General features: G+C 62.7%; 50 protein-coding genes and 1 tRNA gene. 37 read left to right on the plus strand and 14 right to left on the minus strand.

Annotated elements, in window-relative coordinates; genetic code table 11:
- Positions 1 to 2,266: retention module-containing protein (locus tag ABM562_RS18965; RefSeq protein WP_460422939.1), on the minus strand; the 2,266-nt coding region annotated here is incomplete at its 3' end.
- 347 nt (positions 2,267 to 2,613) lie between these two features.
- Here ABM562_RS18965 and ABM562_RS18970 point away from each other — a divergent pair.
- The 7 genes from ABM562_RS18970 (at position 2,614) to ABM562_RS19000 (ending at position 11,449) form a co-directional block, all read left to right on the plus strand.
- Positions 2,614 to 3,951: a TolC family outer membrane protein gene (locus ABM562_RS18970; protein ID WP_115089495.1), complete on the plus strand. Its 1,338-nt coding sequence runs from the start codon at positions 2,614 to 2,616 to the stop codon at positions 3,949 to 3,951.
- Between the two features lie 42 nt (positions 3,952 to 3,993).
- Positions 3,994 to 6,150 (plus strand): type I secretion system permease/ATPase, encoded by a 2,157-nt coding sequence (locus ABM562_RS18975; protein WP_115089494.1) that lies wholly within the window; start codon positions 3,994 to 3,996, stop codon positions 6,148 to 6,150.
- Position 6,151: 1 nt separating this feature from the next.
- Entirely contained in the window at positions 6,152 to 7,513 is a 1,362-nt protein-coding gene (locus ABM562_RS18980; RefSeq protein ID WP_166675625.1) for an HlyD family type I secretion periplasmic adaptor subunit, read from the plus strand.
- Positions 7,514 to 7,761: 248 nt separating this feature from the next.
- Complete coding sequence (locus ABM562_RS18985) at positions 7,762 to 8,661, plus strand: TauD/TfdA dioxygenase family protein (RefSeq protein WP_460422941.1); 900 nt, start codon at positions 7,762 to 7,764, stop codon at positions 8,659 to 8,661.
- 18 nt (positions 8,662 to 8,679) lie between these two features.
- Positions 8,680 to 9,699 carry an ABC transporter substrate-binding protein gene (locus tag ABM562_RS18990; protein WP_346617770.1) on the plus strand — a complete coding sequence of 340 codons (1,020 nt, stop codon included), beginning with the start codon at positions 8,680 to 8,682 and terminating at the stop codon, positions 9,697 to 9,699.
- Positions 9,700 to 9,704: 5 nt separating this feature from the next.
- Positions 9,705 to 10,568, plus strand: a complete 864-nt coding sequence (locus tag ABM562_RS18995) for an ABC transporter ATP-binding protein (protein WP_115089491.1) — start codon at positions 9,705 to 9,707, stop codon at positions 10,566 to 10,568.
- A 14-nt stretch (positions 10,569 to 10,582) separates the two neighbouring features.
- The gene (locus ABM562_RS19000; protein WP_233674162.1) at positions 10,583 to 11,449 is read left to right on the plus strand and encodes an ABC transporter permease; all 867 of its coding nucleotides are present in this window, start codon (positions 10,583 to 10,585) and stop codon (positions 11,447 to 11,449) included.
- 5 nt (positions 11,450 to 11,454) lie between these two features.
- Here the strand turns inward: ABM562_RS19000 and ABM562_RS19005 are convergent, their stop codons facing one another.
- The gene (locus ABM562_RS19005) at positions 11,455 to 12,465 is read right to left on the minus strand and encodes a helix-turn-helix transcriptional regulator (protein WP_460422944.1); all 1,011 of its coding nucleotides are present in this window, start codon (positions 12,463 to 12,465) and stop codon (positions 11,455 to 11,457) included.
- A gap of 206 nt (positions 12,466 to 12,671) precedes the next feature.
- On the opposite strand from ABM562_RS19005, the gene ABM562_RS19010 reads away from it, so the two are divergent.
- The 6 genes from ABM562_RS19010 to ABM562_RS19035 all read left to right on the plus strand — a co-directional run bounded on the left by ABM562_RS19010 (position 12,672) and on the right by ABM562_RS19035 (position 18,602).
- Positions 12,672 to 13,490, plus strand: a complete 819-nt coding sequence (locus ABM562_RS19010; RefSeq protein ID WP_134061155.1) for a tetratricopeptide repeat protein — start codon at positions 12,672 to 12,674, stop codon at positions 13,488 to 13,490.
- 94 nt (positions 13,491 to 13,584) lie between these two features.
- A complete protein-coding gene (locus ABM562_RS19015) occupies positions 13,585 to 14,037 on the plus strand; it encodes a MarR family winged helix-turn-helix transcriptional regulator (protein WP_115089487.1) in 453 nt (150 codons plus the stop codon).
- On the plus strand, positions 14,034 to 16,124 hold the full coding sequence (locus tag ABM562_RS19020; protein ID WP_233674163.1) for an FUSC family protein: 2,091 nt from the start codon (positions 14,034 to 14,036) through the stop codon (positions 16,122 to 16,124). Before ABM562_RS19015 ends, ABM562_RS19020 begins: the two co-directional genes overlap by 4 nt.
- Entirely contained in the window at positions 16,121 to 16,333 is a 213-nt protein-coding gene (locus ABM562_RS19025) for a DUF1656 domain-containing protein (protein WP_460422946.1), read from the plus strand. Before ABM562_RS19020 ends, ABM562_RS19025 begins: the two co-directional genes overlap by 4 nt.
- Entirely contained in the window at positions 16,330 to 17,205 is an 876-nt protein-coding gene (locus ABM562_RS19030) for an efflux RND transporter periplasmic adaptor subunit (RefSeq protein WP_115089485.1), read from the plus strand. The genes ABM562_RS19025 and ABM562_RS19030 overlap by 4 nt, the downstream gene beginning before the upstream one ends.
- Positions 17,202 to 18,602: an efflux transporter outer membrane subunit gene (locus tag ABM562_RS19035; protein WP_134061158.1), complete on the plus strand. Its 1,401-nt coding sequence runs from the start codon at positions 17,202 to 17,204 to the stop codon at positions 18,600 to 18,602. The genes ABM562_RS19030 and ABM562_RS19035 overlap by 4 nt, the downstream gene beginning before the upstream one ends.
- Before the next feature lie 83 nt (positions 18,603 to 18,685).
- Here the strand turns inward: ABM562_RS19035 and ABM562_RS19040 are convergent, their stop codons facing one another.
- The gene (locus ABM562_RS19040; RefSeq protein ID WP_038997749.1) at positions 18,686 to 19,432 is read right to left on the minus strand and encodes a slipin family protein; all 747 of its coding nucleotides are present in this window, start codon (positions 19,430 to 19,432) and stop codon (positions 18,686 to 18,688) included.
- 1 nt (position 19,433) lies between these two features.
- Positions 19,434 to 20,819, minus strand: coding sequence for an NfeD family protein (locus tag ABM562_RS19045; protein WP_115089483.1), 1,386 nt, complete (start codon positions 20,817 to 20,819; stop codon positions 19,434 to 19,436).
- A gap of 102 nt (positions 20,820 to 20,921) precedes the next feature.
- Between ABM562_RS19045 and ABM562_RS19050 the strand changes: the two genes are divergently transcribed.
- The 3 genes from ABM562_RS19050 to ABM562_RS19060 all read left to right on the plus strand — a co-directional run bounded on the left by ABM562_RS19050 (position 20,922) and on the right by ABM562_RS19060 (position 22,393).
- Complete coding sequence (locus ABM562_RS19050; RefSeq protein WP_115089482.1) at positions 20,922 to 21,380, plus strand: aminoacyl-tRNA deacylase; 459 nt, start codon at positions 20,922 to 20,924, stop codon at positions 21,378 to 21,380.
- A 60-nt stretch (positions 21,381 to 21,440) separates the two neighbouring features.
- Complete coding sequence (locus tag ABM562_RS19055) at positions 21,441 to 21,683, plus strand: DUF2789 domain-containing protein (protein WP_010222083.1); 243 nt, start codon at positions 21,441 to 21,443, stop codon at positions 21,681 to 21,683.
- A 71-nt stretch (positions 21,684 to 21,754) separates the two neighbouring features.
- A complete protein-coding gene (locus ABM562_RS19060; RefSeq protein WP_038997745.1) occupies positions 21,755 to 22,393 on the plus strand; it encodes a hypothetical protein in 639 nt (212 codons plus the stop codon).
- Positions 22,394 to 22,405: 12 nt separating this feature from the next.
- Here ABM562_RS19060 and ABM562_RS19065 read toward each other — a convergent pair whose 3' ends face one another.
- The 4 genes from ABM562_RS19065 to ABM562_RS19080 all read right to left on the minus strand — a co-directional run bounded on the left by ABM562_RS19065 (position 22,406) and on the right by ABM562_RS19080 (position 25,839).
- Positions 22,406 to 22,846 (minus strand): CBS domain-containing protein, encoded by a 441-nt coding sequence (locus ABM562_RS19065; protein ID WP_115089481.1) that lies wholly within the window; start codon positions 22,844 to 22,846, stop codon positions 22,406 to 22,408.
- Positions 22,847 to 23,020: 174 nt separating this feature from the next.
- Positions 23,021 to 23,479 carry a DUF805 domain-containing protein gene (locus tag ABM562_RS19070; protein WP_415842486.1) on the minus strand — a complete coding sequence of 153 codons (459 nt, stop codon included), beginning with the start codon at positions 23,477 to 23,479 and terminating at the stop codon, positions 23,021 to 23,023.
- A gap of 15 nt (positions 23,480 to 23,494) precedes the next feature.
- Complete coding sequence (locus ABM562_RS19075; protein WP_115089480.1) at positions 23,495 to 23,848, minus strand: zinc ribbon domain-containing protein; 354 nt, start codon at positions 23,846 to 23,848, stop codon at positions 23,495 to 23,497.
- A gap of 134 nt (positions 23,849 to 23,982) precedes the next feature.
- Complete coding sequence (locus ABM562_RS19080; protein ID WP_115089479.1) at positions 23,983 to 25,839, minus strand: DUF3857 domain-containing transglutaminase family protein; 1,857 nt, start codon at positions 25,837 to 25,839, stop codon at positions 23,983 to 23,985.
- A gap of 180 nt (positions 25,840 to 26,019) precedes the next feature.
- Between ABM562_RS19080 and ABM562_RS19085 the strand changes: the two genes are divergently transcribed.
- Positions 26,020 to 27,993 (plus strand): TonB-dependent receptor family protein, encoded by a 1,974-nt coding sequence (locus tag ABM562_RS19085; RefSeq protein WP_460422949.1) that lies wholly within the window; start codon positions 26,020 to 26,022, stop codon positions 27,991 to 27,993.
- 88 nt (positions 27,994 to 28,081) lie between these two features.
- On the opposite strand, the gene ABM562_RS19090 is transcribed toward ABM562_RS19085, so the two are convergent.
- A complete protein-coding gene (locus ABM562_RS19090) occupies positions 28,082 to 28,384 on the minus strand; it encodes a DUF3077 domain-containing protein (protein WP_258578627.1) in 303 nt (100 codons plus the stop codon).
- A gap of 464 nt (positions 28,385 to 28,848) precedes the next feature.
- Positions 28,849 to 28,925, minus strand: a tRNA-Arg gene (locus ABM562_RS19095).
- Positions 28,926 to 29,186: 261 nt separating this feature from the next.
- Here ABM562_RS19095 and gabD point away from each other — a divergent pair.
- From gabD to ABM562_RS19110, 3 genes are all read left to right on the plus strand, one after another.
- Positions 29,187 to 30,629, plus strand: a complete 1,443-nt coding sequence (gene gabD / locus ABM562_RS19100; RefSeq protein ID WP_460422951.1) for an NADP-dependent succinate-semialdehyde dehydrogenase — start codon at positions 29,187 to 29,189, stop codon at positions 30,627 to 30,629.
- A gap of 183 nt (positions 30,630 to 30,812) precedes the next feature.
- Positions 30,813 to 32,093, plus strand: a complete 1,281-nt coding sequence (gene gabT / locus ABM562_RS19105; protein ID WP_038997739.1) for a 4-aminobutyrate--2-oxoglutarate transaminase — start codon at positions 30,813 to 30,815, stop codon at positions 32,091 to 32,093.
- Positions 32,094 to 32,233: 140 nt separating this feature from the next.
- Positions 32,234 to 33,442, plus strand: a complete 1,209-nt coding sequence (locus ABM562_RS19110; RefSeq protein ID WP_460422953.1) for an HDOD domain-containing protein — start codon at positions 32,234 to 32,236, stop codon at positions 33,440 to 33,442.
- A 100-nt stretch (positions 33,443 to 33,542) separates the two neighbouring features.
- On the opposite strand, the gene ABM562_RS19115 is transcribed toward ABM562_RS19110, so the two are convergent.
- Complete coding sequence (locus ABM562_RS19115; protein ID WP_115089474.1) at positions 33,543 to 34,532, minus strand: GGDEF domain-containing protein; 990 nt, start codon at positions 34,530 to 34,532, stop codon at positions 33,543 to 33,545.
- Between the two features lie 135 nt (positions 34,533 to 34,667).
- Positions 34,668 to 35,852, minus strand: a complete 1,185-nt coding sequence (gene desA / locus ABM562_RS19120; protein ID WP_115089473.1) for a delta-9 fatty acid desaturase DesA — start codon at positions 35,850 to 35,852, stop codon at positions 34,668 to 34,670.
- Positions 35,853 to 36,001: 149 nt separating this feature from the next.
- Here desA and dibA point away from each other — a divergent pair, with 149 nt between their 5' ends.
- From dibA to ABM562_RS19150, 6 genes are all read left to right on the plus strand, one after another.
- On the plus strand, positions 36,002 to 37,897 hold the full coding sequence (gene dibA, locus ABM562_RS19125) for a phosphodiesterase DibA (protein WP_134061172.1): 1,896 nt from the start codon (positions 36,002 to 36,004) through the stop codon (positions 37,895 to 37,897).
- A 175-nt stretch (positions 37,898 to 38,072) separates the two neighbouring features.
- On the plus strand, positions 38,073 to 38,255 hold the full coding sequence (oscA, locus tag ABM562_RS19130; RefSeq protein ID WP_007941032.1) for a sulfur starvation response protein OscA: 183 nt from the start codon (positions 38,073 to 38,075) through the stop codon (positions 38,253 to 38,255).
- A 47-nt stretch (positions 38,256 to 38,302) separates the two neighbouring features.
- Positions 38,303 to 39,310, plus strand: coding sequence for a sulfate ABC transporter substrate-binding protein (locus ABM562_RS19135; RefSeq protein WP_115089471.1), 1,008 nt, complete (start codon positions 38,303 to 38,305; stop codon positions 39,308 to 39,310).
- An 88-nt stretch (positions 39,311 to 39,398) separates the two neighbouring features.
- Entirely contained in the window at positions 39,399 to 40,217 is an 819-nt protein-coding gene (gene cysT, locus ABM562_RS19140; protein ID WP_010222098.1) for a sulfate ABC transporter permease subunit CysT, read from the plus strand.
- 14 nt (positions 40,218 to 40,231) lie between these two features.
- The gene (gene cysW, locus ABM562_RS19145; RefSeq protein WP_038997732.1) at positions 40,232 to 41,104 is read left to right on the plus strand and encodes a sulfate ABC transporter permease subunit CysW; all 873 of its coding nucleotides are present in this window, start codon (positions 40,232 to 40,234) and stop codon (positions 41,102 to 41,104) included.
- A 3-nt stretch (positions 41,105 to 41,107) separates the two neighbouring features.
- Positions 41,108 to 42,097, plus strand: coding sequence for a sulfate/molybdate ABC transporter ATP-binding protein (locus tag ABM562_RS19150; RefSeq protein WP_346617764.1), 990 nt, complete (start codon positions 41,108 to 41,110; stop codon positions 42,095 to 42,097).
- A gap of 124 nt (positions 42,098 to 42,221) precedes the next feature.
- Here the strand turns inward: ABM562_RS19150 and ABM562_RS19155 are convergent, their stop codons facing one another.
- Both ABM562_RS19155 and ABM562_RS19160 read right to left on the minus strand, forming a co-directional pair.
- Entirely contained in the window at positions 42,222 to 43,829 is a 1,608-nt protein-coding gene (locus ABM562_RS19155) for an alkaline phosphatase family protein (RefSeq protein ID WP_346617763.1), read from the minus strand.
- A 100-nt stretch (positions 43,830 to 43,929) separates the two neighbouring features.
- A complete protein-coding gene (locus tag ABM562_RS19160; RefSeq protein ID WP_258578630.1) occupies positions 43,930 to 44,880 on the minus strand; it encodes a LysR family transcriptional regulator in 951 nt (316 codons plus the stop codon).
- Positions 44,881 to 45,024: 144 nt separating this feature from the next.
- Between ABM562_RS19160 and ABM562_RS19165 the strand changes: the two genes are divergently transcribed.
- The 11 genes from ABM562_RS19165 (at position 45,025) to ABM562_RS19215 (ending at position 55,741) form a co-directional block, all read left to right on the plus strand.
- Positions 45,025 to 47,367, plus strand: coding sequence for a TonB-dependent receptor (locus ABM562_RS19165; protein WP_115089469.1), 2,343 nt, complete (start codon positions 45,025 to 45,027; stop codon positions 47,365 to 47,367).
- A 247-nt stretch (positions 47,368 to 47,614) separates the two neighbouring features.
- On the plus strand, positions 47,615 to 48,415 hold the full coding sequence (locus tag ABM562_RS19170) for an energy transducer TonB (RefSeq protein ID WP_233674169.1): 801 nt from the start codon (positions 47,615 to 47,617) through the stop codon (positions 48,413 to 48,415).
- Positions 48,416 to 48,443: 28 nt separating this feature from the next.
- Entirely contained in the window at positions 48,444 to 49,172 is a 729-nt protein-coding gene (locus ABM562_RS19175) for a MotA/TolQ/ExbB proton channel family protein (RefSeq protein ID WP_115089467.1), read from the plus strand.
- 1 nt (position 49,173) lies between these two features.
- A complete protein-coding gene (locus ABM562_RS19180; protein WP_045201768.1) occupies positions 49,174 to 49,575 on the plus strand; it encodes an ExbD/TolR family protein in 402 nt (133 codons plus the stop codon).
- 210 nt (positions 49,576 to 49,785) lie between these two features.
- Positions 49,786 to 50,367, plus strand: a complete 582-nt coding sequence (locus ABM562_RS19185) for an alpha/beta hydrolase (protein WP_115089466.1) — start codon at positions 49,786 to 49,788, stop codon at positions 50,365 to 50,367.
- A gap of 69 nt (positions 50,368 to 50,436) precedes the next feature.
- Positions 50,437 to 51,378, plus strand: coding sequence for a sigma 54-interacting transcriptional regulator (locus ABM562_RS19190; RefSeq protein WP_134061176.1), 942 nt, complete (start codon positions 50,437 to 50,439; stop codon positions 51,376 to 51,378).
- Between the two features lie 176 nt (positions 51,379 to 51,554).
- The gene (locus tag ABM562_RS19195) at positions 51,555 to 52,340 is read left to right on the plus strand and encodes a MetQ/NlpA family ABC transporter substrate-binding protein (protein WP_115089464.1); all 786 of its coding nucleotides are present in this window, start codon (positions 51,555 to 51,557) and stop codon (positions 52,338 to 52,340) included.
- A gap of 450 nt (positions 52,341 to 52,790) precedes the next feature.
- Positions 52,791 to 53,456 carry an amino acid ABC transporter permease gene (locus ABM562_RS19200; RefSeq protein WP_038997719.1) on the plus strand — a complete coding sequence of 222 codons (666 nt, stop codon included), beginning with the start codon at positions 52,791 to 52,793 and terminating at the stop codon, positions 53,454 to 53,456.
- Positions 53,437 to 54,096: an amino acid ABC transporter permease gene (locus tag ABM562_RS19205; RefSeq protein WP_115089463.1), complete on the plus strand. Its 660-nt coding sequence runs from the start codon at positions 53,437 to 53,439 to the stop codon at positions 54,094 to 54,096. Before ABM562_RS19200 ends, ABM562_RS19205 begins: the two co-directional genes overlap by 20 nt.
- Positions 54,093 to 54,866, plus strand: coding sequence for an amino acid ABC transporter ATP-binding protein (locus ABM562_RS19210; protein ID WP_115089462.1), 774 nt, complete (start codon positions 54,093 to 54,095; stop codon positions 54,864 to 54,866). The genes ABM562_RS19205 and ABM562_RS19210 overlap by 4 nt, the downstream gene beginning before the upstream one ends.
- Positions 54,863 to 55,741 (plus strand): transporter substrate-binding domain-containing protein, encoded by an 879-nt coding sequence (locus ABM562_RS19215; protein WP_460422959.1) that lies wholly within the window; start codon positions 54,863 to 54,865, stop codon positions 55,739 to 55,741. The genes ABM562_RS19210 and ABM562_RS19215 overlap by 4 nt, the downstream gene beginning before the upstream one ends.
- The last annotated feature ends 79 nt before the right edge of the window (positions 55,742 to 55,820 follow it).

Raw genomic sequence — 55,820 nt, forward strand, 5'->3', positions numbered from 1 at the left:
CGGTAGTACCGGTGATGCTGTTGGTCAGGTCCGGGTTGGTAGTGTGCACGTTGTTCGGCGCAACAAACTCAACCGAACCGGTGCTCTGACCGACAGGAATAGTGATCTGCTGACCATTGGCCAAAGTAATAACCAGCGCAGAGCCAGTCACTGGTGCAGTCACCGAAGCGGTGTAAGTGACCACGCCACCTTCAGCCACACTGCTGTTCGCTGTCAAAGTGACAGTCGAAGTATCAATGGTGTCAGTAACTTGCGTAACAGCCGGGGTGCCATCTACAGCAACTTTCTCGAAGTCGCCGCCGGTAGTGCCAGTGACAGTCACGCTAACTTCACCGGCATCGACGTACACGTCGTCTTCCGGTGCCGGAACAGTAATGCTGCCTTCAGTCTGACCTGCAGCAATAGTGATCACCTCACCATTGCTCAGGGTTACCTTCATTTCGGTGCCGGCCGGATTGGTCAGCGTGGCGGTATAAACAATCGAGCCGCCTTCAGCGACCGAACCGGTAGCCGTCAGCTTAAGGCCGGTAGTGTCATCAGTACCTGGACCGTCAGTAACGGTAGTCACCGGATTACCTGCGGTATCCAGCTTCTCGTAATTACCACCGGTAGTACCGGTAATGCTGTTGGTCAGGTCCGAATTGGTAGTGTGCACGTTATTCGGCGCAACAAACTCAACCGAGCCAGTGCTCTGACCGACAGGAATAGTGATCTGCTGACCATTGGCAAGGGTAATAACCAGTGCAGAGCCAGTAACCGGCGCAGTGACCGAAGCGGTGTAGGTAACCACACCACCTTCAGCCACACTGCTGTTCGCTGTCAAAGTGACAGTCGAAGTATCGATGGTGTCAGTAACTTCGGTAACCGCCGGCTGATTGCTGACCACCAGGTTCTCGAAGTTGCCGCCATCGACATTGTCGATGCTCACGCTGACGTTGCCGGTATCGACATACACATCATCGCTTGGTGCAGGCACGGTGACGCTGCCTTCAGTCTGGCCCGCCGCGATGGTGATCACCGCGCCGTTGCTCAGGGTCACGGTCACCGGGGTACCGGCCGGGTTGGTCAGGGTCGCGGTGTAGATGATCGAACCGCCTTCGGCCACGGTGCCGGTGGCGTTCAGGCTCAGGCCGGTGTCATCGATCGAGTCGTTGATGGTGGTGACCGCCGGGGTCGGGTTCGGAACCAGGTTCTCGAAGTTGCCACCGGTAGCGCCCGTGATGGTGGTGCTGACGCTGCTGCCGTTGTTGTAGACGTCGTTCGGCGGGGTTTGCACGTCGACGGTGCCGGTGGTCTGGCCGGCGCCGATGGTGATGGTGCTGCCGTTGGACAGGGTCACGGTGACCGGCGTCTGCGCCGGGTTGGTCAGGGTGGCGGTGTAGGTGATCACACCGCCTTCGGTGACACTCGGGTTGGCGCTCAGGCTGACCGTGGTGGTGTCGATGGTGTCGGTGATCTGGGTCACTGCCGGGGTGGTGTCCGGGGTGACGATCAGGCCCGCGCCGCCGGTGGTGCCGGTGATGGTCGCGGAAATCTCGCTGCCGTCCAGGTACACAGTATCGTTCGGCGGGATGGTCACGCTGACGCTGCCGGTGGTCTGCCCGGCGTTGATGACGATGACCTGGCCATTGGACAGGGTCACGGTCAGGTCGGTCAGCGGTGGCTGGCCCAGGGTGGCGGTGTAGGTGATCACGCCACCCGCTTCGGTGATCGACGGCGTGGCGCTCAGGGTCAGGCCGGATTCGCGCGTAGGCGTGGTGGTTGCCGGGTTGTTGGCATCGTCCAGGCCGCCCAGTTCCTGGGTGGCGGCGCCGGTGGCAAAGCCGATCGGGCCGGTCGGGAAGCCAATGGTCGGGTCGACCGAGCCTGCGGTGGCGTCGAGCATCACGAAGCTGTGGCCACCACCGGCCGCGCCGCCGCTACCTGCGGCCGACGGGCCTGCTGCGGTGGCTTCGAGCTCGGTGGTCGGGTCAGCACCGGCGGCGATGGCCTGCTGCAGCTCTTCCACCGAAGGCGCAGCCTGGGCGGTGGCTGCCGCCAGGTCAGTGCTGCTGTCCGGGGTCTCGGCGCTCCACTGGGTGTCGCGGCCCAGGTCCAGGGTGCGGCCGTCGGCCAGCTCCAGGGTGACAGCGCCGGCCAGGCCGGTCAGCACCTGCTCGCCAGCGAACAGGCGGTCACCTTCGATGAGTACACGTTGAATCCCTTCTGGGGATACGGCGATTACTTGGCCAACAATGCTTTTGACGATGGCAACAACACTGCTCATTGGACTCTCCGGACTACCCGTTCAATTTGGCTTCCATGCCAGCCGGCGCTGAATTGCCGCTTTCTGATGGAATGTTTCAATAGTAAGTTTGGCGCTTTTGACGTCAATATATTGTCGATAACTGTTGGCTATTAAGTTTATGCCAAAGTATTGACCTTCCTGCTGCCATCCTAAACAATCAGCACCGTAATGTCACATTGATATTTGAGCGGCTGCCACTCTTCCTCCGTACGATCCAAGTACCCCTTCGGAAGTTTCCGACATAAGGTCATTCCGGTTGCCATTTTCTAATGCAGCAACGATTTCTGCTGTGATTTGGGACAAGACGTCCCTGGGAAAAAAGTTAAATGCGCGCGTCACTGTTCACTGCTCTTCCTTTCGTCCTCGCCACCAGTTTCGTTCAAGCACAGAGCCTGCCAGAGGCCATGCAGAAAGCCCTCGAGGTACACCCGGAAATCCAGGCCGGGGTTAACAGCCGAATCGCTGCCGATTACCAACTGCGCGCCGCCAAAGGCGGTTACCTGCCACGCGTCGACGTGCTGGCCGGCTACGGCCGTGAAGGCACCGACAGCCCGAGCACCGGCAACCGCTGGGAAACGCTCAACCGCGGTGAGTCGAGCGTGCGCCTGCGGCAGATGGTCTTCGACGGTTTTGCCACCTCGAGCGAAGTCGGCCGCCAGCAAGCCACCGTCAACTCCCGCGCCTACTCGCTGTTGGGTGCATCCGAGCGCACCGCGCTGACCGTTGCCCAGGTCTATCTGGATGTCCTGAGCCGTCGCGAGATGGTCCGCCTGGCAGAAGACAACCTGCGCAGCCACGAGCGCATCTACGACCAGATCAAGCTGCGCACCGCCCGTGGTGTTGGCCGCCTGGCTGACCTTGATCAGGCCGAAGCGCGCCTGGCCCAGGCCCGCAACAACCTGATCACCGAGCAGACCAACCTCGCCGATGCCAAGACCAACTACCTGAGCGTGGTCGGTCAGATGCCGGACGAGTTAAGCAGCCCTACGCCGTTTGTCGACCTGTTGCCGGCCAACCTCGACGAAGCCCGCCAGCAGATGGTCGAGAGCAGCCCGATCCTGCGCTCGGCAGAGTCCGATATCGCAGCGGCGGAGAAGCAATACGCAGCGGCAAAGTCTACTTTCTATCCGCGTTTTGATGCAGAACTCGGACGGACGGCCGATAACGATCTGGATGGCATGAACGGCCACAACAATGAATGGCAGGCTATGCTGCGTATGAGCTTCAACTTGTATGCCGGCGGCAGCAACAAGGCCGACCTGGAATCCAAGTCGTACCTGACCAACCAGGCGCTGGACATTCGCAACAATGCCTTGCGCCAGCTCAATGAGGAGCTAGGCCTGGCATGGAATGCTATGGACAACGCCAATGCGCAGTTGCCGATCGCCCAACAATACGTCGATCACAGCAACAGTGTGCGCACCGCCTACCAGAAGCAGTTCAGCCTGGGCGAACGTACCTTGCTAGACTTGCTCGACAGCGAGAACGAACTCTTCACTGCCCAACGCCGTCTCACCGAAGTGAAGAACAGCCAGCTGTTTACTCAGTATCGAATCAAAGCGACCATTGGTCAGCTGCTCAAGAGCCAGGGTGTTGTCGCACCGATGGCCTCTGTGGTGCAGAACGACCTTAAACCGAAAGTGAACCTGCCAGGCATGAACTGAGGTTCACTGTTATAGCCAACCGCAACCGTTAAGAGAGCCCGCGTGGAATCAGAAGTCAGTCGAGTCCAACTCAGCCATGATCCACGCAGTCAGCACGACGATCCGTTGCTGGACAGCCTGCTGTCTCTTTGCGTGCTGCACCAGAAGCCCGCCAGCCGGGCCATGCTGACCACCGGCCTGCCGTTGCCGGCCCAACGCCTGAGCCCGGAGCTGCTGCCACGCGCGGCAGCCCGTGCCGGCCTGCAGGGCCGCTTGCTGCAACGCAAGCTGGAGCAGATCCCGAGCATCGCCATGCCGGCCATGCTCCTGCTCAAGGACGGTCGCAGCACGGTGTTGCTGGGTTGGGAGAACGACGACACCGCGCGCCTGTTACTCAGCGAAAGCGACGGCGGCGAAGTGCATGTCAGCCGTGAGGCCTTGCAAAGCGACTACAGTGGCCGGGTGTTCTTCGCCCAGCCGCAGCACAAGTTCGACGTCAACCATGGCAACCTGATCCCGCGGGCGCGCTCCTGGTTCCGTGACACCCTCAAACGCAGCCGCTGGCTGTACATCGACGCCATCGCCGCAAGCCTGGTGATCAACCTGATTGCCCTGGCCGCACCGCTGTTCGTGATGAACGTCTATGACCGCGTGGTGCCCAACCAGGCCACCTCGACCCTCTGGGTCCTGGCCCTGGGTATCTCCGGCGCCTACATCTTCGACCTGATCCTCAAGGGCCTGCGCAGCTTGTGCCTGGACCTGGCCGGGAAGAAGACCGACTTGATCATCTCCGCCACGCTGTTCGAACGCATCGTCGGCATGGCCATGAAATACCGGCCGGCAAGGGTCGGCAGCTTTGCCCAGAACATCCATGAATTCCAGGGCCTGCGCGACTTCCTCGCTTCGCTGACCCTGACCAGCCTGATCGACCTGCCGTTCACCCTGCTGATCCTGCTGGTGATCGCCATCATCGGCGGGCACCTGGTGTGGATTCCAATCATCGCCTTCCCGCTGGCCCTGGGCATCGGTTATGCCCTGCAGAAGCCGCTGGTGGCGACCCTTGAGCGAACCATGGCACTGGCATCCGAGCGCCAGTCGAGCCTGATCGAGACCCTCGCCGGGCTCGATGCGGTCAAGGTCAACAACGCCGAAAGCGAACGTCAGTACATGTGGGAGCAGACCATCGGCACCCTCAGCCGCCTCGAGCTGCGGGTCAAGGTGCTCTCGGGCCTGGCGATGAACATCACCCTGCTGATCCAGCAACTGGCGGGCGTGGCGCTGATCTGCGCCGGTGTCTACCAGATCATGGCTGGCAACCTGAGCATGGGCGGCCTGATTGCCTGCTACATGCTCAGTGGCCGCGCCCTCGGCCCGCTGGGCCAGCTCTCCGGCCTGCTGACCCGTTATCAGCAAGCCAAGGTGACCATGGTCTCCACCGACCAGATGATGGAACTGCCGCAAGAGCGCAACTTCGAAGAACGCCCGCTGAGCCGTCAGGTACTGCAGGGCGCCATCGAGTTTCGCGGCGTCGATTTCACCTACCCCAACCAGCAGAACCTGGCGCTCAAGGGCGTCAATGTATCGATCCGCCCCGGCGAGAAGATCGGCATCATCGGTCGCAGCGGCTCGGGCAAGAGCTCGCTGGCCAAACTGATCGTCGGTCTCTACGAAGCCGATGCCGGCTCGTTGCTGGTCGATGGCGTGGACATCCGCCAGATCGACGTCAGCGAGCTGCGCCACAACATCGGCTATGTGCCCCAGGACATCCAGCTGCTGGCCGGTACCCTGCGCGACAACCTGGTCAGTGGTGCCCGTTACGTGGAGGACGAATTGGTCCTGCAGGCCGCCGAACTGTCCGGGGTTCACGAATTTGCCCGCCTGCACCCGCAAGGCTACGAGCTGCAGGTTGGCGAGCGGGGCCAGAACCTGTCCGGAGGTCAGCGGCAGAACGTCGCCCTCGGCCGTGCCCTGTTGCTCAACCCGCAGATCCTGCTGCTCGACGAGCCGACCAGCGCCATGGACAACACCGGTGAAGAACGCCTCAAGCAACGCCTGCAAGTGGTCATCGAGAACAAGACCGTGGTCCTGGTGACTCACCGGGCTTCGCTGTTGTCACTGGTCGACCGCCTGATCGTTGTCGATCGCGGGCAGATAGTCGCGGATGGCCCGAAAGCCGCCGTCATGGATGCGCTGAAGAAGGGGCAGATCAGTGTTGCTTAAGATGGATATGGGCCAGATCAAGGACAGCCTGCGCAGGTATTTCAAGGGTTCCGAATCGCTCAGCGGCCAGCCGCTGCCCGAGGTCAACAAGGCGCTGATCGAAGATGCGCCGCGCATCGTGCGCCTGACCATCTGGGGGGTGATCGGCTTCTTCCTGTTCCTTGGCCTCTGGGCCAATTTCGCCATTATCGACGAAGTCACCCGTGGCGAAGGCAAGGCGATCCCGTCGTCGAAGCTGCAGAAGATCCAGAACCTGGAAGGCGGCATCGTTGCGCAGATCTACGCCAAAGAGGGCGAGATCGTCGAAGTGGGCGACCCGTTGCTGCGCCTGGACGATACCCGGTTCGTTTCCAACGTCGGTGAGACCGAGGCTGATCGCCTGGCCATGGCCCTGCGTGTCGAGCGCCTGAGCGCCGAGGTCGAAGACCGGCCGCTGAAGATCGACGAAGAAATCCGCAAGGCCGCGCCGAGCCAGGCCGCCAACGAAGAGTCCCTGTACCAGAGCCGCCGCCAGCAGTTGCAGGACGAAATCGGCGGCCTGCAGGAGCAACTGGTGCAGCGCCAGCAGGAGTTGCGCGAGTTCAGCTCCAAGCAGGGCCAGTACCGCAACAGCCTGCAGCTGCTGCGCCAGGAGATCAGCATGTCCGAGCCGCTGGTGGCTCAGGGCGCGATCTCCCAGGTTGAAGTGCTGCGCCTCAAGCGTGCCGAGGTCGAGAACCGCGGCCAGCTGGATGCCACCTCGCTGGCGATTCCGCGTGCCGAGTCGGCGATCAAGGAAGTCGAGCGCAAGATCGACGAGACCCGCGGCAAGTTCCGCAGCGAAGCCCTGACCCAACTCAATGAGGCGCGCACCGACCTGAGCAAGGCCCAGGCCACCGGCAAGGCCCTGGACGATCGGGTCAACCGTACCCTGGTCACCTCGCCGGTGCGCGGTATCGTCAAGCAGCTGCTGGTCAACACCGTTGGCGGGGTGATCCAGCCGGGCAGCGACCTGGTCGAGATCGTGCCGCTCGATGACACCCTTTTGGTCGAAGCGCGCATCCGTCCGCAAGACATTGCCTTCCTGCACCCGGGGCAAGAGGCGATGGTCAAGTTCACCGCCTATGACTACACCATCTACGGCGGCCTCAAGGCCAAGCTCGAACAGATCGGCGCCGACACCATCACCGACGAAGACAAGAACACCTTCTACGTGATCAAGCTGCGCACCGAGCGCAGCCACCTGGGCACCGACGACAAGCCGCTACTGATCATCCCGGGGATGGTCGCTTCGGTGGACATCATCACCGGCAAGAAAAGCGTGCTGAGCTACCTGCTCAAGCCGATCATCCGCGCCCGGGCCGAAGCGCTGCGCGAGCGCTAAAAGCATCGCTGGCAAGCCAGCTCCCACAGTTGGACTTTGTGGGAGCTGGCTTGCCAGCGATGAGGCCCTGAAGCTCACCATATGCTTATGCACTAAAGATATTTAAATTCTTTCTCTTATGACTTTATAGTCACTCCCCTGCGTACCTGCCGACCAATCGGCGCGCCGCACGACCGAACCAACACGGAACACCGTGAGTTTCTGATCGATGCGCGCACCTTTGGGCGCGCTCTGCGTGGGAGTGAATCATGTCAGCGGCCTCTAACGCCTTGTCGTCCATCGACAGCGCACAGCAGCAAGCCTTCGAAATCCTGCCGTTCAGTGGTGCCGTCGGCGCCGAGATCATCGGCCTGGACCTGACCCGACCGGTCAGCAGCGAAGACTTCACCCGGATCCACCGGGCCCATCTCGATCACCACGTGCTGGTGTTTCGCGACCAGCGCATTACCCCCGAACAACAAATCGCCTTCAGCCGCCGCTTCGGCGTGCTGCAGATCCACGTGCTCAAGCAGTTCTTGCTCAGCGACCACCCGGAAATCCTGATCGTCTCCAACATCGTCGAAAACGGGCAGAACATCGGCCTGGGCGATGCCGGCAAGTTCTGGCACTCGGACCTGTCGTACAAGGAACTGCCAAGCCTGGGTTCGATGTTGCACGCCCAGGAGCTGCCCAGCGAAGGCGGCGACACCTTGTTCGCCGACATGCACAAGGCCTGGGACGGCCTGCCCGAGGCCCTGCGCAAAGCCGTCGAAGGCCGCAGCGCCGCGCATTCCTACACTGCCCGCTACAGCGAAACCAAATTCGAAGGCAACTGGCGCCCGGCCCTGACCGCCGAGCAGTTGGCCCAGGTCCAGGAAGTGATCCATCCGGTGGTACGCACCCACCCGGAAAACGGCCGCAAGGCGCTGTTCGTCAGCGAAGGCTTCACCACCCGCATCGTCGGCCTGCCTGAAGACGAAAGCCGGCAGCTCCTCGCCGAGCTCTACGCCCACAGCGTGCTTGAGCAGAACATCTACCGCCACCAATGGCAGCCCCATGACCTGGTGTTCTGGGACAACCGCTCGTTGATCCACCTGGCCAGCGGCTGCCCCGCGCACCTGCGCCGCAAGCTGTACCGCACCACCATCCAGGGCGATGCCCCGTTCTGATTATTCGAGGAGTACAGCATGCGCAAATCAATCAGCCGCCTGGCGGCCAGTATCGGCCTGGGTGCCAGCCTGCTCGCCGGCAGTCTGGTAGCACCGGCCACGGCCCAGGCCGAAGGGGAAATCCGCATTGCCGAACAGTTCGGCATTGTTTACCTGCTGCTCAACGTGGTGCGCGATCAGAACCTGATCGAGAAGCACGGCAAGGCGCAGGGCATCGACATCAAGGTCGACTGGACGCAGCTGTCTGGCGGCGCCGCGATCAACGACGCCTTGCTCTCCGGCTCGGTGGACATCGCCGGTGCCGGAGTCGGCCCGCTGCTGACCATCTGGGACCGCACCCAGGGCCGGCAGAACGTCAAGGCCGTGGCCTCGCTGGGCAACTTCCCCTACTACCTGGTCAGCAGCAACCCCAAGGTGAAGACCATCGCCGACTTCAGCGAGAAAGACCGCATTGCCCTGCCGGCGGTGGGCGTCTCGGTGCAGTCGCGCTTCCTGCAGTACGCCGCCGCCAAGCAATGGGGCGACAAGGAGTACAACCGCCTCGACAAATACACCCTGGCCGTCCCCCATCCCGATGCCACGGCGGCCCTGCTGGCTGGCGGCACCGAGCTGAACGCGCACTTCTCCAACCCGCCGTTCCAGGACCAGGTGCTGGCCAACAAGGACGTGCACGTGGTGCTCAACACCTACGACCTGCTCGGGCCGAACTCGCCGACCGTGCTGTTCGCCACCGAAAAATTTCGCAACGACAACCCCAAGACCTATAAGGCCTTCGTCGAAGCCCTGGCCGAAGCCGCCGTGTTTGCCCAGAACGACAAGGCCGCCGCAGCCGACACCTACATCCGCGTGACCAGGGCCAAGATCGATCGCGAGGCGTTGCTGAAGATCATCGACAACCCGCAGTACGAATTCAGCGTGACGCCGAAGAACACCTATCCGCTGGCCGAGTTCCTCTACCGCGTGGGCGCGATCAAGCACAAACCCGAATCCTGGAAAGACTATTTCTTCCAGGACGAGAAACCGTTGCAAGGGAGCTGAGCCGGATGAACACCCCATTGCAAGGCCACACGGTCAGCAAATTGAGCAGCGTCGCCACGCCGCCGCTGCTGCAGGTGGATAACGTAAGCCTGGAGTACCGCACTGCGCAGCGCGTGGTGCGGGCCACCCACCAGGTCAGTTTCGAAGTGGACAAGGCCGACCGCTTTGTCCTGCTCGGGCCCTCGGGCTGCGGCAAGTCGACCCTGCTCAAGGCGGTGGCCGGTTTCATCGAGCCCAGGGAAGGGCAGATCCGCCTGCAGGGCCAGGCCGTGCATGGCCCGGGCCCGGACCGCATCGTGGTGTTCCAGGAGTTCGACCAGCTGCCGCCATGGAAAACCGTCAAGCACAACGTGATGTTCCCGCTGCTGGCCTCGGGCACGCTCAAGCGCAGGGAGGCTGAAGAACGCGCCTTGCACTACCTGGAAAAAGTCGGCCTGGCCGGCTTTGCCGATGCCTATCCGCATACCCTGTCGGGCGGCATGAAAGCCCGCGTGGCGATTGCCCGGGCGCTGGCCATGCAGCCGAAGATCCTGCTGATGGACGAACCCTTCGCCGCCCTCGACGCCCTGACCCGGCGCAAGATGCAGGAAGAGTTGCTGCTGCTCTGGGAAGAGGTGCGTTTCACTCTGTTGTTCGTCACCCATTCGATCGAAGAAGCGCTGGTGGTGGGCAACCGCATCCTCTTGCTGTCGCCCCATCCGGGCCGGGTGCGCGCCGAAATCCACAGCCACCAGTACGACCTGCAGAGCCTTGGCGCCAGCGACTTCCAGGCGTCGGCGCGGCGCATCCACCGTTTGCTGTTCGACGACGATGCCCAGGCCGAGCACGACCCGGCATTGGGTTTCGCCGACATTCGCATTGCCTACTGACCGGGAGTTTTGCCATGACCACAACTGTTACACCGCGTCAGGAATACGAAATTGTCCTCGAGCCGCTGCTCAGTATCCCCGTTGAACGCGAACTGCCGCTGGGCCAGCGCCTCTGGCAACAGGGCTGGCTGCGCAAGGGCCTGATCCTGATCCTCCTGGCCGTGGCCTGGGAAGCCATCGCCCGCTACCAGGACAATGACCTGCTGCTGCCCAGCTTCGTGCAAACCGCAGCAGCCCTGTATGACGGCCTGCTCAGCGGCGAGTTGCCGGCCAAGGTCGGCGTGTCGCTGGTGGTACTGCTCAAGGGTTATCTGCTGGGGATCGTCCTGGCCTTCGGCCTGACCAGCCTGGCGGTGTCGACCCAGTTCGGCCGCGACCTGCTCAGCACCCTGACCTCGATGTTCAACCCGCTACCGGCGATCGCTTTGCTACCGCTGGCGCTGCTCTGGTTCGGCCTGGGCGACAACAGCCTGATCTTCGTGCTGGTGCATTCGGTGCTCTGGGCCCTGGCGCTGAATACCTACGCGGGTTTTCTCGGGGTCTCCGAGACCCTGCGCATGGCCGGGCGCAACTATGGCCTGCGCGGCTTGCGCCTGGTGGTGCATATCCTGATTCCGGCGGCGCTGCCGTCGATCCTCTCGGGCCTGAAGATTGGCTGGGCCTTTGCCTGGCGCACACTGATCGCCGCCGAGCTGGTGTTCGGCGCCACCAGCGGCAAGGGCGGGCTGGGCTGGTACATCTTCCAGAACCGCAACGAGCTGTACACCGACAAGGTGTTCGCTGGGCTTGCGGTGGTGATCCTGATCGGCCTGCTGGTCGAAAGCCTGGTGTTCAACACCCTGGAGCGTGTCACCGTGCGCCGCTGGGGCATGCAGCGCTGAAAGGCTCAGGCCGATTGATATTGCGCCGCGGCATTGTTGAGGGTTTCGGCAATCTGCCGGCGCAGGCTCAGGGGCTGTTCGACGATCAGCCCGTCACCCTGGCTCAGTAGCCACCAGCGCAGTTGCCAGCTGTTGCTGACGGTGGCCTGCAGGCGGTGGCCAGCTTCCAGCGGAGTCAGGTGCATGTCGGCCGACAGTGGCGTCTCGCGCACCAGGCGGGCCAGGTTGTCGCTGATCCAGGCCTGCAGTTCGATCTTGTCGGTATCGCCGAACTGCAGGGCATCGCTGCGCAGGTACGCCTGCAGATCGAAGGCGCGCAGGCCCTCGGTGGGGCTGTCGAGGATGCGCAGCTTGCGAAAGCGATGCACGGCGAACTGGCGAATGTCGGTATAGGCCACGGCAGTGGCAATCAGGTAACTGACCTGGCCGCGCTGGATCAACGCCAGCGGGTTGAGGGTCAGCTCGCTGAGCTTGTCGTTATGTGCCGAGTAGTACTGGCAGTGCAGCTGGTATTCCTCGAGCAGCGCGTGTTGCACGGTCTCGAGGATGCTGTCGGGCACTTCCGGGGCCTGCATGTTCATGTCCGGGCGCACGCTGGCGACCTTGTCCAGCCAGCGCGCCACCTTGTTCGCCCCCGACAGGTGTTCGAGCTTCTGCCGGGCATGGCTGAAGCGCGGGTCCAGCACCTTGAGCATGCTCCCCGGCAACAGCGGGCGTACCGCTTCTTCCACCAGCGCCAGGCTCAGGGCCTCGCTGACACTGATACCGCGCAATTCGATGCAGGCGTTGGCCGCCCAGTGCCAGCCGTACGGGATGCTCTTGTCGTTACGCTCCAGCGGGAAGATCAGCGACAGCTCGTTGAGGTCGCGCTCGATGCTGCGCTTGCTGATGGAAAAACCTGCGTCCTGCAGGCGACCGACCAACTCGGCACTGGTAATCCCCGGTGAGCGGCTGGGCAACTGGCGCAGCAACTCCCATTGGCGGCTGAGGGTGGCACGTGTCGTGGCAGAGGGCAAAAGGTGGCGTCCTTGTCTAGGCTTGCGGTTGTAGCATGGCGCCAGCGCAGTGATATGGCAATTAGCCATTTATGTATCCAGATCAAGGATGAAGCAGTTGAGTGCCCTAACTGAATCGTTCGCGACAGGTTTTGTCGTGACCGTGCGCAGAATCACGCCTCATCACTCCCGCTGTTGGATCTGTGGGTAGTTCAATGAGGACGAACATGTCAGCTGCCAGCAACATTTACCCACTGCTTGAGCGCCTGTTGCCCGAGCGGATCATCCCTGCGCCCGGCCGGCCCGGCCGCCTGCAGCGGTTGTACGCCGGGGTCGGCATGCCCAGCCAGCGGGCAGCGCTGGGCGAAAGTTTCAGTCTGATCAGCCGCCTGGATGAGGCCAGCGACCTGCAGGCGGAGTACGAAGACCTGCGCGCCCAGGCCCTGGAAGGCAACGTGGGTGCGCTCAACGATCTGGGCTGGATCTGGCTCAATGGCAAGTACTGGCGCGCCGACCCGACCCTGGCCGGGCACCTGCTGCGCATGGCGGCCCTGCAGGGCAGTGCCGCGGCCTGGTTCAACCTTGGTCAGCAGCATTACTTCGGCAAAGGCGTCGAGGTGGCCTATGCCAGCGCGGCGGAGTATTACCAGCAGGCATTCGAGCGTGGCCTGGAACACGCCGCCGCAGCGCTGGGCGATCTCTACGAGGAAGAAATCTGCGACAGCGATACCCAGGAATGGCAGGTCGACCTGCAGCAGGCCTATCACTGGTTCCTGCGCGGCGCCCAGCGCGGTGAAGCGCGCTGCCGCTTCGAGGTCGGCTACCGGCTGCTGCATGGGCTGTCGGTCAACGTCGATATCAAAGCTGCTGTGTACTGGCTGGAGCTGGCCGCCGTGGCCGGGGTGATGCAGGCCGCCGAAGAGCTGGCACTGCACTTTAGCGAGACCAACAACGCCCTGCGCTACCTGTTCTGGCGCGAGCAGGCGATCAGCCTGGGCAGCAAGCTGGCGCTGAACATGAAGCTGGACGATCAGTTGCAACCGTGAACACGACGTCTGTCAGCCACTATTGACGGCAGGGGCGGTGATCGAAGAATATTGATAGTTAGCAAACTATGAATATAGCCACGAACCTCCCCTCATGACCCTCGACGCACTGCAACTCAACATCAGCAGCGGTATGGTGGTGGCCGGCCGGCACTGGCGGCGCATCTGCCAGGCGACCCTGGCCGGCTACGGCATTTCCGAAGCCTGCGCGGTGCCACTGCTGATGATCGTGCGGCTGGGCGATGGCGTGCATCAGGTCGCCGTAGCGCAAGCGGCAGGGCTCGAAAGCCCGTCACTGGTGCGCCTGCTCGACCAGCTGTGCAATGCCGGCTTCGTCTGCCGCACTGAAGATCCGGTCGACCGTCGAGCCAAGGCCCTGAGCCTGACCGCCAGCGGCCGGGTGCTGGCTGAAGCCATCGAAGGCGAACTGGTGCGCCTGCGCCGCGAAGTGCTGCAGGGCATCGACGAAGCTGACTTGCTGGCCACCCTGCGCGTACTGCGCGCCTTCGAAGAGGCCGCCCAGCGCACCCCGGGCGTGCCGGCGTGAGCGGATTTTTCAGCTCAATGCCGCCCGCGCGCGACTGGTTCTACGGTGTGCGCACCTTCGCCGCATCGATGATTGCCCTGTACATTGCCCTGCTCATGCAGCTGCCACGGCCTTACTGGGCCATGGCCACGGTGTATATCGTCTCCAGCCCGTTCGTCGGGCCGACCAGTTCCAAGGCTCTGTATCGCGCCATGGGCACCTTGCTCGGCGCTGCCGGGGCGGTGTTTTTGGTGCCGCTGCTGGTGCAGACGCCGGTGCTGCTGACGGTCGCCGTGGCCTTGTGGACCGGCACCTTGCTGTTCCTCTCGCTGCACCTGCGCACCGCCAACAGCTATGCGTTGATGCTTGCTGGCTACACCTTGCCGATGATTGCCCTGCCGGTGGTCGACGACCCGCTGGCGGTGTTCGATATCGCCTCTTCGCGGGCCCAGGAAATCTGCCTGGGCATTGTCTGCGCGGCGGTGGTCGGGGCGATCTTCTGGCCGCGGCGCCTGACCCCGGTGCTGGTTGGCGCCACCGGCAACTGGTTCAACGAGGCGATCCGTTACAGCGATACCTTTCTGGCCCGCGAAGCCAGCGCCGATAAGGTCGGCGGCTTGCGCGCCTCGATGGTCACCACCTTCAACTCGCTGGAGCTGATGATTGGCCAGCTGTCCCATGAAGGCGCCCGCCCGCAAACGGTGAAGAACGCCCGCGAGCTGCGCGGGCGGATGATCCACCTGCTGCCGGTGATCGATGCCCTCGACGACGCCTTGCTCGCCCTTGAAGGCCGCGCCCCGGCCCAGACCGAACAATTGCAGCCGTTGCTGACTGCGGCCCGCGCCTGGTTGCAAGGCACCGCGCAGGCCCCCTCGGCGGCGCGCTGGTCAGTGTTGCGTGCACAAATCGAACACCTGCAACCGAGTGCCGCGGCCCTTGATGAACGCGCCTCTCTGCTGCTGTCCAACGCACTCTATCGCCTGGCCGAGTGGGTCGACCTGTGGCAGGACTGCTGCAGCCTGCAGCACGCCATCCGCAACGAAGACCTGTCGCCCTGGCGCGCGGTCTATCGGCACTGGCGCCTGGGCCGGCTGACGCCGTTTTTTGATCGTGGGCTGATGCTGTACTCGGTGTTCTCCACCGTCAGCGCAATCATCGTCGCCACCACGCTGTGGATCTTGCTTGGCTGGGGCGACGGTGGCAGCGCGGTGATTCTCGCTGCCGTGGCCTGCAGCTTCTTTGCCGCCATGGACGACCCGGCGCCGCAGATCTACCGGTTTTTCTTCTGGACTTCGCTGTCGGTGCTGTTCGCCAGCCTTTACCTGTTCCTGGTGCTGCCCAACCTGCACGACTTCCCGATGCTGGTGCTGGCCTTCGCCGTGCCGTGCATCTGCGTCGGCACCCTGACCGTGCAGCCGCGCTTCTACCTGGGCACCTTGCTGACCATCGTCAACACCGCCTCCTTCATCAGCATCCAGGGCGCCTACGACGCCAACTTCCTGACCTTTATCAACGCCAACCTGGCCGGGCCGGTGGGCTTGCTGTTCGCCTTCGTCTGGACCCTGGTGGTGCGCCCGTTCGGCGTCGAGCTGGCGGCCAAGCGCCTGACCCGCTTCAGCTGGCACGACATCGTCGGCATGACCCAGCCGGCCACGCTGGCCGAGCACCGCCACCTGGGTGTGCAGATGCTCGACCGGCTGATGCAGCAACTGCCGCGCCTGACCCAGACCGGCCAGGACACCGGCACTGCCCTGCGTGACCTGCGCGTGGGCCTGAACCTGCTCGACCTGCTGGCCTACATGCCCCGGGTCGGCGCGCATCCGCGCCAGTTGCTGGAGCGGGTGGTGGAAGAGGTGGGTGAACACTTCCAGGCCTGCCTGGATGCCCGCCGTCGCCTGCATGCTCCCGAGGTGCTGTTGCAGAGCATGGAGCGCGCCCGCCGTGCGCTGAACCTCAACGACCTGGCTGATTGCGCCGAAGCCCGCGTGCACCTGCTGCACGCCCTGAGCGGCTTGCGCCTGGCACTGTTGCCGGGGGTCGAGGTGGTGCTGGAGCCGTCCGGCGATCAGTCACAACTGCCCTACGGCATCGATGGAGCGCCGCTGTGATCGGAGATCTGGATATCAGCGGGGTGTTCCTGCCCACGCTGCTGGTGATGATGGTCCTCACCTATTTGCTGTTTCTCGGTGTGCACGCGCTGCTCAACCGCGTGCACTTCTACCGCCTGGTCTGGCACCGGGCGCTGTTCAACGTTGCGCTTTACGGCGTGCTGCTCGGCACGGTCGATCACTTTTGCCGAAACCTGATGCTGCCATGAAAAAACCCTTGTTGACCCTGGGCCGCGTGGTCCTGACCCTGCTGGTAGTGACGCTGGCGACCGTACTGGTCTGGCAGATGGTCATGTACTACATGTTCGCGCCCTGGACCCGGGACGGGCACATTCGCGCCGATGTGATCCAGATTGCCCCGGATGTCTCCGGCTTGATTCAGCAGGTCGAAGTGCGTGACAACCAGGTGGTCAAACGCGGCGACGTGCTGTTCACCATCGACCAGGACCGCTTCCACCTGGCCCTGCGCCAGGCCCAGGCGACCCTGGCCGAGCGCAAGGAAACCCTGGCCCAGGCCCAGCGTGAAGCCCGGCGTAACCGTGGCCTGGGCAACCTGGTGGCGCAGGAGCAACTGGAAGAGAGCCAGTCGCGCCAGGCCCGTGCCGAGTCGGCGCTGGCCGAAGCCCAGGTGGCGGTGGATGCCGCGCAACTGAACCTCGACCGCTCGGTGGTGCGCAGCCCGGTCGATGGCTACCTCAACGACCGCGCGCCGCGTGCCCATGAGTTCGTCAGCGCCGGGCGGCCAGTGCTGTCGGTGGTCGACAGCGACTCCTACCATGTCGATGGCTACTTCGAAGAAACCAAGCTGGCCGGCATTCACATCGGCCAGGCTGTGGATATCCGTGTGCTCGGCGACAACACACGCCTGAGTGGGCGAGTGCAGAGCATCGCCGCCGGTATCGAGGACCGCGACCGCAGCAGCGGCGCCAACCTGCTGCCCAACGTCAACCCGGCGTTCAGCTGGGTGCGGCTGGCCCAGCGAATTCCGGTGCGCATCGCCTTCGATGAAGTACCCGCGGACTTTCGCATGATCGCCGGGCGTACCGCGACGGTGTCGATCGTTGAGGGCAACGGGCAATGAAACGGCTGTCGCTGCTCGGCCTGAGCCTGCTGCTGTCGGCCTGCCAGATGGTTGGGCCGGATTACCAAGTGCCCAAGGACGCCGCTATCCAGCGCGCCGACCTGCAGGGCGAGCTGCGCCAGGACGCCGACAGCGTGGTCTCGGCACCGGTGCCCAAAGACTGGTGGCACCTGTACCAGGACGAACGTCTCAATCAGCTGGTGCGCCAGGCCCTGGCGGCCAACAGCGAATTGCGCGTGGCGGCGGCGAACATCGCCAAGGCCCGAGCCCAGGTCGAAGAAGCCGAAGCCCAGGGTGGCTTCAATGGCGGCGTCAAGCTGGGCGCCCAGCGTTTGCAGGAATCCGGCGAAGCCTTCCTGCAGCCGGAGAAAGTGCCGGTAGCCAATATTGGCGAGGCGATTATCAGCGCGTCCTACCAGTTTGACCTGTGGGGCACCCTCAAGCGTGGCGTCGAGGCCGCCCAGGCCAATGCCGACGCGACCCAGGCCGCCGCCGATACGGCACGCATTACCCTGGTGGCGGACGTGGTGCGCGCCTATACCCAGGTGTGTGCGGCCAACGAGGAATACCACATCGCCCATGAGTCCCTGGACCTGCAGGAACAAAGCGTGACCCTGACCCAGCGCCTGCGTGACGCTGGCCGAGGTGACGAAACCCAGGTGACCCGTTCGCAGACCCAGTTCAAATCGTTGCGCGCCGAACTGCCGCGTTATCAAGCTGCACGTGAAGCGGGCCTGTATACCTTGTCGATGCTGCTGGCCAAGCCGGTCAATCAATTGCCGGCGGGTACTGGCGATTGCGCCGAGCTGCCGCATATCGCCCAGGTACTGCCGGTGGGTGATGGCGCGGCGCTGCTCAAGCGCCGCCCGGATATCCGCCAGGCCGAACGCAGCCTGGCGGCGGCCACGGCGACCATTGGCGTGGCCACCGGGCAGTTGTATCCGGACATCAGCATCGGTGCTCAGGTGGGCACCATCGGTATCCTCGAGAACCTGGGCAAACCTGCGACCAATCGCTGGGGCTTCGGCCCACTGCTGACCTGGAATGTACCGACCAATGGCTCGCGGGCGCGTATTCGTGAAGCAGAGGCTTCGACCCAGGCAGCGTTGGCGCATTTTGACGGCGTGGTGCTCAACGCCATTCGTGAAACCCAGACCAGCCTTGCGCAGTACAGCGCATTGCTGGAGCGGCGTGATGCCTTGGCTGATGCCGAGCGCTCTGCGCAATTGGCGGCGGATCAGACCCATCGCTTTTACCAGGCCGGGCGCGAGTCGTTCCTCGCTGACCTGCAGGCGACCCGTACCTATACCGACATGCGTGCGCAACTGGCGGCGGCCAATACCCAGGTGGCGATGGGGCAGATTGGCTTGTTCCTGGCGTTGGGTGGCGGTTGGTGAGAGCGGCAAGGCTGCGCCTTGCATCGCTGGCAAGGCCAGCTCCCACAGGTGCTGTGTAAACAGAGCCCTTGTGGGAGCCAGCCTTACTTATCCACAAGCCCCTTGAGCATCTCGATCGGCAACGGAAACACGATGGTCGACGACTTGTCGCCGGCAATGCTGCCCAAGGTCTGCATGTACCGCAGTTGCATCGCCCCCGATTGGCGGCCGAGCATTTCCGCTGCCTGCATCAGTTTCTCCGACGCCTGCAGCTCACCTTCGGCATGGATTACCTTGGCCCGCCGCTCCCGTTCAGCCTCGGCCTGACGGGCAATGGCGCGGATCATCGACTCATTGAGGTCGACATGCTTGATCTCGACGTTGGCCACCTTGATGCCCCAGGCATCGGTTTGCGCGTCCAGCACCTGGCGAATATCCAGGTTCAGTCGCTCACGCTCGGCCAGCAGTTCATCCAGTTCATGCTTGCCCAGCACCGCACGTAAAGTGGTCTGCGCCAGTTGGCTGGTGGCCATGAGAAAGTCCTCGACCTGGATGATCGCCTTCTGCGGGTCGAGCACGCGAAAGTACAGCACCGCGTTGACCTTGACCGAGACGTTGTCGCGGGTGATCACATCCTGTGGCGGCACATCCAGCACCACGGTGCGCAGGTCGACCCGGACCATCTGCTGAATCCCCGGAATCAGCAATACCAGCCCCGGCCCCTTGACCCGCCAGAAGCGCCCGAGCTGGAACACCACGCCGCGCTCGTACTCACGCAGGATGCGAAACGCCGACAGCAACAGCACTGCCAGCAGCGCCAGCAAGGCGCCAAAACCCAGTTCGAAAAACATTTCAGTCTCCTTGCTCCGGCGCTTGTGCCTCGGCGCTGACGTCCAGTAGTACGCCCTTGCGTGTAATCACCCGGACGCGTTGCCCCACCTGCAATGGCGTCTGGCACTGGGCTTGCCACTGTTCACCCTGCACCTGCACCGAACCGATGAACGGATCACTGTCATTGACCGCCATCACCGTTGCCAGGCTGCCCACCAGCCCGGCATCACCGCTGACCAGCGCGCGCTTGCGCGCCTTCATGGCCATGCCCAGCACGCCGCCGAGCAGCAGCGCCGAGAGCAGGGCGAGGGTCAGGATCAACGCCAGGGGGATGCCGAAGCCGGGCACGTCGGTGTCCATCAGGATCACCGCGCCGACCACGAAGGCGACGATGCCGCCAAAGCCGACCACACCGAAACTGGGCAAGAACGCCTCGGCAATCATGAAGGCGATGCCGAGCATGATCAGCGCCGCCCCGGCGTAGCTCACCGGCAGCAGCTGCAGGGCATACAGGGCGACCAGCAGGCAGATGCCGCCGATCACCCCGCCAACCCCGGAGCCTGGGCTCATGAACTCGAACATCAGCCCGTAGATGCCGATCATGATCAGGATCAGCGCCACGCTGGGGTTGGTGATCACCGCCAGCAGGCGCGTGCGCCAGTCCGGCTCGCGTTCGATGATGGCCGCGTTGGCGGTGTGCAGCTGTACCGGCTGGCCGGCGGCTTCGAGGCTGGTGCCGTCGAGCTGGCGGAGCAGATCGGGCAGGTCGTTGGCGATGCGATCGATGACCTTCAGGCGCAAGGCGTCATTGGCCGGCAGGCTGACCGATTCGCGTACCGCCTGTTCCGCCCAATCGGCGTTGCGTCCACGCAGTTGCGCCAGGCCGCGAATGTAGGCAGCGGCGTCGTTGATCTGCTTGCGGGTCAGGGTGTCCTGTTCACTGTTCGGTGCCTGTTTATCGCCGGTGGGCGCAGCGGGCGGAGCGGCCGGGTCCTTGGGCGTGCCCGGCAGGCCGCCGATCTGCACCGGCGTGGCCGCGCCGAGGTTGGTGCCCGGGGCCATCACGGCGATATGGCTGGCGTAGAGGATATAGGTACCGGCGCTGGCCGCCCGGGCGCCACCGGGGGCGACGAAAGTGGCTACCGGCACGGGGCTGGCGAGAATCGCCTTGATGATTGCGCGCATCGAGCTGTCGAGCCCGCCGGGGGTATCGAGGCGGATCACCACCAATTGCGCCTGCTGCGCCTTGGCCTGCTCCAGGCCGCGCACCAGATAGTCGGCACTGGCCGGGCCGATAGCGTTATCGATACTCAAAACCAGCACCGGATTACCGGGCGCTGCCACGCCGCTCGTCAGCGCGCCGAGCATCAATAAAAGCAGCAGGTGCCGACACCAGCGAGCGATCACCTGAATTCACCCGGGCTGTGCGTGTCCAATAAGTTTAGTCGGCTGCTTGAGGCAGCACGGCCTAAACTTCAGAAGTGGGGGGGCTATATCCGGAGGTGCATCATGCGAATGGCAAAAACCCTGCAGCAATGCCTGGACAAGGCCGGCTGCGATTACGACATTGTTCCTCACCCACACTCATCCACCAGCCTTGAGTCGGCGCGTACCGCGGGTGTACCGGCCGAGCGGGTGGCCAAGTCGGTCATGCTCGACGACCGCCACGGCAACTACCTGATGGCCGTGCTACCGGCCAACCGTCACCTGGACATGAGCAAGGTGCGCGCCACCGGCGCATGGCAAATGACCCATGAAAGCGGCCTGCCACACCTGTTCGGCGACTGCGAACGCGGCGCCATTCCGGCGCTGGGTGACGCTTACTCGATCAAGATGGTGCTCGATCCGACCCTGACCCGTCAGGGCGATATCTATGTCGAGGCTGGTGATCACGATCACCTGATCCACATGAACATGACGCAGTACCTGAAACTGGTGCCAAACGCCGAAGTGCGCGAGGTTTGCTGATGATCAACCCACTGCCAGGCTGGCGTCGTGGATGCCCGGCCTGGCTCTAAGGAGTGCCCCATGGAAGCACCAAACCACAAGTTTTCCGAATTGTTCAAGCAACTGGGATTACCTGACGATCCGAAGGGGATTGATCAATTCATAACCAGCCATTCGCCGCTAAAAAGCGATATCAAGCTGGTCGATGCGCCGTTCTGGACCTCAAGCCAGCGAGCGTTTCTGAAAGACAGTATCGACGAAGATGCCGACTGGGCGGTGATGTTCGACCAGCTCAACGAGGCGCTGCGGCGTCCGAGAAAATAAACGCTGAGCGGCACATCTACCGGCGAACGGCGTTGCTATGCTCAGGAAAAAACAACAAGGGGATAGCGCTAATGAAAGATCCCTATGCCGCCGGTTTCTGGTGTGCCGTGACCGCCCTGGGCCTGCTGACCGTCGGTTATTTCTATGGAATCAAACAGACCCACCACCTGGGTCAGGCCCTGGTGTTTCTCTACGCCGCCGGAGGCGTGATCGGGGCGCTGGCCCTGACCGCGCTGGCCTGGATTGCCTGGCAGCAATTGCGGGTGAGTAAACGGCAGCTGGCTCAGGGCCGAACACTGGTGGCCATCTGGAACACCAAGGTTGCCTTGCGCCGGGTCGAGACGGTCTTTGACCGCTACTTCTGGGGCAGCTATTGGCAACCCGGGCGCACTTTTCAGGAGGTGATGGGCGAACTTGAAGGCACGCCCCTGGAGCAGAGCCTGGAAGCCCTCAAGCGCCAATGCCGCGAGCTGGACCGCGAAACCCACGACCACCGCCGCCACTGGCTGGACAACGCCCGTGAGCTGTCCACCGTGGCCACCGCCATGGCCCGCGAGCGTTATCAACTGGATTTGTGCGACTCGCAGCAAAGCAGCGGTCGCGGCGCCGCCGTACTCAATCGTGACCTGGAAGTGCTGGTGTACACCTGGTCGGCGCGCCTGCGCAGCTTCGACCACCAGCTCGACGAGCTGGAGGGCGAATACCGCTGACCTGGCGTCGACTCAGTCGCCGCGAATGTACTGTTCCAGCTGCAGGATCATGTTGGCCTGCTCGGCGATGGCCTCCTTGACCAGGTCGCCGATCGACAGCAGGCCGAGCAGCTCGCCGTTCTCGACCACCGGCAGGTGGCGCAGGTGACTGTTGGTCATCATGTTCATGCAGTACTCGACGTTCTGGTGCGGGTCGACGGTGATCACCGGCGCACTCATGATCGCGCTCACCGGTGTGCCCACTGAACTGCGCCCCTTGAGCACCATCTTGCGCGCATAGTCGCGCTCACTGACGATTCCCACCACGCGCCCGTCCTGCACCACTGGCAGGGCACCGACGTTCTTCTCGGCCATCAATTTCAGTGCATCGAGCACCATATGGTCGGGGCCGATGGTGTGAACCGAGTGGTGTTGCTGGGCTTTTGTCTTTAGAAGCTGTGCCACGGTTTTCATAGAGGCCTCTGCGATGCTGGGAGTGGGTGACGGCAGATAGCTACAGAATCGTGTACAGATGGCCGCAGGGCAAGGGAGAAAGCGGCATCGATGTGATTGAAAAACGTCATGGGCGCAAAAACGCAAAAGCGGCCAATGATGGCCGCTTTGCTTGGAGACTCGATCAATCCGTGATCAAGCGATACCTTTCGGGTTCGGGCCGAAACGGTTCGGGCCTGGCTGGCTGTCCTGGCACAGGAAGATCAGGTTGACGATCGGGAGCAGCAGCCACCAGCCGCTACGGTCGGTGTCGTGCATGCGTCGAACGCCGACGGCGATACCCGGGATCAGCAGCGCCAGGCTGTACAGGTTGGAGAGGATCGCACCGGTACCGGCCACGCCTTCGATAAAGCCCAGCACCATGGCTACCAGGATGTTGACCAGGAAGAACATCCAGTATTCCTTGCGGCGCGCACGGCCGGAGAACACGGCGTATTTCTTCAATACTTCAAAGTACCAGATGCCAGTCGGCGCAGGTGCGGCGGCCACAGGTGCTGCAGTGGCTGCAGCGGCTTGCGGTGCACCACAGGCCGGGCAAGTCACGGCGCTGTTGTGGATTTCCTTGGCGCAGCCACGGCAAAAAACCATACTCATTTGTTGTCCCTTACATTAATTAACTGATAGTCCGATATACACAAACAGTGAAATGCCCGACAAAGCCGCGCCGGCAATTGCCATGTTGCTTCCCGGTTTTTTGTTGACGATGCTGAGCGTGCCCAGGACCAGCCCGGTCAGCGCAAACAGGCCTAATCCCAGCAGGGTGTCACGGTCCCAATCGGAGTCGTCGAACAGCGAAAGCCCGCAGAGGATGCCGAGGATCAGCGAGGTGATGCCCATCCAGGGCGAGGGCTGGCTGGCAGGTTGCGAGGTGGCGGGGAGATACTGAGGGGCGCCGCACTGTGGGCAGCTGGGTGCCGTTTCATGGATTTCCTTGGCACAACCGCGGCAAAAAACCATTGCCATGACAATTCCTTTTGATCGTTTCTGCTTACGTGTGTGCAGCAGAAGTCGGCGGGGAGTTTACCAAATATTTCATGGATGGCGTAACAGTGGCAGCGCCCTGCTGAACCCCAAAGGATTTAACAGGGCGCAATACGTCAGCTCTTCTGCACGATCACCTGGCTGTTCAGGTCATTGAGCATGGCGTCCAGGGTTGGCTTCATCTTCTCGAAGTCCTTGACGCTGCACACCGCTTTTGGATTGTGGAAGTCCAGGCGGCGCTTGATCACCAGGCTGTTGCCCTGCTGGGCATACTCGGCACTGTAGTCGAAGTGCTTGTCCTTGAGGGTCACAGGCTTTGGCGCGGCGATGATCTTGACGTCGGCCGGGAACTCGAAGCGCGCCTGCTCTTCAGTGATCCCGGAGATGCAGGTGAAGTCCTGGGTGCGCTGCTTTTCAGCGATAAAGCCGAAGACGTTCTGGGCGATGCCGCCAGCCAGGCTGGTCAGGGTCGGCACGCCGATCGGGCCAGGCAGGTTGACCAGGTTTTCGCTGCGACCGTTGATGTGCATCTCGAAGGCGCCGCTGGTTTCCAGGTCGTCGCTGCTGATCTTGCCGCTACCACGCTGGCCGTAGGCGGCGAGGATGCGCTGGGTCAGCAGGTCGCGCTCGGCCGGTTGCATGTTGCGCATCATCCAGCGGTTCATCTCGGCGGCCCAGCCGTCGATCTTCGAGGCATGAATGAAGTCGGCGGCGCCGCTGCTGGCCACGGTGTAGGTGGTGCTGTTGTGCACCAGGCCGGGCTGGGTGGCCGGCGTGCGGCCGAGCTTGCCGGAGCGGGTCAGCACGGTTGGCTTGTCCAGCACCGGGGCTGGCAGGTAGCCGCTGGCGATGGCTTCGGCGGTGGAGTCCAGGTACAAGTCCAGGCTCGGAATATAGGTGACCACGTGGTTGATCACCCCCAGCGTCGGCACCTTGGGCAGGGCGTAGGCGTTGCCGAGGTTGATCAGCGCCGGGGTGCTTTCAATGTTGACTGCGGCCAGCAGCGCTTCGAGCAGGGCAACGTGGTCCTTGCAGTCGCCGTAGCGATTGCTCAGCACGGTATCGGCAGCATGCGGCACCACGCCGCCGGCACCGATGTACACCGCCACGTAGCGGATGTTGCGGCGTACCCAGTCCCCCAGGGCCAGGGCCTTGTCGCGCGGGTCGTCGATCTTGGCCGTGAGCTTTTCGGCCAGTTCACGGATGGCTGGCGTTACCTCGCTGTTGGCCCGCGCCGCGTAGGCTTTGGCGAACTCGCTGTAGTCGGCGAAGGTGGACACGGCCAGGTACTTGCCGTAGTCCGAGTAGGCTACTGCGCCCAGTTCTGTACGGGCGTTGTCACCCTGCACGTAATCCCACTGGTAGACCTTGCGCCCAGGCTCGGCCTTGGGGCTGGAAGCCTTGAAACCCTTGGCCTCGGCGTTGAGCTTGAGGCTCTTCGGCAGGTCGTAGATCAGGGTGAACTGCTGGGTCGGGTGGAATTGTGGCATCGCCAGGTCTTCGAACTGGCCAGGGAACAGCGGGGTCTTGCGCTGTTTCTTGAAGCTCAGCACCAGGCGATCGCCCACGGCCACTTCCGGGAAGATCACCACCTTGACCAGGCTGTCGTGGAACATCGGCGCCTGGGCCGACTGCGGCTCCTGCTGCTCCTTGATCTGCTCGGGGCTGACCAGCACTTTGCGGCCATCCGGCTTCTGGGTGTAGGCCTGGGTAACTTCAAGGCTTTCCAGGGTGCGGTTGTAATACAGCGACTGCTGAGCCTTGGCCTGGATTGCGCGTTCTTCGTTGATCAGCAGGACCAGGTCCTGGGTGGAGGCGTAGCTGCCGTCTTCGGCGACCACGGTGCGTAGAATGTCCTTTTCGATGGTGACGGAGGGGTCGGTACCGTCGTCCTTGGCCTGTGCCATGTTCAAGGCGAACAGACAGCACAGCATCCCGACCAACCGGGCCGGGGTCAAAGCGAACCGCTTCATAAAGATCCTTCTTGCTGGTGTATTCCAGGGGCCTGATTCGATAAATGCGAATCAGTTAATGGCATTTTGCCTTATAAGTAGCCCTTGCTGCTGCGACAATTTTCTCACCACAGGTTTTTCCTGCGTTTTATGTCTCTATCGATTCAAGGACTCAGCATGTTTACCAGGCGGCACTCCGTCATGACCCTCCTGTTGCTTGGCGCCGGTAGCGCCTGTGCCGACAGCGTCGAACTGGCGCCGCTGGAAGTGACTTCGACGCGGGTCAATTCCGCCTGGCTGCAAACCCCGGCATCCGTTAGCGCCGTGGACATCGCCGAAAAGCCCGGCGAGCAACTGCTGACCCTTGATGCCCTGCTTTCTGCAGTGCCCGGCACTGTGTCGCAAAGCCGCTACAACATGGCCCAGGGCATGCGCCTGTCGATTCGTGGCTTTGGCGCGCGTTCGAGTTTCGGCATGCGCGGCATTCGCGTGCTGGTCGATGGCGTGCCGCTGACCATGCCCGATGGCCAGACCGAAATGGACGGTGTTGATCTGGGCCTGGTGGAGCGCGTCGAAGTGATCCGCGGCTCGGCCTCGACGCTTTACGGCAACGGTGCTGGCGGCGTGCTGGCGATCCAGACCCGCGAGCCGTCGCTGACACCGCAGTCGTCCATCGATGTCAGCGGCGGTGAGTACGGTTACCAGCGCCTGCGCGCCGAAACCAGCGGGACTACCGGCAACCTTGGCGGCCTGCTGGCGCTCAATGTCACCAACCTCGACGGCTATCGCCAGCACTCCACCTCCGAGGCGCGCAACCTCACCGGCAAGCTGCGCTGGCAGGGCGATGCCGGGCAACTGGGGGTCACCTTCCAGGCGCTGGACAACCGCTCCGAAGACCCCGGCGCCCTGACCCTCGCCGAAGTACACGCCAAGCGTGACCAGGCCCGCGCCCAGAGCCTGCTGTACAACGCCGACGAAGACATCACCCAGCAGCGCCTGGCGCTGAACTGGACCGCTGACCTGAGCGAAGACGACAGCTATCAATTGCGCAGCTGGCTGGGGCGCCGCGAGTTTGGCAACCGCCTGCCTTACGCCAACGGCGGGCAAACCTCTTACACCCGGCTGTTCGCCGGAGTAGGCGGGCAGTACACGCACAAGGCCAACTGGTTTGGCCTGGATCAACAAGTCACCGCCGGTGTCGATCTTGAACAGCAACGCGATGACCGTGAACGCCACAACAACCAGATCGGTGGCGGTACCGGTGCGCTGACCCTGCGCCAGCAGGAGAAGGCCGGCAGCGTTGGCCTGTACCTGCAAGACAGCATCGAACTGAGCGAGCGTTGGCAGCTGACCCTGGGCGGGCGTTACGACAGCATGCGCCTGGCGGTGGACGATCGCTTCGAGCGCGACGGCGACGACTCCGGCTCGCGCACCCTCGACGACTGGAACTACAGCGCTGGCTTGAGCTATCGCCTGAGCGAGCATTACCTGGTCTATGCCCGTGTCGCTACCTCATTCGAAACGCCAACGGTCAATGAACTGGCCAACCCGGCGGGCGGCGGATTCAACCCGGGCCTGCAACCGGCGAAGGCGCTCAATCGTGAGCTGGGGATCAAAGGCGAATGGAGCGACTTGCGCGCCGAGGCGGTGCTTTACAGCATCGCGCTTGAAGATGAGCTGGTGCCCTATGTCGACGGCGGCCAGACCTTCTACCGTAACGCTGGCAAGTCGCGCCGCGACGGTGTCGAGTTGAGCGCGGACTACCAGGTGCTGGAACACTGGCGGTTGTCCATGGCCTACAGCTTCAACAACTACCGCTACACCGACTTCAACGGCTTTGACGACAATCGCCTGCCGGGCATTCCTCGTCAGACTTTGTTCAGCGAAGTGGCCTACGAGCGTGATGGTTTCTATGCGCGCTTGAACATGAATGCCTACGGCCCGCAGTACGCCGACAACGCCAACAGCGCGCGGGTTGCCGGGGTGGCGTTGCTCAACCTGCGGGTGGGCAAGCAGTTCGACCTGGGCGGCCAGACGTTGGAACCGTATCTGGGGGTGGATAACCTCAGTGACCGTCATTACTACGACAATTTGCGTATCAATGACGGCGCCGGGCGTTACTACGAGCCGGGCCCGGGGCGCACCCTGTATGCCGGCGCGCGCCTGAATTTCTAACCCGGTAGGAGCGGCGGTGCGACGATTCTGCCACTTCGCCTCGCGGGGCAAGTCGTACCGCCGCTCCCACAATGCCAGTGGTCAGCGGCTATTCACCCACCCGCTCCTCAATCCCATCCAGCAAGGCATCCACCAACCCTTTGGCCATCTCTACCGAATGCAGGGTCGACCACAAGAAGCCCTTGTGGGCCGGATCAATATCGTCGAAAGCCTTGTAGCCAGTGTCGTAAGCGCAGCCTAAGTAGAGAGAGGCGTGCACCAGCGCATCATGGGCGGCGACGCCGGAGCAGACAGCGAACAGCGCAGAGTGCCCGGCTTGGCAATTGCCGAAGACGGAGTGGGCGGTGGTGGCGGTTTTATCGAGTGGTGGATCTGGGACGATTTTTTTCATGTCAGGTTCTTCCGGGTGAAGCTGACACTGTCATCCGTTACCACACGAATGGGTGGCAGCTGTACGCGGGGTGGTAAACCGGGGAGAACCCTAAACCCGGCAGGCTCGAAAGCCTCCCGCGCACAGCCGCCATAGGCTGTGTAGGGTTCACGACACCGGGTTACCACACCCGATCACCGAGTTTTCGGTGACGGGCAGGAGCCTAGAGGCATGAGTTCCCAGGGACAATCAGACGGGCATCGACAGACCGCGTAGGGTATTTCTTAGGACGACACATTTCGAGACTTCGAAACATAATCTGACATAGACGCGCGCTGGTAGGAGCGGCGGTGCGGCGACCCGACTTGCCCCGCGATTGCGGTCTGCCTGCCGTATCGCATCGCGGGGCAAGCCCGCTCCCACACAGGGAGTACTGGGTCGGAAAACAAAAAAGGCCCAGGTATTCACCTGAGCCTTCATCGATATGGCGCACTCGGCGGGATTCGAACCCACGACCCCTGCCTTCGGAGGGCAGTACTCTATCCAGCTGAGCTACGAGTGCAACGCGGGCGCCATGATACCCATCTAGGCTGGCGGCGTCCATCGTCAGAATGACTGTGGTCGATTTCGCACATTCAAGGGGCTATAAGTGACGTTGATCCGAAAAAATCAGCCGCACAGCGCTTTTTGTTCTTTTTTTCGAACACCCTATTGTCCTTTCTCCTCGTTGATCCTAGGATTCGTTTGAGATTTCAAACGCTCTCCTTTTTCTACAATCAATAATTCGCGCCGTGCCTGCACGGTGCAGTTAAGGAAGCCCGACATGCAGCTTAAAGACGCCAAGTTGTTCCGCCAGCAAGCCTTCATCAATGGAGAGTGGCTGGACGCGGACAACGGCCAGACGATCAAGGTCAACAACCCGGCGACGGGCGAGATCATCGGCACTGTGCCGAAGATGGGCGCCGCTGAAACCCGCCGTGCCATCGAGGCCGCCGACAAGGCGCTGCCGGCCTGGCGCGCGCTGACCGCCAAAGAACGTGCTGGCAAGCTGCGTCGCTGGTTCGAGCTGATGATCGAGCACCAGGACGACCTGGCCCGCCTGATGACCACCGAGCAGGGCAAGCCACTGGCCGAAGCCAAGGGCGAGATCGTCTACGCCGCTTCCTTTATCGAGTGGTTCGCTGAAGAAGCCAAGCGCGTCTACGGCGACACCATCCCGGGTCACCAGCCAGACAAGCGCCTGATCGTGATCAAGCAGCCGATCGGCGTGACCGCGGCCATTACCCCGTGGAACTTCCCGGCGGCGATGATCACCCGTAAAGCCGGCCCGGCCCTGGCCGCTGGCTGCACCATGGTGCTCAAGCCTGCTTCGCAAACCCCGTACTCGGCCCTGGCCCTGGTTGAGCTGGCCACCCGTGCCGGTATCCCGGCTGGCGTGCTCAGCGTGGTGACCGGCAGCGCCGGCGACATCGGCAGCGAGCTGACCGGCAACCCGATCGTGCGCAAGCTGTCGTTCACCGGCTCCACCGAAATCGGTCGCCAGCTGATGGCCGAATGCGCCAAGGACATCAAGAAAGTTTCCCTGGAGCTGGGCGGCAACGCGCCGTTCATCGTGTTCGACGACGCAGACCTGGATAAGGCCGTCGAAGGCGCGATCATCTCCAAGTACCGCAACAACGGCCAGACCTGCGTTTGCGCCAACCGTATCTACGTTCAGGACGGCGTCTACGATGCCTTCGCCGAGAAGCTCAAGGCCGCTGTGGCCAAGCTGAAAATCGGCAATGGCCTGGAAGACGGCACCACCACTGGCCCGCTGATCGACAGCAAGGCCGTGGCCAAGGTCCAGGAACACATCGACGACGCCGTCGGCAAGGGCGCCAAAGTGCTCAGCGGCGGCAAGCTGATCGAAGGCAACTTCTTCGAGCCGACCATTCTGGTCGACGTGCCGAAGAACGCTGCCGTGGCCAAGGAAGAAACCTTCGGCCCGCTGGCGCCACTGTTCCGTTTCAAGGACGAGGCCGAAGTCATCGCCATGTCCAACGACACCGAGTTCGGCCTGGCCTCGTACTTCTATGCCCGTGACATGAGCCGTGTGTTCCGTGTCGCCGAAGCCCTGGAGTACGGCATGGTCGGTATCAACACCGGTCTGATCTCCAACGAAGTCTCGCCGTTCGGCGGTATCAAGGCCTCGGGCCTGGGCCGCGAAGGCTCCAAGTACGGCATCGAGGACTACCTGGAAATCAAATACCTGTGCATCAGCGTCTGATCGCAGCGTAAGGCTTTACCTCTGCCAGCGGGGCGCGAGAGCGACGTCTCGCTGGCCTTTTTACACCGTACACCCAGTGGCCTGGGCCCCTGCAGCAGTCGATCAACGCATGCTGCCTGCAGTTGAATACCGGCCACTCCGACTTGAATCGCGCCACCTTGTGTGTGGCGAATTGAGGACATTATGAGCAAGACCAACGAATCTTTGATGCAACGTCGTGTCGCCGCTGTTCCACGCGGTGTTGGCCAGATCCACCCGATCTTCGCCGAGTCGGCAAAAAACGCCACCGTCACTGACGTCGAAGGCCGCGAGTTCATCGACTTCGCCGGCGGTATCGCGGTACTGAACACCGGTCACGTGCACCCGAAGATCATCGCTGCCGTTGAAGCCCAACTGCACAAACTGACCCACACCTGCTTCCAGGTGCTGGCTTACGAGCCTTACGTCGAGCTGTGCGAAAAGATCAACGCCAAGGTGCCAGGCGACTTCGCCAAGAAAACCCTGCTGGTCACCACCGGTTCCGAAGCCGTTGAAAACGCCATCAAGATCGCCCGTGCCGCCACCGGCCGTGCCGGCGTGATCGCTTTCACCGGCGCTTACCACGGCCGTACCATGATGACCCTGGGCCTGACCGGTAAAGTCGTGCCTTACTCGGCCGGCATGGGCCTGATGCCAGGCGGCATCTTCCGCGCCATCTACCCGAACGAGCTGCACGGTGTGAGCATCGACGACTCGATCGCTTCCATCGAACGCATCTTCAAGAACGACGCCGAAGCCCGTGACATCGCTGCCATCATCCTCGAGCCAGTTCAGGGTGAAGGTGGTTTCTACGTCGCGCCGAAAGAATTCATGAAGCGCCTGCGTGCCCTGTGCGACCAGCACGGCATTCTGTTGATCGCTGACGAAGTACAGACCGGCGCTGGCCGTACCGGTACCTTCTTTGCGATGGAACAGATGGGCGTTGCTCCAGACCTGACCACCTTCGCCAAATCCATCGCTGGCGGCTTCCCGCTGGCCGGTGTCTGCGGTAAGGCCGAGTACATGGACGCCATCGCGCCAGGCGGCCTGGGCGGCACCTACGCCGGTAGCCCGATCGCTTGCGCCGCGGCCCTGGCCGTGATGGAAGTGTTCGAAGAAGAAAAACTGCTGGACCGCAGCAAGGCCGTTGGCGAGCGTCTGGTCGCCGGCCTGCGCAAGATCCAGGACAAGCACCCGATCATCGGTGACGTGCGTGCCCTGGGTTCGATGATCGCTATCGAAGTGTTCGACAAAGCCGGTTCCCACACCCCGAACGCTGCCGCTGTAGCCTCGGTTGTGGCCAAGGCGCGTGACAAGGGCCTGATCCTGCTGTCGTGCGGCACTTACGGCAACGTCCTGCGTATCCTGGTTCCGCTGACCTCGCCTGATGAGCAACTGGACCAAGGTCTGGCAATCATCGAAGAGTGCTTCGCAGAACTCGCGTAAACTGTGACGCATTAGAAGAAAACCCGCATCGGCGGGTTTTTTTTCGCCCAAAGGAAGGCCAGGGGGCTAAGGTTGCCTGTAAGTAGACACCCAGGAAGGTGCACTGGATTGCGTGTAGCGGAATATCGGGAGAGTTGTGTATGAGCGTTGTAGAGCCCGCCCAGGCACCGTGCGTGCTGATTGCCGAAGGCGACCCCTGGGTACGGGACATGCTGAGCCAGATGCTCCTCAGCGTGCGCTGCGATGCGCGTTTGCGGGTGTGTGCCGACGGCTCGCAAGCCCTGGCGGCGCTGGCCAGCAAGCCCGACCTGATCATCGCCGCGCGTGAGCTGCCCGGCGGCGATGGCCTCGACTTGCTGCGCAACGTGCGGGCCAAGGGCCGTCAGCCGGCGCTGCCGTTCATTCTCATGAGCAACCGCAGTGACGCCGCCAGTGTGCGCGAGGCGCTGCCGTTCGCGCCGACCGCCTACCTGAGCAAGCCGTTGAACATGGACTCCCTGCGTCAGCGCCTGGAAGACCTGTTACTCAGCGCCGGGGAGGAGGTGGCTTGCCCGGTGCCGCCGTTGCAGCCAGGCTCAACCTTGCCGCGCTTCCTCGAGGGGCGCCGCGCCACCTCCGATGGCGGCCCGCTGTTTGCCGACGTGAAGCTGGCGATCAAGCGCAGCCTGCAACCCCAGGGGCTGGACCTCAAGGTGCTGGAAGCCGAGATCCGCAACGATCCACAGGTCACAGCCGTGCTCATCGCCGCTGCCAACAGCGCTGCACTGCATCGTGATGGCGCGGTGCAGAGTCTGATGCAGGCGCTGAACAAGCTGGGTACAACCCAGAGCATGAACCTGATCCTCGGGCTCGCGCTCAAGCGTAGCGCCAAGCTCAGCGATCCAATCCTGTCGCGCCATGCCGAGCATTTCTGGAACTTGTCGCTGCACACCGCCGAATACGCGCGCACCCTGGCGCGCATGCTCGAGCTCGACCAGGAACGCTGCTATTGCGCCGGCTTGCTACATTGCCTGGGCGATCTGGCGCTGGTGCGTTGCTTGCAGGAATGGCAGCAGGCCGGGGGTGAGCTGGATGAGGATTCGGTGGAGCTGTCGCTCAACGAGTTTGCTGCGGCGTTTGGTTCAGCCTTGCGTACCCGCTGGCGTTTGCCGCTGGAGCTGCGTGAGCTGATTGCGGCGATCTACCAGTTGGGCGGTGGCGTGTATTCGCGCGATGCGCTGGTGATGAACCTGGCCGGGCAGCTGGCACGCTTGCCGGCAGATCAGGGGCTGGAAGGCTTGGCCGAGAGCAAGACCGCGCGGTTGCTCAAGGTGGGGCTGGCGGAGCTGGGCAGGTTGCGCAAGGTTTGAAATTCTGAGGCCGCTGTGCGGCCCAATCGCTGGCAAGGCCAGCTCCCACAGGGTTTGCATGCCTCGGCCCTTGTGGGAGCTGGCTTGCCAGCGATGCTTTTCAGCCTCTTACAATCTGATTCTTGCCCTGGCGCTTGGCCTGGTACATCGCCGCATCCGCCCGGGCAAACAGGCTGTCCAGCGATTCATCGTCCTCGGTGATCCCGGTCAGCCCCTGACTCACCGTGACCCCGAAGACCTTGTCTTCATGGCTGAAGCTCAAGCGCTGAATCTCGCGCTGCAGGCGTTCGGCAATCTGCTGGGCAATCTCCGGCGTGCAACCCGGGAACACTGCCGCAAACTCTTCACCACCAATACGCCCGAACTGATCACCGCGGCGCAAAACTGCCTTGCCGGTATCAGCAATGCGCTGCAGCACATAGTCACCTTCCTGATGCCCGTAGGTGTCGTTGATCTGCTTGAAGTCATCGATGTCGAGCAGCAGGAACGCTAATGGCGTCTGCTGCAGCCGCGCGGTTTCGAAGGCGTGCTGGGCACACTCGAAAAAGTGCCGACGGTTGCTGCTCTGGGTCAGCACGTCGGTGGTGGCCAAGCGCTGCAGTTCGCCTTCGAGCTGCTTCTTTTCGGTGATGTCCTCGGCCATGCCGACAATGATTACCCGCTGGTCCGGATCGGACTGCTGGTTGATGAAGCACTTGTCGCTGATCCAGCGCACCTGGCCGTCGGCGGCGATGATGCGGTACTCGCGGTCTTCCACCGCGCCTTTGACCAGCACTTCAGCCAGGCTGCGTTCGGCGTAGTCGAGGTCGTCGGGGTAAATGCTGTCGCGCCACTCATTGAAGTCGGCCAATAGCAGCCCGGCGGGGCGGCCAAAAATGCGTTCGTAGGCGGGGCTGACGTAGAGCACCTGGCGGCTTTCCCAGTCGAATGCCCAAAGCACCGCGTTGACGCTGTCGAGCAATGAACTGAACAACTGCTCGCGCTCGCTCAGGCGTGCGACTTCGCCTTGGGCATGCATCAGCGCCAGAAGGGTTTGGGCGGCTTCAGGTGGCGGGTTGCAGGCCAGGGTAGTTGGTTTGTTCTTGACCATTTGCGCGGAAATTCTCACGACTGGGGCGTGCGGCCACGACCCGGCCCGCCACGCGGGCGATATGCCTGTCAGAGTGAGATTAGGCGGGTAAGTTCCGGTCGGCGCGCCGCTAAGCGGGCGCGCCGATCAACGGCATCAGGCCAGGGCAGGGCGCAGCGAGTAGGTCTTGAGCTGGGCGGCAAAGTCGCGCAGTGACTGGATGCCGCTGGCCTCGGCTTCGTGGACCCAGTCCTTCATGGCGGCGAGCATGTCGTGGCCGTTGGCGCTGGTGCGTGCCCAGATCTGTTGCAGGGCCAGGCGTTTCTCGTAGATGGTCTTGAGTGCCTGGCTGTGCTCGAGCATGGTCTGGATGCGCAGGTGGTGACGGTCTTCCAGCAGGCTGGTTTCCCGCGACAGCAAGCGCTTGGCACGGCGGAACTGGTGGCGCACCGAATCGTCGACCCGCGCCAGTTCCTGCTTGACCAGCGGCGCGATCACCAGCTTGCGGTACTGGGCCATGATCTGGAAGCGGTTGTTGAGGATCGCCATGGCGGTGTCCATGTCCAGCTGGCCCTTGCCTTCGACCCGGTGGGCGATAGGCGCGACGCGCTGCACCTTGGCCAGGCGCAGCCAGCAGAACAGCTTGATCCAGGCCCAGCCCATGTCGAACTCCCAGCGCTTGACCGAGAGCTTGGCCGAATTGGGGTAGGTGTGGTGGTTGTTGTGCAGCTCTTCACCGCCAATGATGATGCCCCAGGGCACCAGATTGGTGGCGGCGTCGCGGCATTCGAAGTTGCGATAGCCGACTGCGTGGCCCAGGCCATTGACCACGCCGGCAGCCCAGAACGGAATCCACATCATCTGCACCGCCCAGATGGTGATGCCCGCGGTGCCGAACAGCAGCAGGTCGATCACCGCCATCAGGGCGATGCCGCCGAGCTTGTAGCGGCTGTAGAGGTTGCGTTCGATCCAGTCTTCCGGGCAGTTCTTGCCGTAGATACGCAGGGTTTCCGGGTTCTGTGCCTCTTCGCGGTACAGCTCGGCGCCCTTGCGCAGTACTGTGGACAGGCCCTTGATCACCGGGCTGTGCGGGTCGTCGACGGTTTCGCATTTGGCGTGGTGCTTGCGGTGGATAGCGGTCCACTCGCGGGTGTTCTGCGCCGTGGTCAGCCACAGCCAGAAACGGAAAAAGTGCTTGAGCCCGGCGTTGAGTTCCAGCGAGCGGTGGGCGGAATAACGGTGCAGGTAAACGGTGACACTGACGATGGTCACATGCGTCATTACCAGGGTAACTGCCAGCAATTGCCACACTGACAAGTTGAGCAAACCTTCGTACCACATAGGCGAAATGGCCCTCAAAAACATAGGGAACAGCGGGAAACATTATCCCTGCGCCAGCAAATAAAACCAGTCGGCCTTTTAGATAGGAGGTCACCGGATGTTTCTACCCTATAATCCCCACAAATATTTGTGGGTTTGCCCGGGACCTTATGTCTGCTTCCATTCGAGACGCCATGCGCATGGCGGCGCTCTACCTCGTGCTATCGGTACTGTGGCTGGCGCTGTCTGATCAGTTATTGAACAGTCTTTTCGATGCGCCGGAGCATATCGCCCGCTGGCAGCTGATCAGCGCGCATTTCTGGGTGTTGTGTAGCGCCTTGCTGATTTTTGTCTCGCGCGCCCGCCTGCTCAATTTCATCGGCGTCGGTGTGCGCTTGCGCCGCGAGGACCGCGAGCGCCTGCGCATGGCTGCCGCGGTGTTCGACAGCACCCTGGAAGGGGTATTGGTGACCGACCGCGATGGCCTGATCGTGCACGTGAACCGGGCGTTCATGCAGATCACCGGCTACGACAAGGACGAAGTGCTCGGCCAGCGCCCGAGCAAGTTCAAATCCGGCCGTCACGGTGCGCCGTTCTACCAGCAGATTTACGCCACCCTGGCGGAGAAGGGCGAGTGGAGCGGCGAGATCTGGAACCGGCGCAAAAGCGGCGAGGTGTATCCGCAGTGGCAGACGATTTGCGCCATCCGCGATGACAGCGGCGAGTTGAGTCATTACGTCGCGGTGTTCAGCGACATCAGCGCGATCAAGCATTCTGAGCGTGAGCTGGCGTATCTCGCTCATCACGACCCGCTCACCGACCTGCCCAACCGCCTGCTGTTCAACGACCGCACCGAGCAGGCACTGGCGGCGGCCCAGGCCAACAAGCGCGGCTGCGCCTTGCTGTTGCTCGACCTGGACCACTTCCAGAGCATTAACGACAGCCTCGGCCACAACATCGGCGACCAGTTGCTCAAGGCTGTCGGTGAGCGCCTGAAGGCGCTGCTGGGCAACGGCGTGACCCTGGCCCGCCTGGGTGGTGACGAATTTGCCGTACTGGCCGAGAACTGCCCGCAGGTGGGCCAGGCCGCCGCTTTGGCGCAGAGCATCATCGACGGCATGAAAGCGCCGTTCGAGGTCGACGGCCAGCGCCTGTTCATCAGCGTCAGCATCGGCATCAGCCTGTTCCCCAGCGACGCCCTGAGCGCCGAGCAATTGTTGCGCAATGCCGATTCTGCGCTGTTCAAGGCCAAGAGCAACGGCCGCGCGGGCTATGCGCTGTACACCGAAGAGCTGACCGCCCATGCCCAGCAGCGGGTCGAGACCGCCGGCGAGCTGCGTCGGGCATTGGAGCAGGAAGAACTCAGGGTGTATTACCAGCCCGTGCATGACCTGTTCAGCGGCAAGATGATCGGCGTCGAGGCGCTGGTGCGCTGGCAGCATCCGCAGCGCGGGCTGGTGCCGCCCGGGGAGTTCATCCCGATTGCCGAGCGCACCGGGCTGATCGCCGATATCGACACCTGGGTGCTGCGTCAGGCCTGCCTGCAGATGGTGCAATGGCAGGCCGAGGGGCGGGCGCTGGAGTTTGTTGCGGTGAACATTTCCAGCCGGCTGTTTGGCCATCGTGACCTTTACCAGCAGGTCGCCCAGGTGCTCCACGACACGGCGCTGGACCCGGCCGTACTGGAGCTGGAAGTTACCGAAAGCGCGGTGATGGAAGACCCTGAGGTGGCCCTTGAACAACTGCATCGCCTGCGTGAGCTGGGCTTGCGACTGGCCATCGATGACTTTGGCACCGGCTATTCGTCGTTGCTGCGGCTCAAGCGCCTGCCGGTGCAAAAGCTCAAGATCGACCAGGGTTTTGTCGCCGGCTTGCCCTGTGATGAAGACGATGTGGCGATCGTGCGGGTGATCATCGCCCTGGCCCGGAGCATGGGCATGCTGGTGCATGCCGAGGGCATCGAGCAAGCCGAGCAGGCGCGCTTTCTGCTGGAGCAACAGTGTCAGCTGGGCCAGGGCTACTGGTTCGGGCGGCCGGTGCCGGCGCAGCAATTGCGCTGGGCCTGAGGGCCCTATCGCGGGGCGGCGATCCGACTTGCCCCGCGAAACTCTATTTCAGTTATATAAAAATTCTTAAATAGTATTTTTAAGAATATTCGCGCCCCCCTAAGATTGCCCTCAAGCCAGGCGCAGTCGCTCCCCTTCACGCACTGCACGGCACCCATATCACAGGAGCACGAGCATGAGCGCATCTCTGCGTAGCGTTGACGGTCAGGACGAAGCCACCATTCTGCGCGAAATCCAGAGCGCCCTGCGCGACCTGCGGTTTGGCGCGGTGGAAATCACCGTGCACAACGCCCAGGTCGTGCAGATCGAACGCAAGGAAAAGTTCCGCCTGCAGAACCCCGGCAACAAGCCCAGCTGATTATCGCGCCACCTAATTAGAAAAATACGCCAATCGGGAGCTTCACCATGTCCATCCGCCGTTATGCCCTGGCCGCCCTCGCCAGCGCCGTTTTTGCCGGTTCCGCAATCGCCAAGGACTACGAACTGCTGAACGTGTCCTATGATCCGACCCGCGAGTTGTATCAGCAGTACAACGCCGAGTTCGTCAAGCACTGGCAGCAGGCTCACCCGGACGACAAGGTGAAGATCCAGCAGTCCCACGGTGGTTCGGGCAAGCAGGCCCGCGCGGTGATCGACGGCCTGCGCGCCGACGTGGTGACCCTGGCCCTGGCGGGCGACATCGACGAAGTGGCCAAGCTCGGCAAGACCCTGCCGGACAACTGGCAGACCCGCCTGCCGGACGCCAGCACCCCCTACACCTCGACCATCGTGTTCCTGGTGCGCAAGGGCAACCCGAAAGGTATCAAGGACTGGGGCGACCTGATCAAGAAAGACGTCTCGGTCATCACCCCGAACCCGAAAACCTCCGGCGGCGCCCGCTGGAACTTCCTCGCCGCCTGGGCCTACGGCCTGAAAGCCGGCGGCAGCGAGGCCAAGGCCCAGGAATACGTCAAGGAGCTGTTCAAGCACGTACCGGTACTGGACACCGGCGCCCGTGGCTCGACCATCACCTTCGTCAACAACGGTCAGGGTGACGTGTTGCTGGCCTGGGAAAACGAAGCCTTCCTGGCCCTCAAGGAAGACGGTGGCGCCGACAAGTTCGACATCGTCGTGCCGTCGCTGTCGATCCTCGCCGAGCCGCCCGTGGCGGTGGTCGACAAGAATGCGCAGAAGAAGGGCAACGAACAGATCGCCGAGGAATACCTCAAGCACCTGTACAGCCCGGCCGGGCAGAAAATTGCCGCCGAGAACTTCTACCGCCCGCGTGATCCGAAAGTCGCTGCCGAATACGCCAAGCAGTTCCCGAAACTGGACCTGGTGACTATCGACAAAGACTTCGGTGGCTGGAAGACTGCCCAACCCAAGTTCTTCAACGATGGTGGCGTGTTCGACCAGATCTACACGGCGCAGTGATGCAATGCCCGTCAGGATAATCGCCGTTCAGTAGCCAGCATGGGCCCGGGATTCGTCCCGGGCTTCGTGCGTTCAACCAGGGACCTTTATGTCACGTCGTATTTCCCCCGTCATACCCGGCTTCGGGCTGACGCTGGGCTACACCTTGGTGTACCTCAGCCTGATTGTGCTGATACCGCTGGCCGCCATGTTCATACATGCCGCCCAGCTCACCTGGGAGCAGTTCTGGGCCATCGTCAGTGCACCGCGGGTGCTCGCGGCGCTCAAGCTGAGCTTCGGCACTGCCCTCTACGCGGCCATCATCAACGGCATCATCGGCACCCTGCTGGCCTGGGTGCTGGTGCGCTATACCTTCCCCGGACGCAAGATCATCGATGCGATGATCGACCTGCCGTTCGCCCTGCCCACGGCCGTTGCCGGTATCGCGCTGACCGCGCTGTACGCACCGGCCGGCCTGGTCGGCCAGTTTGCCACCGACCTGGGCTTCAAGATCGCCTACACCCCGCTGGGTATCACCCTGGCGCTGACCTTCGTGACCTTGCCGTTCGTGGTGCGTACGGTGCAGCCGGTGCTGGCCGACATTCCCCGTGAAGTCGAAGAAGCTGCCGCCTGCCTGGGCGCCAAGCCGCTGCAGGTGTTTCGCTACGTACTGGCGCCAGCGCTGTTGCCGGCCTGGCTGACGGGTTTTGCCCTGGCCTTTGCCCGTGGCGTTGGCGAGTACGGCTCGGTGATCTTCATCGCCGGCAACATGCCGATGAAGACCGAGATCCTGCCGCTGCTGATCATGGTCAAGCTCGACCAGTACGACTACACCGGCGCCACCGCTATCGGCGTGTTGATGCTGGTGGTTTCCTTCATCCTGTTGCTGCTGATCAACTTGCTGCAGCGGCGCATCGAAACCCCTTGAAGGAGGCTACGTCCATGTCTGCGAATTCTATTGGCGCGGCCGCTTCGGCCAATGCCGCCCGCCGTGGCAGCGCCACTTCACGGCGTATCCTGATCAGCCTTGGCTGGTTGATTTTCGCCCTGTTCCTGCTGCTGCCGCTGGTGATCGTGGTGTCCCAGGGCCTGAAAATGGGCCTGGGGACGTTCTTCGAGGCGATCTTCGAGCCCGACGCCTTGTCGGCGCTGAAGCTGACCCTGATCGCCGTGGCCATCTCGGTGCCGCTGAACCTGGTGTTCGGCGTCAGCGCCGCCTGGTGCGTGAGCAAGTACAACTTCCGTGGCAAGAGCATCCTGGTCACGCTCATCGACCTGCCGTTCTCGGTGTCGCCGGTGATCGCAGGTCTGGTCTACGTGCTGATGTTCGGCGCCCAGGGCCTGTTCGGGCCGTGGCTGCAGGATCACGACATCCAGATTGTCTTCGCCTTGCCGGGCATCGTCCTGGCGACCATCTTCGTCACCGTGCCGTTCGTGGCCCGTGAACTGATCCCGCTGATGCAGGAGCAGGGCACCCAGGAAGAGGAGGCTGCGCGCCTGCTCGGTGCCAACGGCTGGCAGATGTTCTGGCACGTGACCCTGCCCAACATCAAATGGGGCCTGATCTACGGCGTGGTGCTGTGTACCGCGCGGGCGATGGGTGAGTTCGGTGCGGTGTCAGTGGTGTCCGGGCATATTCGCGGGGTGACCAACACCTTGCCGCTGCACGTCGAGATCCTCTACAACGAATACAACCACGTTGCGGCCTTCAGCGTCGCCAGCCTGTTGCTGATCCTGGCGCTCTTCATCCTGCTGCTCAAGCAGTGGAGCGAGTCCCGTATTAACCGTCTGCGCCATAACGCGGCGGAGGAATAATTCATGTCGATCGAAGTTCGTAACGTCAGCAAGCGCTTCAACGCTTTCCAGGCTCTGGACAGCATCAGCCTGGATATCCACAGCGGCGAGCTGGTGGCCCTGCTCGGCCCGTCCGGCTGCGGCAAGACCACCCTGCTGCGGATCATCGCCGGGCTGGAAACCCCCGACCAGGGCAGCATCGTCTTCCACGGCGAAGACGTCTCCGGCCACGATGTGCGTGATCGCAACGTCGGTTTCGTGTTCCAGCACTATGCGCTGTTCCGCCACATGAGCGTGTTCGACAACGTTGCCTTCGGCTTGCGCATGAAGCCCAAGGGCGAGCGCCCGAGCGAGAGCAAGATTGCCGAAAAGGTCCACGAGCTGCTGAACATGGTCCAGCTCGACTGGCTCAGCGACCGTTACCCGGAACAGTTGTCGGGCGGCCAGCGCCAGCGTATTGCCCTGGCCCGCGCCCTGGCGGTGGAGCCCAAGGTGCTGCTGCTCGACGAGCCGTTCGGTGCGCTGGACGCCAAGGTGCGCAAAGAGCTGCGCCGCTGGTTGGCACGCCTGCACGAGGACATCAACCTGACCTCGGTGTTCGTCACCCATGACCAGGAAGAAGCCATGGAAGTCGCCGACCGTATCGTGGTGATGAACAAGGGCGTGATCGAGCAGATCGGCTCGCCGGGCGAGGTCTATGAGAACCCGGCCAGTGATTTTGTTTATCACTTCCTCGGCGACTCCAACCGCCTGCACCTGAGTGAAGGCCACCATGTGCTGTTCCGCCCTCATGAAGTGTCGCTGTCGCGTCACGAGATCGAGGGCCACCACCCGGCCGAAGTGCGCGATATCCGCCCGCTGGGGGCAACTACCCGGGTGACCTTGAAGGTCGAAGGGCAGAGCGAGCTGATCGAGGCCGAGGTGGTCAAGGACCATGACAGCCTGAGCGGGCTGGCACGGGGCGAGACCTTGTTCTTCAAGCCCAAGGTCTGGCAGAAAGTGGCCAATATCTGATCATGAGCCGGGGCTGCTTTGCAGCCCATCGCCGGCAAGGCCAGCTCCCACACAAGTCAGCATCACACCGACCACCGTGGGAGCCGGCCTTGCCGGCGATGGGGCGCGTAGCGGCCCCTGAACCTCACCACACCCCAATCTTCACCACGCTATCCTCCCGCGGCTCGCCATAACGAAACCACTGCCCACGCCGCTCGATTTCGGCATGGCTGATGGTGGTCCGCCGCTTCAAGCCCCTCAGCCATTCGAACAAGTAGCCCTGGTGCGTCTCGCGCACATCCGCATAGGCCGGATCCGCGCCCAGGTCGTGCAACTCCTGCGGGTCATTGAGCAGGTCGAACAGCTGCGCGCGAAAGCCGTCATAGGCCAGGTACTTCCAGCGCTCGCTGCGCACCATGGTCATCCGGCAACGGTCGATTGGCTGGCCCAGGCGCTCACGGGCCGGGGCCTGGAAGGCATAGTCGTACTCGGCGATGGCGTAGTGACGCCAGTCGCTGGCCGTGCCATGCAACAAAGGGATCAACGAGCGCCCCTCCAGCCGATGCTCGGCACTCGGCAGCCCTAGCGCGTCGAGAAAGGTCGGCAGCGCATCGATGGTTTCCACCAAGCGCTCATCCACCGTGCCCCGGCTGACATCGGCCGCCGCGCGCGGATCACGCACGATCAGTGGCACACCCACCGCCGGCTCGAGGAGAAACTCCTTTTCGCCCAGGCCGTGGTCGCCGAGGAAATCGCCGTGATCGCTGGTGAACACGATCAGCGTGTCATCCCAGCGCCCATTGCTTTGCAACACATCGAGCAGGCGCCCGAGCTGGTCGTCGATCTGTTTGATCAGGCCCATGTAGGTGGGGATCACTTTCAGGCGTACTTCTTCGCGAGAGAAGTTGAGGCTTTCCTGGTGCTGGCGGAACGCGGCATACACCGGGTGATTGTTGTCTTGCTGAACGGGTATGGCTGCCTGCACCTGGCTGGCGCGGTACAACGCGTGGTACGGCGCGGGGGCGATGTAGGGCCAGTGCGGCTTGATGTACGACAGGTGCAGGCACCAGGGCTGCTCGCCCTGGGCCTGGATGAAGTCGATGGCGCGGTCGGTGGTGTAGACCGTCTCCGAATGCTGCTCGGGCAGGCGCGTGGGCAGGTCGGCGTTGCGCATGTGCCAGCCGCTGAGGATTTCACCGTCGTCGCCTTCGGCGGCATTGGCCCAGCTGTGCCAGGGGTTGTCGCCGGCAAAGCCGTGGTCGCGCAGGTAGCGGGTGTAGGGCGCGCTTTCGCGTTTGTCGGCGAACAGCGGATCGTCGGGGAAGATCCCGTCGTGACGGGCAACGGGCTCGAAACCCACCTCGTTGAGTTGTTCGGCCATGCTCCCGAGCGGGTCGATGGCCAGTTGTTGCAAGGCTTCCTGGTTCGGCGTGGCGTGGGTCTTGCCCACCAGCGCGGTGCGAACTCCGGCGGGCCGCAGGTAGTCACCGAGGGTCAGTTCATCCAGCGGCAGCGGCACGCCGTTCCAGGCCACCTGATGGCTGCTGACGTAACGTCCGGTGTAGGCCGACATCCTCGACGGGCCGCAGATGGTGCCTTGGGTATAGGCGCGGCTGAAGCGCACTCCGGCGGCGGCCAGGCGGTCGATGTTCGGCGTGTGCAGGTGGCGGTGGCCGTAGCACGAGAGGTAATCGCGACGCAGTTGGTCGCACATGATGTACAGCACGTTGCGCACGGCAGTGGGGTGGGGCATGGCAGTCACCTGAGCGAATTTCAGGTGACTGTTTTCGCCGCCCGGGGCGCGCATCACAAGCGCATTTGGCGAATGCTGGCGATGCATGCCGCGCAATGGCTCAGATCGCCAGCTGCTCCAAGTTGCAGGCATCCAGGGCACGGTCGGCCTGGTCGGTGAGGATGATCTGCTCGATCATCGCCTCGGCCAGCGGCGACAGGCGCAGGCGCGCCTGGCTGACGATGCCATAGCGGGTGTAGAGCTCTTCGCAGTCGTCAGCCAGCCCGTCGATGCTCAGCCGCAGCAACTTGCCGGCGGCATTGTGCAGGGCATCGCTGTACGAGCCGCAGATGCCGATGGCATCGGAGTTGAGCACTACACCGAGCAGGCTGTAGCTGTTTTCGCATTCGACATTGGCGACGAAATCCGGGCGGCCGCTCAGGTCGGCGATCACCTTGCGCAGGTTTGGCGGGCGCAAGGTGACGGCCAAGGGGTACTGCAACAACTGCTCGGCGCTGACGCTGGGCAGGGTCGCCAGCGGATGCCCGGCACGGCAGCAGAAGTGCCAGCGCCGTGGGCGCAGGCGCAGGGTCTGGTACTGCGGATCGGCTTCGAAGTTACGGGTGTCGGCGACGAAGAACTCGAACTCCTCGGCCAGCAGGCGCTTGTTCAGGCTTTGCCAGTCATCGACCTGAAACTGCACTCGTGCCTTGGGGTAGCGGCCGATGAACCCGCCAATCGCCCGTGGTACCAAGCCCGCTGCGGGCGCGGGACCGCAGCCGAAACGCAGCTCGCCTGCCTCCAGGCCATTGAACTGGCTGATCTCGTTGCTCAGCTGGCGCGCGCCGCTGATCAGCCGCCGCGCGTGTTCGAGCACCACCAGGCCTTGCTTGGTCGGCGGCAATTCCTTGTGCGAGCGGTCCACCAACTGGCAGCCGGCACTGTGCTCCAGGGCCTGGATGCTACGGCTGAAGGCCGATTGCGAGAGGTTCACCGCGGTCGCCGCGGCGACGAAGCTGCGGTGCTCGGCGAGGGCGATCAGGTGGCGGAGTTGGCGCAGGTCTATATGCATTTTTCACATAAAAAGTATCGGGCAAATGCATTTGCTCTGCCTCTGGTGCACTCCTTATAAAGGCAATCTCTTATGCAGTAAATGTATGTCGAATCATAAATAAATAACTGAAAGGAATATAAATTCCTTTGCCAGGAGCCGCCCATGAGCCCGACCCTTCGCGCTGCACCCTTGTCTTCACGGCGGCTCCAGCGCCTGCCCCTGGCCTTGCTGCTGGCTGGTAGCGCCCACTGGTTGCCGGCCCAGGCCGCAGAATCGGTAAAGCCTGAGGTCAAGGCCAGCGACAGTCAGCTCAAGACCGTCACTGTCACCGCCCGGCGCCGCGAAGAGAGCGCGCAGAGCGTGCCGACGCCGATCAGCGTGCTCGACGGCCAGGCCCTGGAAAGCCAGCGGGTCTATCGCATCCAGGACCTGCAGCAACTGGTGCCCAGCGTCAACGTCGCTTACATGCATGCGCGCCAGTCCAGCGTGTCGATTCGCGGTCTTGGCAACAACCCGGCCAGTGATGGCCTGGAAGGCAGCGTTGGCCTGTACCTGGACAACGTCTACCTCGGCCGCCCGGGCATGGCGGTGTTCGACCTCATGGACATCGAGCAACTGGAAGTGCTGCGCGGCCCGCAAGGCACGCTGTTCGGCAAGAACACCACCGCCGGGGTGATCAACATCAGCACTCGCGCGCCAAGCTTCACCCCCGAGCGCAGCATCGAAACCTCGGTGGGCGAGGATGGCTACTTCCAGACCAAGGGCACCCTGTCCGGGCCCTTGAGCGAGACCCTGGCCGGGCGCATTTCGGCCTACCGCACGCGCAACGACGGCGACATCAAGAACGAGTTCGACGGCCACACCCTCAACGGCGGTTCGCGCCAGGGCTTTCGCGGCCAACTTTTGTACAAGCCCAACGAGCAGTTCAACCTGCGCTGGATCGGCGACTACAACGAAGAGGATTCCAGCGCCGGCACCCGCCTGCTGTACAGCACCGGGCCGACCATCAATGGCGTCAACCGCTATGAAGCGCGGGCCCAGGCGGCCGGGGCGACGCTGGTCGATGGCAGCAAGCGCAAGGTCAATCTCGATGACGATCAGCAGGTCACGGTGTTCCAGGGCGGTACTTCGCTGGAAGCCAACTGGACCCTGGCCAACGACTTCACCCTGACCTCGGTAAGCTCCTACCGCTGGTGGGACTTCACCCCACGCAACGACGATGGCCTTAACGTACCGGCGGCCTACAACGCCGGGGTCTCGGTGCGCGATAAGCAGTACTCGCAGGAATTTCGCCTGGCCTCGCCCACTGGCGGCTTCTTTGACTATGTAATCGGTGCCTACTACTTCGGCTCGGATCTGGATAACAAATCCTTCGTTCATTACGGACCGCAGGCCGATATCTGGAACGGCACGCCGGCCGGCGCATTGGCCAACGTCAGCAGTGTCGGCAAGGGCCATATCGAGACCGACAGCTTCGCCCTGTTCGCCCAGGGCACCTGGCACCTCACCGAGCGTCTGGACTTCACCGCCGGGGTGCGCGGCACCTATGAAGAGAAAAGCGCCTGGGTCGATCGCGCCGCGCCGGTGGGTGGTGCAGCGGTTGCAGGCGCTGCGGCAACCGCGCGCCAGGGCCGGGTTGGCGCCTATGATTCCGGCGACCTCAACCAGTACAGCACCAGCCCTTCGGGCTTGCTCAACCTGAGTTATCGCTTCACCGATGACCTGCTCGGCTATGCCACTTTGTCCCACGGCGAGAAGTCCGGTGGCGTCAACCTGGCGGTGGGCACGGCGCCGGTGGCGGGTGCCGACTCGCTGCTGATCGGCACCGAGCGCGCCAATAACGCCGAGCTGGGCTTGAAGAGCACCCTTTGGGACCGCCGTCTGCAGCTCAACGCCAACCTGTTCTGGACTGAGGTGCACGGCTACCAGACCAACGCCTACGACGACGCCAACCGCGTGCAATACCTGACCAACGCCGGCTCCGTGCGCTCACGCGGGGTGGAGCTGGAAAGCACCCTGATCCCGGTGCGCGGTCTGACCCTGAACCTCAATGGCTCCTACAACGACGTTCGGTACCTGTCCTACAAAGACGCCCCGTGCGCGCCGGAAGTCGCCTTGCAACCGGGTGCACCCGCGGCCTGCGACTTGAGCGGCCATCAAGTGGTCGGCGCGTCGAAATGGATCGCCAACGCCAATGGCCAATACCAGTGGGACCTGGACAACGGCCTGCAGCCTTACGTCACCGCCAGCTACGCGTTCCGTTCCAAGGCGGTGGGTACGGTCGAGGATTCGGACTTCGCGCAGATCCCCAGCTATGCCGTGGTCAACCTGTCCACCGGCCTGCGTGGCGACCTAGGCCAGGGCCAGTGGGACGTCTCGCTGTGGCTGAAGAACGCCTTCGACAAGACTTACTACACCACCCTCTGGAGCGCGGCCAACGGCGGCTATGAAGGCCTGCTGGGCACCCCGCGAACCTTGGGTGTAACTGGCCGCTACGACTTCTGAAACGGCGTTTTGCTATGCCTTTGCCGAATATTTTTCATGCCGTAGAGGCATGGCGTTTCAGGTGCTTAGCGCCAGCCCTTGAATGGCGCGGCTTAGAGCGGTTCGGTGAATTTGTATATGTGTTTTTGTTCTATTCATAACTTTAAAAATTACTTTAAGACATAAGTAACAGAAGTTGATGATCCACCCCAGCGAAGGCAACTGACCTGCCTTCGACGAAACGCACTCACGTCCCAGGAGTTGATCAATGGGTAATGTCCAGACCGCCGCCAGTGCTCACGATGTGCTTTGGCGCCAGACGCCGAGCGGCGAGCTGGTCGACCTCGGTCGCCCGCTGCGGTTGCCGCTGGCGCAGTTGCGCCTGCAAAGCACTCCGAAAAGCGCGCTGAGCCGTCGGGAGAAAATTCTGCTCGGGGTGTTTGCCCTGGCCTTGCACGGAGCGGTGGCGTACTGGGTCAGCCAGGCGCCGACCCCGGTGTTGCCGGTGGTACCGCCGGAAATTCCGCCGATGACCATCGAGTTTTCGCAACCGGCGCCCCCGGCTGTCGAGCCGCCACCGCCGCCACCGCCGGCAGTGGTCGAGCCGCCGCCACCGGTCGTCGATGAACTGGCCGCCAAGCCTGCACCGAAACCGGTACCCAAGCCCAAGCCTAAACCTGTGCCCAAACCGGTACCCAAACCTGCGCCCAAGGCTGTCGAGCAACCGCCTGCACCGCCACAACCGGCAGCACCGCCAGCGCCTCCCGCACCCGCGGCGCCAGCCCCGGTGACGCCGGCTTCGGCCAACGCCGGGTACCTGAAGAACCCGGCGCCGGAGTACCCGTCGCTGGCCCAGCGTCGCGGTTGGGAAGGCACGGTGTTGTTGCGGGTACAGGTGCTGGCCAGCGGCAAGCCGGGAGATATCCAGATTCAGAAAAGCAGTGGCCGCCAGCAACTCGACGACGCCGCCCTGGCGGCGGTCAAGCGCTGGAGCTTCGTCCCGGCCAAGCAGGGCGACGTAGCCCAGGACGGCTGGGTCAGCGTACCCATCGACTTCAAGATCCGCTAATTCGCGCTAACAGAAGAGAGTATTGATCATGACTGTATTGGCATCCCCCCTCGAATCCATCGAAAGCGCGGTGATCTGGCTGCTGGTGGGCTTCTCTGTCGTCACCTGGGGCCTGGCCCTGGTCAAGGGCGTGCAGTTCGTGCGCCTGAAGAACCAGGACAAACGCTTCCACAAACAGTTCTGGGCGGCTTCAAGCCTGGATTCAGCTGCCGAACTCAGCCATGCACAACCCGGTGCCGCAGCCCGTGTCGCCCAGGCCGGTTATGCCGCCATTGCTGTCGGTGAACCCGGCCAGCAGGCCAGTGACCTGAGCCAGGCGATCAACCATCAGGACCGCCTCGAACGCGCCCTGCGCCAGCAGATCGTCCGTGAGCGCCGTTCGCTGGAAACCGGTCTGGCGGTAGTCGCCAGTATCGGCAGCACCTCGCCCTTCATCGGCCTGTTCGGCACTGTGTGGGGGATCATGGAAGCACTCAAGGGCATCAGCGCCGCAGGCTCGGCGAGCCTGGAAACCGTGGCCGGGCCGATCGGTGCGGCGCTGGTCGCCACCGGTGTGGGTATCGCCGTCGCGGTGCCGGCGGTACTGGTCTACAACTACTTCCTGCGCCGCCTGAAGCTGACCGCCGCCGACCTTGATGACTTTGCCCACGACTTCTACAGCCTGGCGCAGAAGAGCGCGTTCCGGGTGCTGGTGCACCCTGCTGCCTACAAGGCCGTAGCCGGCCAGAACACCCAGAAAGTGAAGGAGGCATCCTGATATGGCCTTCTCGACCCAGGACAGTGACGAAGTACTCAGCGAGATCAACGTAACGCCGCTGGTGGACGTGATGCTGGTGCTGCTGGTGGTGTTCATCGTCACCGCGCCACTGCTGACCAACGCCATTCCGATCAACCTGCCCAAGACCGAGGCCGTGGCCCCGGTGGAGCAGAAGGACCCGCTGGTGGTCAGTATCGACGGTGGCGGCAAGCTGTTCATCAACAAGGACGAGATCCAGCCCGATCTGCTGGAAACCAACCTGCAGGCGGCCAAGGCCAAGGACCCGGAGCTGCGCGTGCAGCTGCAAGCCGACGATGGCGTGAATTATGGGGAAGTGGCACGGGCCATGGCCTCGATCGAACGTGCGGGTATCACCAAGCTGTCGGTGATCACCGCCCGCTGAGCAACATCTCTCAGGCAATGCTTCAGGGACCGGTCCTTCGGCAGGGGGTGGTCCCTTTTTTTATGGACCCTGTAGGAGCGGGCTTGCCCCGCGATTAGCCCAGTCCTTTTTGTAATTTGGTTATTAATAAATAGCTTCTTATTCCTTTACGAATATAACCACCCCCCTATACTTGGCCTCATGCACGCAAACGCAGCAGGAGGCGTCCCCATGCGCAACGAGTCGATCCGTTACCTGATTGTGCCGGGCTGGCAAGGTTCGCCAGACGATCATTGGCAAACTCACTGGCAGCAGGTGCTGCCCAACAGCGCCCGGGTCGAACAGGCCGACTGGTTGACCCCGCAACGCCAGGACTGGGTGGCCGTACTCGAGCAAGCGGTGGCTGCCGAGGAATCGCCGGTGATCCTTATCGCTCACAGCCTGGGTTGCATCACCGTTGCCCATTGGGCGGCACAAGCCAGCGCGACCCTGTTGCGCCGCGTACGGGGTGCCTTGCTGGTGGCCCCGGCGGACGTCGAACGCCCGACCTGCGCACCGGCGCTGCGTAACTTTGCACCGATTCCCCAACTGCTGCTGCCGTTCCCCAGCCAGGTGGTCAGCTCTGACAACGATCCGGCCGTGAGCGCCCCGCGGGCCATGCAGCTGGCCCGTGCCTGGGGCGCCGAGACGGGCTTTCTCGCCGGTGCCGGGCATATCAACGTCAAGTCCGGGCACCGCCGCTGGGAGCAGGGTTTCGCCTACCTGTACCGCCTGCAGAACCGTCTGGAACAGCACGCCCTACGCCGCGCCTGAGCTTCAGGCGCTGACCATTTGCCTTGATTCGAACGCCCGGCCGGATAGCGCCAAGGGCGGGAGTTTGCCATGAGTAATCACGACACCTTCGGCCAGCCTTTGCTGACGTTTCCCGAGCTGGACAAGAGCCCGTTGAGCATCCGCGCCAAAGCGCTGGTGTTCGTCGACCCGCGTTCGCGGCAACTGCGCGAGGAGCTCGAGCTGCTCGCACCCCTGGCCCTGCCGGTGCTGATCCGCGGCGAGACCGGGACCGGCAAGGAGCTGCTGGCCAGGCAGATTCACCGCGCCAGCGATCGCGGCGGGTTATTTGTTTCGGTCAATTGCGCAGCGATCAGCCCGACCTATGCCGACGCCGAACTGTTCGGTTACAGCGCCGGTGCCCACAGCGGCGCGGCCAGCAGCCGGGCAGGCTGGTTTGGCTCGGCCAATGGCGGCACCCTGTACCTGGACGAAATCGCCGACTTGCCGCTGCCGATCCAGATCAAGCTGCTGTCGGCACTGGAGAACCGCGAAGTCACCCGCGTCGGTGCCCAGCAACCGAACCCGGTGGATGTGCGCCTGGTCGCCGCGTCGAGCATTGACTTGGCTGAGGCGGTGCGCGCTGGCAAGTTCCACGACCGCCTTTACCACTACCTGCGCGAAGGCCGGTTGGAGCTGCCGGCCTTGCGCGAGCGGGTCGGCGATATCCTGCCGCTGGCCGAGTATTTTGTCGGTATCTACAGCCCGCGGCTGAACCTGGCGGTGCCCTTGATCAGCGAAGCGGCGCAGCGGTTGTTGGAACTGCACAGCTGGCCGGGCAATACCCGGGAGCTTGAGAACGTCATTCACTTCGCGCTGCTGGTCAGCAGCGGTGAAGAAATCCTCCCGCAGCATCTGAACCTGCCGACACCGTTGAGCGCTCTGACCAGCCAGTTGGAGCAGTTGCTCAGCCTTGGCGAGCCGGGTGAGCGCAGTGCGCTGCAACAACTGCTGGAGAAGACGCTGTTGCGCCTGGCGCAACCAGTCGCCTGACCCCATGCATGGGGTGCATGGAAGCGTCCGTTAAAAATGGAATAAGTAGCTAAATAAAAGATATTGTTCCGGCATAAAAAATCTCGGTATTGTCCGCTTCAAGCCAGCTAGCAAAGTGCTGGCAACCCTCACCTTCGCCGTCGCCCGATGGCCGTGTATTCGAATAAGGACTGCGCATGAAAAAGGCTCTGTTGTTGACTGCTCTGGCGGCCGCTCTGTCGGTTGCAGGTTTTGCCCAGGCGGGTGAGAAGCTGGTAGTTGCCGCTACCCCGGTTCCGCACGCGGAAATTCTCGAGCTGATCAAGCCAACCCTGGCCAAGGAAGGTGTGGACCTGGAGATCAAGGTATTCACCGACTACGTGCAGCCTAACGTGCAGGTCGACCAGAAGCGCCTGGACGCCAACTACTTCCAGACCCTGCCGTACCTGAAGAACTTCAACGAAGGCAAAGGCACCCACCTGGAAACCGTGATTGGCGTACACGTCGAACCGTTCGGCGGCTACTCGAAGAAGGTCACCAAGCTGAGCGAACTGAAGGACGGCGCTACCGTTGCCATCCCTAACGAAGGCAGCAACAGCGGTCGTGCCCTGCTGCTGTTGCAGAAGGCTGGCCTGATCACCCTGAAGGATCCGAAGAACGCCCTGGCGACGCCGAAAGACATCGCCGAGAACCCGAAGAAGCTGAAGTTCCGCGAGCTTGAATCGGCCATGCTGCCGCGTGTGCTGGATCAGGTCGACCTGGACATGATCAACACCAACTACGCCCTGGAAGCCGGCCTGAACCCGGCCAAGGATGCCCTGGTGATCGAAGGCGCTGATTCGCCGTACGTGAACTTCCTGGTGGCCCGTCCGGACAACAAGGACAGCGACGCCATCCAGAAGCTGGCCAAGGCACTGACCAGCCCAGAAGTGAAAACCTTCATCGAGAAGAAGTACAGCGGCGCGGTACTGCCGGCGTTCTAAGAGGCTACACACACATCCTGTGGGAGCGGGCTTGCCCCGCGATGCGATCTACCAGTCAAATCGCATCGCGGGTCAACCTTGCTCCCACAGTGCATTCAATTCCCCGCATTGACCGCCCGGCGCAATGCCGTCAGCCACTTGATCAGTTCTTTTGCATCGAGAGTGGGGGCGCTATTCATCCTTTGTCTTCCTTGTTGGTGTGATGGGTCGACAGCGCTTGGATAGCATTTGCAGCAGAAAGATCCCGCCACCGCCAAGGATTTCGCAGGTTAGCTGTTTGAGTGATATCAATATGCAATAAAGGTATTTAAATAAATATTTTTATACCTTTAGAGTCTACCTATTGTGCTCACCCGCACTGACAACCCCTGTGTAGAGCCGCCCGTTACCCTCGGGCCGGTCCGAGATCCTGTCCATGTCGCATCGTCATCGTCTGCCGAGGCTCACTCCATGAGCTTCGACTTCGCCTTTATCCTTAGCACATTGCCAGCCTTTCTCAAGGCGGTGGGGGTCACACTGCAAGTCGGCCTGATCGCCATCGGTACTTCGCTGCTGGTGGCGCTGGTCAACGCCGCGATCCTGGTTTACCGCACGCCGTACCTGCAGCGCCTGGTAAAGCTCTACGTGGAGCTGGCGCGTAACACGCCGCTGCTGATCCAGCTGTTCTTCGTCTACTTCGCCTTGCCGGAACTGGGCCTGAAGATTTCCGGTTTTGCTGCGGCGATCATCACCATGACCTTCCTCGGCGGCGCCTACCTGACCGAGGTGCTGCGCGCCGGCGTCGAGGCAGTGCCTGTGGCGCAACTGGAGTCGGGGCGCTCGATCGGCCTGTCGGAAGGCCAGTTGCTGCGCCATGTGATCCTGCCTCAGGCGGGGATCCTCAGCCTGCCGGCGCTGTTCGCCAATTTCATCTTTTTGCTCAAGGAAACCACCGTGGTGTCGGCGGTGGCGGTGCCAGAGATTCTCTATACCACCAAGAGCTACATCGCCCTGTATTACAAGACCTACGAGATGCTCGCGGTGTTGACGCTGATTTGCGTGCTGCTGTTTCTGCCACTGTCGCTGCTGCTCAGCCGCCTGGAACGGAGGCTGCAACATGGCCAGTTCGGGTCTTGAGTTGTTGCTGGTGTCCTTGCCGCAACTGGGCAAGGGCGCAGCGCAAACCCTGGCGATTTCGGCGCTGAGCATCCTCTTCGCCACCCTCGGCGGCGTGTTCTACGGCGTGTTGGCGACCTTGGGCAAGCGCAGTGTGAACGTGCTGCTGCGCATTTACCTGGAGCTGTTCCGGGCGATCCCGGTGCTGGTCTGGCTGTACCTGCTGTTCTTCGGCCTGCCAATTTTCTTTGCCGTGAGCATCCCGAGCTTCTGGTGTGCGGTGCTGGTGCTGTCGTTGTGGGGCGCCAGCGAAGTGGGCGAGGTGGTGCGTGGCGCGCTGCAGTCGTTGCCACGCGGGCAGCGCGAAGCCGGGCTGTCGATCGGCTTGTCAGGTGGGCAGTTGTACGGCTACGTCCTGCTGCCCCAGGCGCTCAAGCGCCTGACCCCGCCGACCATCAACATCTATACGCGAATCATCAAGACCAGCTCGCTGGCGGTGCTGATCGGCGTGGTCGATGTTATCAAGGTCGGCCAGCAGATCATCGAGCGCACCTACGAGTCGGTGCTGATCTACGGCGCGCTGTTCCTGTTTTTCTTCTTTATCTGCTACCCGCTGTCAGCCGCCTCGCGCGCGCTGGAGCGCCGCTGGACGCACGCATGAGCGCACTGATCGAGTTCAAGGGCTTCAACAAATTCTTCGGCGAGCAGCAGGTGCTCGACCACGTCGACCTGCAGGTACGCAGTGGTGAAGTGGTGGTGATTCTCGGCCCCAGCGGCTGCGGCAAGAGCACCTTGCTGCGTTGCCTCAACGGCCTGGAAACCGCCCACAGCGGCAGCCTGCGCCTGGCCGGTGAAGAGCTGCTGGCGCCTGGCACTGACTGGCGCCAGGTGCGCCAGCAGGTCGGCATGGTGTTCCAGAGTTATCACCTGTTCGGCCATATGAGCGTGATCGACAACCTGCTGCTCGGCCCGCTCAAGGTGCAAAAGCGCGAGCGCCGCGAGGCCCAGGCCCAAGCTGAAGCCTTGCTGGCCAGGGTTGGCCTGCTGGACAAGCGCGACGCCTTCCCGCGTCAGCTTTCCGGTGGCCAGCAGCAACGCATCGCCATCGTCCGCTCGCTGTGCATGAACCCGCAAGTGATGCTGTTCGACGAAGTCACTGCCGCGCTAGACCCGGAAATGGTCAAGGAAGTGCTGCAGGTGATCCAGGGCCTGGCCCGCGACGGCATGACCCTGCTCATCGTCACCCATGAAATGGCCTTCGCCCGCGCGGTGGCCGACCGCATCGTGTTCATGGAGGCCGGCAGGATCCTTGAACAACGCGACCCCGAGAGCTTCTTTACGAACCCGCAGACCGCACGCGCGCAGCAGTTTCTGGAGAAATTCTCCTTTGTTGAAAGCCTGCCCAAAACTCCCGCAAAGGAACTGTCATGAAAACTGCCAAGACTTCGAAACTGCTGTTGTCGTTACTCGGCCTGGCCTTGCTGGCCGGTTGCAACAAGGCTGAAGAACCGGGCAAACCGGCCGCCGGTGGCGCTGCCCCGGCCACCAGCTACCTGGAAACCATCAAGGCCCGCGACAAGCTGATCGTCGGCGTATTCACCGACAAGCCACCGTTCGGCTTTGTCGATGAGGCCGGGCGCTATGTCGGTTTTGATACCGACATCGGCCGTCAGTTTGCCAAGGACCTGCTCGGTGACGAGAACAAGGTCGAGTTCGTTGCCGTTGAGCCGGCCAGCCGTATTCCGTTCTTGCAGAGCGACAAGGTCGACCTGATCCTGGCCAACATGACCGTAACGCCGGAGCGCAAGGAAGCGGTGGAATTCACCAACCCCAACCTGCGCGTTGCCGTGCAGGCCCTGGTGCCGGAAGGCAGCAGCGTGAAGAAGCTCGACGACCTGGCCGACAAGACCATCATCGTCACCACCGGCACCACTGCCGATATCTGGCTGACCGAGAACCATCCGGACTGGAAACTGCTCAAGTTCGAGAAGAACACCGAGTCGCTGCAGGCCCTCGCCAGCGGTCGTGGTGATGCTTATGCCCAGGACAACCTGATCCTGTTCAGTTGGTCGAAGCAGAACCCGGGCTACCGCGTGCTGGAAGAAAAACTCGGCGAGGAAGCGCCGATTGCGCCGGCAGTGAAGAAGGGCAACATCGAGTTGCGTGATTGGGTCAACGCCGAGCTGGCGCGCCTGGGTGAGCAAAAGTACCTGCTCAAACTGTATGACCAGTATGTGCGCAAGGAACTGAGCGATGACACCCCGCCTGAGAGCGTGATTGTCGAAGGCGGCAACTGGCAGGGCTGACCCTTTGGGGCTACTGGCGCAGCCCATCGCCGGCAAGGCCGGCTTGTGTCTTGAGGTAGGAATAGAATCAGAAGTGAGA

The organism is Pseudomonas sp. ZL2 (assembly GCF_054788455.1).

What these genes read in the sequence shown, in the direction of transcription:
- ABM562_RS19000 (WP_233674162.1), top strand. Translation starts at nt 10,583, where the DNA reads ATGACCACAACTGTTACACCGCGTCAGGAATACGAAATTGTCCTCGAG.
- gabT (WP_038997739.1), top strand. Translation starts at nt 30,813, where the DNA reads ATGAGCAAGACCAACGAATCTTTGATGCAACGTCGTGTCGCCGCTGTT.
- ABM562_RS19205 (WP_115089463.1), top strand. Translation starts at nt 53,437, where the DNA reads ATGGCCAGTTCGGGTCTTGAGTTGTTGCTGGTGTCCTTGCCGCAACTG.
- ABM562_RS18990 (WP_346617770.1), top strand. Translation starts at nt 8,680, where the DNA reads ATGCGCAAATCAATCAGCCGCCTGGCGGCCAGTATCGGCCTGGGTGCC.
- ABM562_RS19190 (WP_134061176.1), top strand. Translation starts at nt 50,437, where the DNA reads ATGAGTAATCACGACACCTTCGGCCAGCCTTTGCTGACGTTTCCCGAG.
- oscA (WP_007941032.1), top strand. Translation starts at nt 38,073, where the DNA reads ATGAGCGCATCTCTGCGTAGCGTTGACGGTCAGGACGAAGCCACCATT.
- ABM562_RS19040 (WP_038997749.1), bottom strand. Translation starts at nt 19,432, where the DNA reads ATGTTTTTCGAACTGGGTTTTGGCGCCTTGCTGGCGCTGCTGGCAGTG.
- ABM562_RS19075 (WP_115089480.1), bottom strand. Translation starts at nt 23,848, where the DNA reads ATGGCAATGGTTTTTTGCCGCGGTTGTGCCAAGGAAATCCATGAAACG.
- ABM562_RS19195 (WP_115089464.1), top strand. Translation starts at nt 51,555, where the DNA reads ATGAAAAAGGCTCTGTTGTTGACTGCTCTGGCGGCCGCTCTGTCGGTT.
- ABM562_RS18995 (WP_115089491.1), top strand. Translation starts at nt 9,705, where the DNA reads ATGAACACCCCATTGCAAGGCCACACGGTCAGCAAATTGAGCAGCGTC.
- desA (WP_115089473.1), bottom strand. Translation starts at nt 35,852, where the DNA reads ATGTGGTACGAAGGTTTGCTCAACTTGTCAGTGTGGCAATTGCTGGCA.
- ABM562_RS19110 (WP_460422953.1), top strand. Translation starts at nt 32,234, where the DNA reads ATGAGCGTTGTAGAGCCCGCCCAGGCACCGTGCGTGCTGATTGCCGAA.
- ABM562_RS19135 (WP_115089471.1), top strand. Translation starts at nt 38,303, where the DNA reads ATGTCCATCCGCCGTTATGCCCTGGCCGCCCTCGCCAGCGCCGTTTTT.
- dibA (WP_134061172.1), top strand. Translation starts at nt 36,002, where the DNA reads ATGTCTGCTTCCATTCGAGACGCCATGCGCATGGCGGCGCTCTACCTC.
- ABM562_RS18970 (WP_115089495.1), top strand. Translation starts at nt 2,614, where the DNA reads ATGCGCGCGTCACTGTTCACTGCTCTTCCTTTCGTCCTCGCCACCAGT.
- ABM562_RS19215 (WP_460422959.1), top strand. Translation starts at nt 54,863, where the DNA reads ATGAAAACTGCCAAGACTTCGAAACTGCTGTTGTCGTTACTCGGCCTG.
- ABM562_RS19070 (WP_415842486.1), bottom strand. Translation starts at nt 23,479, where the DNA reads ATGAGTATGGTTTTTTGCCGTGGCTGCGCCAAGGAAATCCACAACAGC.
- ABM562_RS19175 (WP_115089467.1), top strand. Translation starts at nt 48,444, where the DNA reads ATGACTGTATTGGCATCCCCCCTCGAATCCATCGAAAGCGCGGTGATC.
- ABM562_RS19155 (WP_346617763.1), bottom strand. Translation starts at nt 43,829, where the DNA reads ATGCCCCACCCCACTGCCGTGCGCAACGTGCTGTACATCATGTGCGAC.
- cysW (WP_038997732.1), top strand. Translation starts at nt 40,232, where the DNA reads ATGTCTGCGAATTCTATTGGCGCGGCCGCTTCGGCCAATGCCGCCCGC.
- ABM562_RS19180 (WP_045201768.1), top strand. Translation starts at nt 49,174, where the DNA reads ATGGCCTTCTCGACCCAGGACAGTGACGAAGTACTCAGCGAGATCAAC.
- ABM562_RS18985 (WP_460422941.1), top strand. Translation starts at nt 7,762, where the DNA reads ATGTCAGCGGCCTCTAACGCCTTGTCGTCCATCGACAGCGCACAGCAG.
- ABM562_RS19050 (WP_115089482.1), top strand. Translation starts at nt 20,922, where the DNA reads ATGCGAATGGCAAAAACCCTGCAGCAATGCCTGGACAAGGCCGGCTGC.
- ABM562_RS19200 (WP_038997719.1), top strand. Translation starts at nt 52,791, where the DNA reads ATGAGCTTCGACTTCGCCTTTATCCTTAGCACATTGCCAGCCTTTCTC.
- ABM562_RS19030 (WP_115089485.1), top strand. Translation starts at nt 16,330, where the DNA reads ATGAAAAAACCCTTGTTGACCCTGGGCCGCGTGGTCCTGACCCTGCTG.
- ABM562_RS19165 (WP_115089469.1), top strand. Translation starts at nt 45,025, where the DNA reads ATGAGCCCGACCCTTCGCGCTGCACCCTTGTCTTCACGGCGGCTCCAG.
- ABM562_RS19150 (WP_346617764.1), top strand. Translation starts at nt 41,108, where the DNA reads ATGTCGATCGAAGTTCGTAACGTCAGCAAGCGCTTCAACGCTTTCCAG.
- gabD (WP_460422951.1), top strand. Translation starts at nt 29,187, where the DNA reads ATGCAGCTTAAAGACGCCAAGTTGTTCCGCCAGCAAGCCTTCATCAAT.
- ABM562_RS19090 (WP_258578627.1), bottom strand. Translation starts at nt 28,384, where the DNA reads ATGAAAAAAATCGTCCCAGATCCACCACTCGATAAAACCGCCACCACC.
- ABM562_RS19210 (WP_115089462.1), top strand. Translation starts at nt 54,093, where the DNA reads ATGAGCGCACTGATCGAGTTCAAGGGCTTCAACAAATTCTTCGGCGAG.
- ABM562_RS19185 (WP_115089466.1), top strand. Translation starts at nt 49,786, where the DNA reads ATGCGCAACGAGTCGATCCGTTACCTGATTGTGCCGGGCTGGCAAGGT.
- ABM562_RS19015 (WP_115089487.1), top strand. Translation starts at nt 13,585, where the DNA reads ATGACCCTCGACGCACTGCAACTCAACATCAGCAGCGGTATGGTGGTG.
- ABM562_RS19035 (WP_134061158.1), top strand. Translation starts at nt 17,202, where the DNA reads ATGAAACGGCTGTCGCTGCTCGGCCTGAGCCTGCTGCTGTCGGCCTGC.
- ABM562_RS19170 (WP_233674169.1), top strand. Translation starts at nt 47,615, where the DNA reads ATGGGTAATGTCCAGACCGCCGCCAGTGCTCACGATGTGCTTTGGCGC.
- ABM562_RS19160 (WP_258578630.1), bottom strand. Translation starts at nt 44,880, where the DNA reads ATGCATATAGACCTGCGCCAACTCCGCCACCTGATCGCCCTCGCCGAG.
- ABM562_RS18980 (WP_166675625.1), top strand. Translation starts at nt 6,152, where the DNA reads ATGGATATGGGCCAGATCAAGGACAGCCTGCGCAGGTATTTCAAGGGT.
- ABM562_RS19010 (WP_134061155.1), top strand. Translation starts at nt 12,672, where the DNA reads ATGTCAGCTGCCAGCAACATTTACCCACTGCTTGAGCGCCTGTTGCCC.
- cysT (WP_010222098.1), top strand. Translation starts at nt 39,399, where the DNA reads ATGTCACGTCGTATTTCCCCCGTCATACCCGGCTTCGGGCTGACGCTG.
- ABM562_RS19115 (WP_115089474.1), bottom strand. Translation starts at nt 34,532, where the DNA reads ATGGTCAAGAACAAACCAACTACCCTGGCCTGCAACCCGCCACCTGAA.
- ABM562_RS19085 (WP_460422949.1), top strand. Translation starts at nt 26,020, where the DNA reads ATGACCCTCCTGTTGCTTGGCGCCGGTAGCGCCTGTGCCGACAGCGTC.
- ABM562_RS19065 (WP_115089481.1), bottom strand. Translation starts at nt 22,846, where the DNA reads ATGAAAACCGTGGCACAGCTTCTAAAGACAAAAGCCCAGCAACACCAC.
- ABM562_RS19055 (WP_010222083.1), top strand. Translation starts at nt 21,441, where the DNA reads ATGGAAGCACCAAACCACAAGTTTTCCGAATTGTTCAAGCAACTGGGA.
- ABM562_RS19060 (WP_038997745.1), top strand. Translation starts at nt 21,755, where the DNA reads ATGAAAGATCCCTATGCCGCCGGTTTCTGGTGTGCCGTGACCGCCCTG.
- ABM562_RS19080 (WP_115089479.1), bottom strand. Translation starts at nt 25,839, where the DNA reads ATGAAGCGGTTCGCTTTGACCCCGGCCCGGTTGGTCGGGATGCTGTGC.